The organism is Streptomyces sp. (genome assembly GCF_019510245.1).
GTDB lineage: Bacteria > Actinomycetota > Actinomycetes > Streptomycetales > Streptomycetaceae > Streptomyces.
The window spans coordinates 1-55139 of sequence record NZ_JAEKKT010000176.1 but is presented as its reverse complement, the minus strand read 5'-3'; the positions used below and the strand labels follow the sequence as shown (position 1 = coordinate 55139).

The following is a 55139-nucleotide window of genomic DNA, read 5'->3' as shown; positions in this document are numbered from 1 at the left end:
ATCAACGGCTTCCGGCCCGGCCGGCAAGGACGGTTTCCGGCCCGGCCTCCGCCCGCGCCTCCGGCCGGTGCGGATTCTCACCGTGGGCGTCTTCGCCCTGGCCGGTCTGCTCTTCTTCACCAGCTTCAACACGGCCAAGGGCACCGACATCCGCTCGGACGACAACCTGCTCAAACTCTCCGACCTGATCCAGGAGCACAGCCGCAAGAACAAGGGGCTGGACGAGTCCAACGCGAGCACACGCGACCAGAACGAGAAGCTCGCCAAGCGCGACGACGGCTCCACCCGGGCCCAGGACGACCAGCTCACCGGCCTGGAGAAGGAAGCGGGCACCCAGAAGCTCACCGGCAAGGCCATCACCGTCACGCTCAACGACGCTCCGCCGAACGCCACCGCCAAGCTCCCGGGCTACCCCGAGCCGCAGCCCGACTACCTGGTCATCCACCAGCAGGACCTGCAGGCCGTGGTGAACGCCCTGTGGCAGGGCGGCGCCCAGGGCATCAAGGTCATGGACCAGCGGCTGATCTCCACCAGCGCCGTGCGCTGCGTCGGCAACACCCTGATCCTCCAGGGCCGGGTCTACTCCCCGCCGTACAAGATCCAGGCGATCGGCGACCCGGCGAAGATGCAGAAGTCGCTCGCCGACTCCGAGGCCATCCAGAACTACATGGTGTACGTGAACGTGTACGGCCTCGGCTGGAAAGTGACCGAGGACGGGACGGTGACTCTGCCGGGCTACTCGGGCACAGTGGATCTGCACTACGCGAAGCCCGTGGAGTAAGCAGCTCGTCACTTTCTGGAGCCGCCGGTGCGCGTGATCGTCAGGACTGTCAGCGAGCTCTGCATCACCATCGGCACGCTCATCGTGCTGTTCGTCGCGTACGTGCTCTTCTGGACCGGTGTGAAGGCCGACAGTGTGATGCACGACCAGATCGACCAGTTACAGCGGCAGTGGTCGGCGACGGCCGCGGTGCATCCGACGGCCAAGGCGTCCGCGACCGCCGCCGCACCCGCGAAGCCCGCCGCCTACCACTACGGCAAGGCGTTCGCGATCATGTACATCCCCCGGTTCGGTTTCACGTGGAACAAGCCGGTCCTGGAGGGCACCGGCACCGATGTGCTGAAGAAGGGCCTTGCCCACTACGCCCGGACCGCCCAGCTGGGTCAGGTGGGCAACTTCGCCGTCGCCGGCCACCGGCGCACCTACGGCGATCCGTTCCTCGACTTCCCGAAGCTGCGCGAGGGCGATGCGATCGTCCTGACGGACGGGACGACCTGGTTCACGTATCGGATCGACAAAGGCCCATACAAAACAGTTCCGACGGACGTTGAAGTGATCGACCCTGTGCCACGTAAGTCGGGGTATACGCGTCCGGGCCGCTATCTCACGCTGACCACGTGCGATCCGGAATGGGGGCACAGCCATCGGCTGATCGTCTGGGCGCACTTGGACTCCACACAGCCTGTGGAGTCAGGCAGACCTAAGGCGCTACGCCGTTAGTCTGGTGCAGTACGGCGGGATTCTGGTGCCGTGGTGGAACGGAAGGGACGGCATGTACGGCTGGATCTGGCGGCATCTGCCGGGCAACGCGTGGGTGAAGGCGCTGATCTCACTGCTCCTCGCCCTGGCCGTGGTCTACGTCCTCTTCCAGTACGTCTTCCCCTGGGCCGAACCGCTGCTGCCCTTCAACGATGTGACGGTGGACAACCAGTGAGCGCGCGGATTCTCGTCGTCGACAACTACGACAGCTTCGTCTTCAACCTGGTCCAGTACCTGTACCAGCTGGGCGCCGAGTGCGAGGTGCTGCGCAACGACGAGGTGTCGACGGCGCACGCCCAGGACGGTTTCGACGGGGTGCTGCTCTCGCCCGGTCCCGGGACGCCGGAGGAGGCGGGCGTCTGCGTGGACATGGTCCGGCACTGCGCCGCGACCGGCGTCCCCGTCTTCGGCGTCTGCCTCGGCATGCAGTCGATGCAGGTGGCGTACGGCGGTGTGGTGGACCGGGCGCCGGAGCTGCTGCACGGCAAGACCTCGCTCGTCGAGCACGGCGGCAAGGGCGTCTTCGCGGGCCTGCCGACACCGTTCACGGCGACCCGGTACCACTCGCTGGCCGCGGAGCCGGCGACGGTCCCGGCCGAGCTGGAGGTGACCGCCCGTACCCACGACGGGATCATCATGGGTCTCAGGCACCGTGAACTCCCGGTGGAGGGCGTGCAGTTCCACCCCGAGTCGGTGCTGACCGAGCACGGGCACCGGATGCTGGCCAACTGGCTGGTGGAGTGCGGTGACCAGGGCGCGGTGGCGAGGTCGGCGGGGCTCGCCCCGGTGGTGGGCAGGGCCACGGCGTGACCGCGCTGCGCCCCGAGCGCAAGACCGGTGCCTCGTACGGGGATCAGCCGTACGAGGGATCAGGCGCGCTCGGGGAGACGGCGTTTCTCCCGCCGGTCCAGGAGCCTCCGACGTATCTCCCGCCGATCGACGAGGAGACCGTCGCGCTGCGGATCCCCGATCCGCCGCCCCTATCGGCTTCTGCGGGCACTGCAGCCCCTTCTGGCACCGGAACCCCAGAAGGCGGCCGAGCGGCCCGCAGAAAGGCCGCCAAGCGGCGTGGCGGGCGGCACGGCGGCGCACCGGAGTCCGCGCTGCCGGAGAACACCGCGCCGGGCATCGCGCCGGGCGCCGCGCCGGGTCGGCCGCTCTCCCGGGTCGAGGCCCGTCGGCAGCAGCGGTTGCGCAAGCCCAGCCCGGCCGTCATGGCGAGCCGGGCGATCGGCGAGGTGTTCATCACCACCGGCGTGCTGATGCTGCTGTTCGTCACGTACCAGCTGTGGTGGACGAACGTCCGCGCCCACGCGCAGGCCGGCAAGGAGGCCAGCAGCCTCCAGCAGGACTGGGCGAGCGGCAAGCGTGCGCCGGGTGTCTTCGCGCCGGGCCAGGGCTTCGCCATCCTGCACATCCCCAAGCTGGACGTGGTGGCGCCGATCGCCGAGGGCGTCAGCAACAAGAAGGTCCTCGACAAGGGCATGGTCGGGCACTACGGCGAGGGCGCGCTGAAGACCGCGATGCCGCAGGACAAGACCGGCAACTTCGGTCTGGCCGCGCACCGCAACACGCACGGTGAGCCGTTCCGGTACATCAACAGGCTCGTCGCCGGTGACGCGGTCGTCGTCGAGACGCAGGACGAGTACTACGTGTACAAGGTGACGTCGATGCTGCCGGTGACGTCGCCGAGCAACGTGAGTGTGCTGGACCCGGTGCCGAAGGGCTCGGGTTTCACCGAGCCCGGCCGGTACATCACCCTGACCACCTGCACGCCGGAGTTCACCAGCAAGTACCGGTTGATCGTGTGGGGCAAGATGGTCGAGGAACGCCCGCGCAGCAAGGGCAAGCCAGACGCGCTCGTCGAGTAGGGGCAGAGGAACAGTGGCAGCGACCGCCGACGACACCGAAGAGCAGACCGACGCGCCGGACGCGGCGTCCCCCGCGGGCCGTCGGCCGACCGGCCGGATCGGCATGGCGGTCAGCGTCTTCGGGGAACTCCTCATCACGGCGGGCCTGGTGCTCGGCCTGTTCGTCGTCTACTCGCTGTGGTGGACGAACGTGATAGCGGACCGGAAGGCCGACCGGGCGGGCGACAAGGTCCGGGAGAGCTGGACCCAGCCGGACACCGGTCCCGGCGCGCTGGACACGAAGAACGGCATCGGCTTCCTGCACGTGCCGTCCATGAAGAACGGCGAGGTCCTCGTCGAGAAGGGCACGTCCACGGACGTCCTGAACAACGGCGTGGCCGGCTACTACATCGACCCGGCCAAGGCCACGCTCCCCACCACCGGCAAGACCGGCAACTTCACCCTCGCCGCCCACCGCGACGGCCACGGCGCCAAGTTCCACAACATCGACAAGGTGAAGGTCGGCGACCCGGTCGTCTTCGAGACCCGCGACAACTGGTACGTCTACAAGGTCTACGACATCCTCCCCGAGACCTCGAAGTACAACGTCAAGGTCCTCTCCCAGGTCCCCGAGGAGTCCGGCAGGACCAAGCCGGGCCACTACATCACTCTGACGACGTGCACGCCGGTGTACACGAGCCGGTACCGGTATGTGGTGTGGGGGGAGTTGGTGCGGGTGGAGAAGGTGGACAGCGAGCGGACGCTGCCTGAGGAACTGCGTTAGCGTGACGTACTGTCACGCTTGACACGAGCTGGGCCCGAAGCCGCAACTACTCCTTGCGGCTTCGGGCCCTTTCCTGTCACGTCGTGCTCACTCCAGGATCTTCAGCGGCTCCCCGGCACTCCAGTCCTCCAGTGCCCCACGATGTACGGCGGTGATCCCGGCTGCGGCGGCGATGTCCAAGGCCTCCGGTGTGAAGGGGCACGTGGCCACGTAGAGTGCCACGTCCGCGCTGTAGAGCACCTTCGCCGCTCCGACGAACTTCTGGACCTCCGGGCTGGTGATGTTGAGGTAGGGCGCGAACCTCTTGCACTGGACGACGAGGCGCCGTCCGTCGGCCGTGAGCCCGATGATGTCGACGCCCCGGTCGCCATGACCGCCCTGCACGACGACGTTGGTGCAACCGTCGCGGATCAGCAGTTTGGCGATGTGGCGTTCGAAGGTACGGCCGTTCATGGCGTCCATTGCTGCCATGACTCCGACGGCGGGGCGGTCGTCCCGGATTCCTTCGAGCCTCTTCAGCCGTGTGTGGTGCTGGTGGAGCCGCCGCTCGATGCGCTGGACTCCTGCGCGCAGGGCGATCAGTTCCTGGCGGTGCTCGCCTGATGTTTCGATCAGGGCGTTGAACATCGGCACGACGGCCTTTCCGAGGATGTGGGTGATGCGTTGGTCGATCCGGTCGTCGAGAACCCGGAGGTCTGTTGAGGCGGGGTTTTCCACAGGCTGTGCACGGGCCAGGTACTCCATATCGAGGAGGTAGACACACCTGACGTGCGACTTCGCTGTCGCGGAGGAGCATGGCGACGTTGAGGACGGCGCGGCGTGGGTACAGCGCGAGGGATCGGGACCGCGACTGAATCCCACTGACCTTCTTGAAGGAGGTCAGTTCTGCACCTGCCAAAATGCGGTAGCCGTTGGTCACCAGCTCATCGCGGTGATCGAGTACCAGTGACTCGATGGCCTTACGGCTCACCTCGAACGCCGCCACCATCGCCGTGGTCACATGCATCCCGTCCGGCAGCAGTGACAGCGCCTTCACCCTGTCGAGGACGTCGGTGCGGTCCAGCACACTGCTGCGCAGAGCCTGGGACTCCAGCAAGGCCGTTTGGTCGATCATGTTCTGCCCCTCATTCGTCTCGTGGCCACGTGGCCGGGGCAGCGGACGGAGTCCCCACCCCTTCTGGTCAACGAGGGGTCGGCATGCGGGCAACTAGGGCGAACGTTCTGCCTTGGGCTGCTGTACTTGCCGCAACCGGGGAGCCAACACTCCCGGCGTCGACGGCCTCGCAGCTGCCGACGTCGAGGAAAGGATCGGTATCCCCGGATTCCTGGACGACCTTCGTGCCCAGCTCAAGGGAGGCACGTTCCGGCCGCGGCCGGTGCGGGAGCGCAAGATTCCCAAGCCGGGTGGGTCGGGAAAGGTGAGGCGGCTGGGTATCCCAGTGATCGCCGACCGGGTCGTTCAGGCCGCGTTGAAGCTGGTGCTGGAGCCGATTTTCGAGGCCGACTTCAAGCCGGTCTCTTACGGGTTCCGGCCCAAGCGGCGGCCCCAGGACGCGATTGCCGAGATCCATTTCTATGGCACCCACGGCTACCGCCGGGTGCTGGACGCGGACATCGCGGCGTGCTTCGACGAGATCGATCACGCCGTGCTGATGGACCGGGTCCGGATGAGGATCAAGGACAAGAAGGTCCTGGCGCTGGTGAAGGCGTTCTTGAAGGCCGGTCTTCTGACGGAGCTCGGCGAGTATCAGGACACGCTCACCGGCACACCGCAAGGGGGCATCCTCTCTCCGATGCTGGCCAACATCGCCCTGTCGGTGCTCGACGAGCACCTGCACCGGGGATGGGAGCCAGGCGCCACCGACTACCGTCGCGGCCGACGCCGGGCCGGTGGCCTGCCGTCGTGGCGGCTGGTCCGCTACGCGGACGACTTCGTCGTCCTGGTCGACGGGACCAGACAGGACACCGAGACACTGCGCGCCGAGATCGCCCAGGTGCTTGCTCCGATGGGGCTGCGGCTGTCACCGGCCAAAACTCAAGTGGTGCACCTGAGCGAGGGGTTCGACTTCCTGGGGTTCCACATCCAGTGGCGCCGCAAGCGCGGAACGAACAAGTGGTACGTCTACACCTTCATCGCCGACCGGCCTCTGCAGTCGGTGAAGGCAAAGATCCGTCACCTCACCCACAGAACGTCGCAGCAGGACCTCGCCGTGGTGCTGATCAATCTCAACCGGGTCACCCACGGCTGGGCCCGCTACTTCAGGCATGCCGTGGCCAAGCACATGTTCAGCAAGCTGGACGACCTCGTCTGGTGGCGGGTCATCCGGCTGCTGAGGACGCGGCATCACTGGAGCTGGTCGGACGTCCGCAGACGGCTCACCACCGCCACCGGGCGGTGGCTGCCGATCGGCGCGGACGGGATCGAATTGCGGAAGATCAGCGCGGTCCCGGTCACCCGGTATCGCTACCGCGGCAACAAGATCCCCACCCCCTGGACTCCTGCACCCACCTGACGGCAGAGACCGTGGAGAGCCCGTTGCCTAGTAATAGGCACGGCGGGTTCGGCGAGAGGTCCGGGGAAACGGACCGGGAGCAATCCCGGCACCGCGCCCCGGGCCTACTCAGCGACGAGGCCGGTTTCTCGATGACGCCGCCGACCACCCGCACCTGGTCCCGCCGCGGCCACACCCCGGTGATCCGCGTGCGGGGCCGCTCCCGCCGCCGCTTATCGGTCGCAGCCCTTGCCTGCTACAAGGCCGGCGAACCCTCCCGGCTGATCTACCGGCCCTGTCCCGATGCCCGGCCCGACGGACGCAAGAGCTTCTCCTGGAAGTACTACCGCGACCTCGTCCAGACCGCCCACCAGCAGCTCGGCGGCCCGATCGTGCTGGTCTGGGACAACTTGAACACCCACCTGACTGCCGGAATGCGCCGCTACATCGCCGACCGCGACTGGCTCACCGTCTTCCAGCTGCCGCCCTACTCACCCGACCTCAACCCGGTCGAAGGCATCTGGTCCGTCCTGCGACGCACCACCACAGCCAACCGTGCCTTCGCCGACCCCGACGACCTGATCACCGCCGTCCGACGCGGCCTGCGCCAGCTCCAGTACCGCCCCGACGTCCTCGACGGCTGCCTCACCGGCACCGGCCTCCGGCGCCAACCAGCATGACGACATCACGCATTCAAGGTCAGTAGGTGCCTCACTTGCTGTTTTGGCTGTTGGGATGGCGGGGTTTGAACCCATGACCTCTTCGTTCTGAAGAAGACGAGCGATGAGGAAACTCAGGTACGGGAGCTTGGGTGCCGCGCACGGCGGAGCCCCGGCGACCTCCTGCGGGAAGGGGCCGGGGCTCCGCCGTGGTCACTGGGGCGTCAGCCGAAGGTACCGCCGAAGAAGTTGGTACCGCCGTTGTTACCGCCGTTGTTGCCGTTGCCGGTGCTCTGCGTGGTCAGGGTGACTGTCGTGCTGCCGGGGTCGTTTTCGGGGGTGTTGGCCTGCGGATCCTGGCCGATGACGAGCGCGTTGTCGCTGGAGTCGCCGTTGAACTGGATCTGGGTGAAGCCGGCCGCCTGCAGGGTCTGCTTGGCCTGCTTCACGGTCTGGCCGAACACGCTCGGTACGGCCGTCTGCTGCTGGGCCTTGCCGATCTGGATGTTCACCGTGGAGTTCTTGTCGACCTGCGTGCCCTTCTGGGGGTCGGTCGAGACGACCTTGCCGACCAGGTTGGGGTCGGTGGTCGTGACCTCGGTGCAGTTGCCGGTCAGGTTGTTGGCCGTCATCTGCGCCTTGGCGTCGTCGCAGGACTGCCCAGTGACGTCGGGGACCGTGGACTTCTCCTGGGCCTTGGCGACCGTGAGAGTGATCGTGGAGCCCTTCTGGACTTCCTTGCCGCCGATGGGGTCTTGGTCCAGGACGGTGTTCGGGTCCTCGGTGGAAGTGGTCCGGGTCTGCGTCTTGACCACGAACTGATAGTCGGAGCCCTCCAGCTTGGTCTTCGCGTCGTCCAGGCTCAGACCGATGACGCTGGGTACGGAGACCTTCGGGGCGCCCGTGGAGACCACGAGGTTGATCGTGTCGCCCTTCTTGACGTCCGTGTTCTCTTTCGGGTCCTGGGAGCAGACGCTGCCCTTGGGCTGGTCCTCGCAGGGCTTCCGCGTCGGCGTCCCCAGCTTCAGGCCCGAGTTGTCGGCCATCTTCTGAGCGTCCGCGTAGGTCTGGCCGACGAAGTTCGGGGCGGCGAAGGGTTTGTCCGCCCCGCCCCCGCTGACCACCCATTTCCCGATCAGGATCGAGCCGACCAGCACCAGGATGCCCGCGACCACGAGCAGGATCGTGGAGGTGTTGTTCTTCTTTTTCTGCTGGCGGCGGCGGTCCGGGCGTTCGTCGTAGCCGTAGCCGCCGTCGTCCGGGTTCATCGGGGGGAGCATGGTGGTGGCGCCGGCGTCGGAGCGCATGGCCGTGGTCGGCATGTCGTCCGGGTAGCCGCCGTAGCCGACGGAGCCCATGGCCGCGGTGGCCGCGACCGGCTGGCCGTCCAGGCAGGCCTCGATGTCGGCGCGCATCTCGTCGGCGGACTGGTAGCGGTAGTTCGGGTCCTTGACCAGGGCCTTGAGGACGATGGCGTCCATCTCGGGCGTGATCTCGGGGTCGAAGACCGACGGGGGCTGGGGTTCCTCGCGGACGTGCTGGTAGGCGACCGCGACGGGGCTGTCGCCCACGAAGGGCGGTCGTACCGTCAGCAGCTCGTAGAGGAGGCAACCCGTCGAGTAGAGGTCCGAGCGGGCGTCGACCTGCTCGCCCTTCGCCTGCTCCGGGGAGAGGTACTGGGCGGTGCCGATGACGGCCGCGGTCTGGGTCATGGTCATGCCGGAGTCGCCCATGGCGCGGGCGATGCCGAAGTCCATGACCTTGACCTGGCCGTTGCGCGTCAGCATGACGTTCGCCGGCTTGATGTCACGGTGGACGATGCCGCTGCGGTGCGCGTACTCCAGGCCCTGGAGGATGCCGATGGTCATCTCCATCGCGCGTTCGGGCAGCAGCTTGCGGCCGGAGTGCAGGAGCTCGCGCAGCGTCGAGCCGTCCACGTACTCCATGACGATGTACGGGATCGAGACCCCGTCGATGTAGTCCTCGCCCGTGTCGTAGACCGCGACGATCGCGGGATGGTTGAGCGAGGCGGCCGACTGGGCCTCCCGGCGGAACCGGGCCTGGAAGGACGGGTCGCGCGCGAGGTCCGCGCGCAGCGTCTTCACCGCCACCGTGCGGCCGAGCCGCGTGTCATGGGCGAGGTAGACCTCCGCCATGCCACCACGGCCGAGCACGTGGCCCAGCTCGTACCGGCCGCCGAGGCGACGCGGCTCTTCCATAGCTACTACCAGCCCCTCTTCATCGGTCCCGGTCGTCGTCTCTGCGCGCGGCCGGAGGCTGCCGTCCGGGCCTACGGTACCCGGGTCGCCCTGATTGACCTGGCCAAGCCCGGAACCCGATACAGGACCGGTATCGCAACGTGCAGGGATGTGGAGGGGACGTGACGGTGGTCACTCGATGTTCTTGGCCATGGCTGTCGAGAGGGCGCCGCAGATGTCGTCGCCGGGCTCGGCGTAGGAGCTGACGCAGGCGTACGGGTTTCTGCTGTTGGTGACGTTGTGCCGAGCGGCGTCCGACGGTGGGTGAAAATCTGAAAAACGATCAACAGCTGTGGTCTTTTTTGTCATGTAAGCGATCATCGGTGTCGATCATGGACTGATCGTCAGCAGACCCTCGCCGGTGAGGGGTGGGGGCCGCTGGCAACAAACTAGGAGAAAAGTCTTGAGGAACCTCAGACGCATAGCCACTGTCTGCGGCCTGGCGGCTGCGTGCACGCTCGCGTTCGGCACCTCGGCAGACGCGACGACGTACTACGCCAGCTGCTCGACCACCGGGGCGAAGGGCAGCATGGGCGCGGATTACCCCTCGGGGGATCTCTGGGAGTACGACACTTTCAAGATCGCCATGTCGGTGACGGACACGGCCGCCGACGGGCACCACGTACAGATCCGCTTCCTGAGCAAGGAGGTCGGGAACTCCGGCACGGTGAAGTGGCCGTGGCACTCCTTCACCAGCGCCAACGGTGACACGTTCACGTTCAGCACCACCGCACAGGACGACTACGGCATTGTGGCCACGGGGGTCGAGGTGGCGCGCTACGAAGGAAGCACCTACCTCAACTCCTGCACTGACTGGTCCTAGCGGCAGCCGGAATCGGTGAGCTTCCCGGCGATCGTGCTCCTTCTCGTGTAGCCGATGCGGGTGGCTGTTCCTGAACAAGGGGCGGGCCATCATGCACTCCCTCTGAGGAATCACCTTCAGGTGGCGGGGAGCGCATGGTGGCCCCTTCTTCTTGGTCAGGTGGCGGCCGCGTTACTGCTTGCTCTTGATGACTGCCTCCATCACGCTCTTCGCGATCGGGGCCGCGAGGCCGCCGCCGGAGATGTCGTCACGGTTGGCCTGGTCGTCCTCGATCACCACGGCGACCGCGACCGGCTTGCTGCCGTCGGGGAGCTTGGCGTACGAGATGAACCAGGCGTAGGGGTTCTCGCTGTTCTCCACGCCGTGCTGGGCGGTACCGGTCTTGCCGCCCACGGTGATGCCGTTGATCTGGGCGTTCTTGCCGGTGCCGTCCTTGACGACCGTCTCCATCATGGACTGGAGGATCTGGGCGTTGGAGGAGGACAGCGGCTGGCTCATCTCCTGGGGGTCCGTCTGGGAGATGGTGTCCAGGTTCGACGACTGCAGCTTGTCGATCATGTACGGCTTCATCAGCTTGCCGTCGTTGGCGACCGCGGAGGCGACCATGGCCATCTGGAGCGGGGTCGCGGCGGTGTTGTACTGGCCGATCGAGGACAGCGCGGTCTGCGACTGGTTCATGTTGTCGGAGAAGACCGAGGCGCTGGAGCGGACCGGGGTGAACTGCTCGGAGTCGAATCCGAACTTCTTCGCCTCGGAGAGCATCTTGTCGTTGCCGAGGTCGGCGCCGATCTTGCCGAAGACGGTGTTGCAGGAGAACTTGAGCGCGTTCCGCATGGTCGCGTTCTTGCAGGGGATGTTGCCCTCGTTCTTCAGCTCGGTGGTGGTGCCGGGCATGACGTAGGGCAGCGGGGAGTTGGTGTTCTCGTCGGCCGACTTGTACAGCCCGTTCTGCAGCGCGGCCGCGGCGGTGACGACCTTGAAGGTGGAGCCCGGCGGGTAGGTCTCGCGCAGCGCCCGGTTCAGCATCGGGTCGTTCGGGTTGTACTTCTTCTGGAGCTTCTTCCACGCCTCGGCGTCGGTGTCCGAGGTGCCGGCGAAGGCCGAGGGGTCGTACGACGGGTAGCTCGCCAGGGCCAGGATCTTGCCCGTGGACGGGTCCAGGGCGACGACCGCGCCCTTGCCGCCCTGCTTCTTCAGCCCGTTGTAGGCGGCGCTCTGGGCCGCCGCGTTGAGGGTGGTGACGACGTTGCCGCCCTGCTTCTGCTTGCCCGTGATCATGTCGAGGGTGTTGCGGAAGAAGAGCCGGTCGTCGTTGCCGGTGAGGATGCCGTCTTCCAGGCTCTCCAGCTGGTTGGCGCCGAAGGCCTGGGAGGCATAGCCGGTGACCGGCGACCACATGGGGCCGTTCTTGTACGTGCGCTTGTACTTCAGGTCGTTGAGACCGGAGGAGCTGGAGGCCGTGGAGCCGGTGATCGGGTTGCCGTCGACGATGATGTCGCCGCGCGGGGTGGAGTAGCGGGCGATCGTGACGCGGCGGTTGGCGGGGTCCTCGCGGAGGGTGTCGGCCTTGACGTACTGGAGCCAGTTGTCGCGCAGCAGCAGGGCGAGGACCAGGAGGCCGCAGAAGATCGCGATCCGGCGCAGGGGTTTGTTCATGAGGGACGGACCACCTGGGTCATCTCGGCGTCGGGGTTGCTGGCGGGGGCCGGGGCCGGGCGGCGGGCGGTGTCGCTGATGCGGATGAGCACGCCGATGAGCGCCCAGTTGGCGATCACGGAGGAACCGCCGTACGCGAGGAACGGCATCGTCATACCGGTCAGCGGGATGAGGCCCATCACACCGCCGGCGACGACGAAGACCTGGAGGGCGAAGGCGCCGGAGAGGCCGACGGCGAGCAGCTTGCCGAACGGGTCGCGGGCGGCGAGGGCGGTGCGCACACCGCGTTCCACGATCAGGCCGTAGACGAGCAGGATGGCCATGATGCCGGCCAGGCCCAGCTCCTCGCCGAAGGTGGCGAGGATGAAGTCGGAGTTGGCGGCGAAGCGGATCAGCTCGGAGTGACCCTGGCCCCAGCCGGTGCCGAGGGTGCCGCCGGAGCCGAAGGCCCACAGGGCCTGCATGGCCTGCTCGGAGTGGAGGATGCCGTCGTTGCTTCCGTTGCGGCTGAGCGTGTACTCGCGCATCGGGTTGAGCCAGGCCTGGACACGGGTCTGCACGTGCGGCTCGAAGCTGGCCACGCCGACCGCACCGGCCGCCGACATCAGCAGACCGAAGACGATCCAGCTGGTCCGCTCGGTGGCGACGTACAGCATGATGACGAACATTCCGAAGAACAGCAGCGACGTACCGAGGTCGGTCTCGAAGACCAGGATGAGGATCGAGAGCATCCAGACGACGATGATCGGGCCGAGGTCACGGCCGCGCGGCAGGTACAGGCCCATGAAGCGGCGGCTGGCGAGCGCGAGCGCGTCGCGCTTGACCATCAGGTAGCCGGCGAAGAAGATCGCGAGGACGATCTTGGCGAACTCGCCGGGCTGGATGGTGAAGCTGCCGACCTTGATCCAGATCTTGGCGCCGTAGGTGAGGTCCGCGCCGAGGCCCGGGACGAGGGGGAGCAGCAGCAGGACCAGCGCGCCGGCCATCGAGATGTACGTGTAGCGCTGCAGGACGCGGTGGTCCTTGAGGAAGACCAGCGCGGCGACGAACAGGGCGATGCCCATCGCGGTGTAGATCAGCTGGTTGGTCGCCTTGCCGCCGGCCACGTGGATCTGCTGCAGCAGCTTGGACTGGTCCAGCCGCCAGATGGCGACCAGGCCGAGGCCGTTGAGCAGGGTGGCCAGCGGCAGCAGCAGCGGGTCCGCGTAGGGGGCGAACTTGCGGACGGCGAGGTGCGCGACGGCGGCAAGGAGGCCGAGGCCGAGTCCGTAGCTCAGCAGCCCGGCGGGGACCTTGTCGTTGATGGCCAGGCCCACGTTGGCGTAGGCGAACACCGGGATGGCGACGGCGAACACCAGGAGCGCGAGCTCGGTGTTGCGCCGGCTCGGGGTGCCGATGGAGCCGATCGTGGACGTGTGGTTCGTCGACGTGTTGGTAGTACTGCTCATCGTGTGACAGGGCCTCTCACGGCTTGCCTACTGCTTACCGCACAGCGAGACGACCTTCTGCTCATCCTCCGAGAGGGTGGGGCCGGGGCTGGGGGTCGCTGAGGGGGACGGGGACGGTGACGCCGTGGAGGACGCCGAGTGCGAAGGGCTGGGCGAGGCCTTGGACGTGAGAGAGGTCTTGGTGGTTCCCGTGGTGCCGCCGGCCTCGCCCTGGCCGGTCTTGGAGCTGGTCTTGGACTCGGCGGCGGTGCGCTCCGACTCCTTCTTGCAGGCGGAGGCCTGCACGGCCAGCTCCTGGACCTTCGACCGGGCGTCCTGGAGACCGCCCTCGGCGATGGTCGCCTTGACCTGCTTCTGCTGGTACGGAGGCAGGTACTTGAGTTCGATCTCGGGGTGGTCCGTCTCCACCTTCGACAGTGACACCCAGGCCAGGTCCTGGCTGATGCCCTGGTACAGCGCGACGTGCTCGCCGTTGGCGCCGACGTAGTACTGCGTCTGCGTCCAGCGGTAGCCGCCGTACAGACCCCCGCCGATCACGGCGAGGGCGAGCACGCTGTAGAAGGATCTCTTCAGCCACCTGCGGCCCCTGCGGGGCTTGACGAAGTCGTCGTCGGTGTAGTCGCCGAAGCTGTCGGTGGGGACGTAGCCGGTGGTGTCGCCGGAGCCGGGCGGGCCGAACTCGCCGCCGCCGCCGTGGCCCTGCCGGCCGAGGTTGGCGGCGCGGCCCGCGGGGGTCTGCATGTAACCGTTGTCGTGCAGGTGGTGCTGGTTCTCGGCGACCGCTCCGACCACGACCGGGGTGTCGGAGAGCTGGCCCGCGAGGGTGTCGCCGGTGTCCAGGTCGAGGACGTCCGCGATGATGACCGTGATGTTGTCGGGGCCGCCGCCGCGCAGCGCGAGCTGGATCAGCTCCTGCACGGTCTCCTGCGGTCCCTGGTAGCTGGCGAGGGTCTCCTCCAGGGTCTGGTGGGAGACGACGCCGGAGAGCCCGTCGGAGCAGATGAGATAACGGTCACCCGCGCGCACCTCGCGGATCGACAGGTCCGGCTCGACGTGGTCGCCGCTGCCGAGCGCCCGCATCAGCAGCGAGCGCTGCGGGTGGGTGGTGGCCTCTTCCTCGGTGATCCGGCCCTCGTCGACGAGCCGCTGCACCCAGGTGTGGTCCTGGGTGATCTGCGTGAGCACGCCGTCACGGAGCAGGTACGCGCGGGAGTCGCCGACGTGCACGAGGCCGAGCCGCTGCCCGGTCCACAGCAGGGCGGTGAGGGTGGTCCCCATGCCTTCGAGCTGGGGGTCCTCCTCCACCATGGCGCGCAGCTGGTCGTTGGCGCGCTGCACGGCGTGGCCGAGGGAGGTGAGGATGTCGGAGCCGGGCACGTCGTCGTCGAGCGTGACCAGGGTGGAGATCACCTCGGAGGAGGCGACCTCACCGGCGGCCTGGCCGCCCATGCCGTCGGCGATGGCGAGCAGGCGGGGACCGGCGTAACCGGAGTCCTCGTTGCCCTCCCGGACGGAGTCCTCGTTGCCCTCCCGGATCATGCCTTTGTGCGATCCGGCGGCGAAGCGCAGTGACAGACTCATGCGCACCTCGCCCGTCGGCTCCGGGTACATCCGCACGGTGCCCACCCTCCGGTCGGGAGCGCGCCGGGGACCGGCGTCCGGTCCGCCGCTGCGTGCTCGCTCCGCTCGCGCCTATCCATGATGTAGCACTACTTCCGCAGCTCGATGACGGTTTTGCCGATGCGGATCGGTGCGCCCAGCGGGACCGGCGTGGGAGTCGTCAGCCGGGACCGGTCCAGGTAGGTGCCGTTGGTCGAGCCGAGGTCCTCGACGATCCACTGGCCGTCGCGGTCCGGGTAGATCCTGGCATGGCGGCTGGAGGCGTAGTCGTCGTCCAGCACGATCGTCGAGTCGTGGGCGCGGCCGAGGGTGATGGTCTGTCCCTGGAGCGCGACCGTCGTACCGGTGAGGGTGCCCTCGGAGACGACCAGCTTGGTGGGGGCGTTCCGGCGCCCGCGGCCGCCGGCCGCGGGCTGCTGGGCGCGCTGCTGCGGGGGCGCGGCCTGCTGCCGGGCGGCGGGCTGCTGCCGGCGGCCTTCTTCCCTACGCGATCCGCGCTGGGTGACGCGCGTACCGAACAGGTCGCTGCGGATGACCTGCACGGCCACGATCACGAACAGCCACAGTACGGCCAGGAAACCCAGCCGCATGACCGTGAGGGTCAGCTCTGACATTGCCCCCGCTTCACCCTTCGGCTTGCCGGTAAATGATGGTGGTGCTGCCCACGACGATCCGCGAGCCGTCGCGGAGCGTAGCGCGGGTGGTGTGCTGCCCGTCCACCACGATGCCGTTGGTGGACCCGAGATCCTGGATCGTCGAGGGCGTTCCGGTCCGGATCTCGCAGTGCCGGCGGGAGACGCCGGGGTCGTCGATCCGCACGTCGGCCTCGGTGCTGCGGCCCAGCACGAGCGTCGCGCGGGAGATCTGATGGCGGGTGCCGTTGATCTCGATCCAGTAGCGGGTGCGGGAGCCGGGCGCCGAGGCGCCGACGGGACCCGAGGGCGGCCGCTGGGCGGCCGGCTGGGTCGGCTGCGGGTACCCGTAACCGCCGGGGCGGGCACCGGGCGGCGGGGCACTCGGCATCGGCGGGGCGGCGGCGCTCTGCTGCGGGTAGCCGTAGCCGCCCGGACGCTGCGGGGCACCGCCCGCGGGGGCGCGCTCGGGGTCCTGCTGGTTGCTGGAGGAGGCGAGCGTGCGGCTGCGCACCCGGTACAGGCCGGTGTCGAGGTCGTCGGCCTTCTCCAGGTTGACCTTGATCGGCCCCATGAACGTGTAACGCTGCTGCTTGGCGTAGTCGCGGACCATCCCGGCGAGCTCGTCGCCGAGCTGCCCGGAGTAGGGGCTGAGCCGCTCGAAGTCGGGCGCGCTCAGCTCCACGATGAAGTCATTGGGCACGACGGTCCGGTCCCGGTTCCAGATGGTCGCGTTGTTGTCGCACTCGCGCTGCAGCGCGCCGGCGATCTCCACGGGCTGGACCTCGGACTTGAACACCTTGGCGAAGGTGCCGTTGACCAGACCTTCGAGACGCTGCTCGAACTTCTTCAGGACTCCCACAGGGCACCTCCTCTGTCGCCTTGCCCCTACTGACTGCCGTTGCCGTTACCGCTCACTGATCGTATCTACGCGCCCGGCAATCAGCCGGTTCCCCCAGCGGCCCCTCTTCGAACTCCTCGGCGTGCTCTCCCGCCGGGATCGGCGCTCGTTCTGCCATGGATCGTAGAGGTGGCCCACGTCCAGTGTCCCGCACCTGACTGTGGACCCGATCCGTCTCCTGGAGAGATGGGCTCTACCGGTACGAGGTTGATACGTGACCGCGGACTGCTCGGTACGTGATCACCAGGTGAGCGCTGCCCAGGGGAAAGGGATGTGAACCCACCGTGTCCCACGTGCTAGTGTTCTCGATGTCGGAAGGGGCCAGCCCGAAGGAAACAACGGGCCTGAAGCCGGAAGACACACCCAATGCGCGGGTGGCGGAATAGGCAGACGCGCTGGATTCAGGTTCCAGTGCCCGCAAGGGCGTGGGGGTTCAACTCCCCCCTCGCGCACAGAGAGATACCGGTGAAACGGGTCTCCGCCGGTGACGGAAGTCACAGCGGGGGCCCGTTTCTCGTTGTCCACCGGCTGCCGGCGGGGCGTTCGGTGGGTGGTCGGCGGCGGGGTGCGGCTGTGAGGCATCGCACGGTGCTGCCGGGGCATGCGGAGGGCGCGGAGGACGCCGGCCCGTGAGCTATCTCACGGGCGGGGCCTGGTCCTTCCCGGGGTGCAGGGCGGGCCACACGGTGGCGACGGCGGCGGTCGCGGCGAGCAGCGCGCAGGCTCCCGCCGCCGTGCCGATGGCCGACCACGGCAGCCGGATCACGACCGGCGCCGACAGCAGGTGCAGGGCCCGCCACATTCCCGCCAGTTCGACCACCGCGACCAGCAGTCCCAGCAGCGCCCCGACCGCGACCACCGTCAGCGCCTCCGCGCCGACCAGCCGCAGCACCTGCCCCCGGGTGGCCCCGGCCAGCCGCAGCGCGGCCAGTTCGCGCACCCGGTCGGCAGTGGCCATCGTCATGGTGTTGACCAGGGAGATCCCGGTGTAGAGCAGTGCGATGCCGAGGACCAGGAGGACGCCGAGCCGGGTGGTCCGGTCGGTTCGCGGGTAGGCCGCCGCGACCCACTGGTCCGCCGTGCGCACCCGTCCACCGCCCGCCCGGACCGCCTCCCGCAGCCCGGCGGCCACCGCGCCCGCGTCCGCGCCGTCCCTCAGGGCCACGTCGATCCGGTCGACGGCCGCGCCCGAGGCGTTGGCCGGGGTGACGTACACGCCGTTGTCACCGGTGCCGGTCCGCAGCACGGCGGCGATGCGCAACGTCTTCCGGGTGCCGTCGCCGAGCCAGACCCGGACCCGCTGCCCGACGGTGTGCCGCTCCCACTCCTCGTTCACGATGATCGAGTCGTCGTCGAGCGCGGTGACCCGGCCGGAGGCGAGCGGGAGGCGGGCGGTGGCCGCCAGCGCGGCCGGAACGGCGGCCCGCGCCTCGGACCTGATCAGGGCGACCCCGTCCTCCAGCACGTACACCGCGCTCGCCGAGGTCGCCGACGCCTGGGCGCCCGGCACCGCGCGCACCGCCCGGAGCGTCGCCTCGTCGAACCCGGCGCCGTCCGGGGGCGTGACGACGAAGGCCGCAGTGGTCCGGTCTCGGGTCTCGGCGGCCCGGGCCGCGTTCAGGTTCGCGGTGGCGCCCAGCAGCGAGCCGGCGAGGGCGACGGTCACCAGCGCGGGCGCCGCGACGGCCGCCGTACGACGCACCCCGGCCGTCGCGCTTTCGCGCACCAGCAGGCCGGTGGCGCCGGGGAGCCGGGCCGGGGCCCGGGCGAGCAGCCGGACCAGGGGACGGACCAGGAGGGGAGAGAGCAGGGCGACGGCCGTGATCAGCACCATCGGCCGGCTCACGTAGGTCTTGCGGTGCAGCAGGTCGCCGGGTGGGTCGAGGAGCAGCAGCACGGCCGCGGTCAGCAACAGGCCCGCACCGCACAGCCGGCGCCCCCGGGTCATCGGCCTGTCATCCACGTCGGCCTCGCGCAACGCCTCCGTCGGCCCGGTCCGGCCCGCCCGCCAGGACGCGGCGGCCGCGCCCAGCAGGGCGACGAGCAGACCGGTCGCGAAGGCGGCGCCGTACGGCCAGGTGTGGCCGCCGATCCGGAACCAGCCGGGGGCGAGGCCACCGTCCGCGGTCCAGCGGGCGAGGCGGGGTGCGCCGTACCCGCCGAGCACGCAGCCCGCCGCCGAGGCGAGCGCCCCGACCAGCAGGGCCTCGGCCAGCACCGTCCTGCGGAGCTGCCCGGGTGTCGCCCCGGCGGTGCGCAGCAGGCCGAACTCGCGGCGGCGCTGGGCGACCGCGAAGGCGAAGGTGGACGCCACCACGAAGACCGACACGAAGGCGGTGACCCCGCCGGCGGTGCCGAACAGGGCGTTCAGCGCGGTCAGCGCCACGCGGTCGCGGTCCGGGTCCGGGTCGGCGAGTCGCCGGCCGTCGCCGGTGAGGACCTGGAGGCCCGGGATGCCCCGCACCGCGTTCCGTACGGCCGCCGGTCGCGCGGCCACGACCAGCTGGGTGCTGCGGGACGCCAGCCGTGCCGCCTGTGCCTCGGTGTAGAAGACGGGGTGCTCGAAGCCGAGGTCGGCGACCGTGCCGACGACGGTGACGCCGCCGTGGTCCGTGCGGAGGGTGCGGCCGGGCTTCGCCCAGGTCCCGGTGACGACGACCTCGCGGGCGGTGCGCGGTGCGCGGCCCGAGGTGAGTTCGTACGACGCGAAGGCGGCGACCGGCCAGGGGTGCCCGACGAGGTCGCCGGGCCCGTTCTCGGCGTGCACGGCGAAGGTCCGGTCGAGGGTGACCTCGCCGAGTCTCTGCAACCGGGCGACGGCGGCGGCGGGTACGGCCCGCGGCCGGGCGAGCCGCTGGGTGCGGGTGCCGATCGGGGTGGCGACCCGCAGGGTGTCGGCGCCCTTGACGACGACCCGCGCGGCGGCGAACCGCTCCGGGGCCCGCCGTGGCGCGTCCAGCGAGGAGGCGAGAGCCAGCCCCATCACGGTGAGCAGGGCCACGCCCAGCGCGAGGGCGACGAAGCTGCCGACGAAGGTGACCCGGCGGGCACGCAGGGTGTACACGGCGATACTCAGCACGGCTGGGCCTCCGGCTCGGAGGGCAGGGGCTCCGACTTCGGTGGCTGGGCCTGCGGCGGGGACGGCGGGGGTGTCGGTCTGGGCGGCTGGGCCTGCGGCGGGGACGGCGGGGTTTTCGGTCCGGGCTGTTGGGCCTGCGGCTCGGAGGGCATGGTCTCGGACTTGGATGGTGGGGCATGGGGCCTGGACGGTGGGGTCTCCGGCTGTTCGGGGGGCTGGGTCCGCGGACTCGACGGTGGGGTCTCCGGTCCGGTCAGGTGGGTGGCGATGTCGGTGGCGGGTGCGCCGGTCAGTTCGCCGGCGACCCGGCCGTCGACGAGGAAGACGACACGGTCGGCGTAGGAGGCGGCGACCGGGTCGTGGGTGACCATGACGGTCGTCCGGTGCTCCTCGTCCACCATGGCGCGCAGCAGCGCCAGCACCGTGTGGCCGGTCCGTGAGTCCAGGGCGCCGGTGGGCTCGTCGCCGAACAGGACGTCGGGGCGGGTGATCAGGGCGCGGGCCAGCGCGACGCGCTGCTGCTGCCCGCCGGACAGCTCGCTCGGCCGGTGCCGGGCGCGGTCCGCGAGTCCGACCCGGTCGAGGACCTCGCGTACCCGGGCCCGCGGGGGACGGCGGCCCGCCAGCCGCAGCGGCAACGCCACGTTCTGCTCGGCGGTGAGCGAGGGCAGCAGGTTGAAGGCCTGGAAGACGAAGCCGACGCGCTCCCGGCGCAGCAGGGTCAGCTTCGTCTCGCTCAGCCCGGTCAGTTCGGTCCCGCCCAGCAGGACGGACCCGGAGGTCGGCCGGTCGAGGCCCGCCGCGCACTGCAGCAGGGTCGACTTGCCGGAGCCGGACGGCCCCATGACGGCGGTGAACGTCCCCCTCGGAAAGTCCAGGGAGACCTCGTCGAGCGCGACGACGGCGCGGTCGCCGGAGCCGTGGCGTCTGCTGACGGAGCGCAGGTTGATGGCGTCCATGGGTCCTCACATGTCGGTTCGACGGCGGCGGTACGCCCACGAAACCGTCCGGGGACGGGGCGGCGCACTGCGGCAGGACCGAGACTCGGGGTAGGGCCAGGCATACCCCCGCTCCGGCGGCTGGACCGATGGCCGCGTCCCCTGCCCGCCGCCTACGGTGACCGCATGCAGCCCCGTCCCCGCAGCGTCTGGCAGGCCATGGCCGGGCCCGGTTTCCTGATCTCCTCCTGGCCCTGGCGGGCCGCCGGTTACCTGGTGACCGGCGCGGTGACCGGAGCCGTACTCCTGGTCGGGCTGGTGGCCGCGGTCGCGGTCGGCGGGGTGCTCGCCGTCGTCCTCGTCGGGCTGCCGCTGCTGCTCCTCACGGCGCTCGCGGGCCTTCCGGTCGCCTGGCTGGAAAGGCGCAGGCTGCGGCTGGTCGACCGAGAGCGGGTGTACGACCCCCATGTCCGGCCGTCCGCCCCGGGACTGCGGGCGTGGCTCGCGACCCGGCTGCGGGAGCGGGCGACCTGGCGCGAGCTCGGCCATGCGCTCCTGTTCGCGGGCCTGTTGTGGGCGGTGGACGCGCTCGCCGTGGTGCTCGCGCTGCTCTGCCCGCTGTCGATGGCCGCGGCCCCGCTGCTGCTGGCCACGGTCGGCGGCGGCCGGGAGACGAAGGTCCTGAAGGCGTGGACGGTCACCGGCTGGCCGGCCGCCTTCGGTATCGCGCTCGCCGGGATGCTGCTGCTGGCCCTCGGCGGCTATGCGCTGGGCGTGGCGGCCGGTGCGCGGGCCGGTCTCGTCCGGCTGCTGATCGCGCCGCGCGAGGCCGAGTTGGGGCAGAGGGTCGTCGAACTGGCGCGGTCCCGGGCGCGGTTGGTGGACGCCTTCGAGGCGGAACGGCGGCGCATCGAGCGGGATCTGCACGACGGGGCCCAGCAACGTCTGGTCGCCCTGTCGATGACCCTGGGACTGGCCATCCTGGACGCCTCGCCGGGACCGCTCGCCGACCAGCTCGCCAAGGCCCAGCGGGAGGCGGGCGAGGCACTCGCCGAACTGCGGGAGATCGTGCACGGGATCCATCCGAAGGTGCTGGCCGACCACGGTCTGGAGGCGGCGGTGGCGGATGCGGCGGATCGGACGGCCGTTCCTGTGGACGTCGGGTTCCGGTTGCCCGGGCGGCTGCCGGAGGCGGTCGAGGCCGCCGCGTACTTCGTGGTGCGGGAGGCGCTCGCCAAAGTCGACCGGCACAGTGGTGCGGGCCGCTGCGAGGTGACCGGCGGACACCGGGACGGCCGGCTGCACCTGGAGGTGCGCGACGACGGCCGCGGCGGCGCGGACGCCGAGGCGGGCAGCGGCCTCACCGGACTGGCGGACCGGGTGTCCGTCCTCGATGGCAGACTCTCCCTGTCCAGCCCGCCGGGCGGACCGACCCTGCTGCGTGTGGAGTTGCCGTGCGAGCCGATCGACCTCTGCGCGTAGTCCTGGCCGAGGACGGCGTGCTGCTGCGAGAGGGGATCGCGGGGCTGCTGGGCCGGTTCGGCCACGAGGTGGTCGCCGCGGTGGGGGACGCGGAGGCGCTGGTCGCCGCGGTCGAGGAGCACGCGCCCGACGTCGTCGTGACCGACGTGCGGATGCCGCCGGGCTTCCAGGACGAGGGCCTGCACGCGGCGGTGCGGCTGCGCGCGTCCCGGCCGACGTTGCCGATCCTGGTCCTCAGCCAGTACGTCCAGCGCAGTTACGTCGCCGAACTCCTCGACTCCGGGGACGGGTCGGGCATCGGGTACCTGCTCAAGGACCGGGTGGGGCAGGTGGCGGAGTTCGTCGCGGCGTTGGGGGAGGTGGCGGACGGGGGGACGGTGGTCGACCCCGAGGTGGTACGGCAACTGCTGCGCCGGCGCCGGGATCCGCTGGAGCGGCTGTCCCCGCGCGAGCGGGAGGTGCTCGCGCTGGTCGCCGAGGGGAAGTCGAACGGGGCGATCGCGCGAGAGCTGGTGGTCTCGGAGGCGGCGGTGGGCAAGCACATCGGGGGGATCCTGACGAAGCTGGACCTGCCGCCGGCGGAGGACTCGCATCGGCGGGTGCTGGCTGTGCTGGCGTATCTGCGGGCGTGAGGCCTCTGGTTTTCGGGGCGTGCTGCGGTGGTTCGGCCGCGGGTGCGCACCCAAGAAAGGTGGGTGTCCCGCCTCAAGGGGCGAGGGGACTGCGCGAACGGCCCCCACCGGCCCGCAGACGGTCGACGGCATGCACCAACCCATCTGAATGCCCCTGAAGTTATCCACAGGGTCTGACGGCTCTCGGCCCCCCACCTGTACCGTCTCCACGAGTTGATGTTCGTGCGTGTGCGTGCGTGGAGTACGGGGGAGGCGGTCGACGTGACCGGAGTGGAAGAGCCGACGGCGGCCGGCGGGCGCAAGCTGCCCGCGCCGAAGGGCTTTGCGCAGTGGCCTTCGCAGGGCTCCCCCAAGGAGGAGGGAAAGGCGCTGCGTTCGGCGGTGCCGCGCCGCAGCCATGACGCCCTGGACCTGGACGGCTCGCGCCCCGACGCGGTCCGCGCGGTCGAGGAGTCCAACCGGGACCGCATTGCGGAGCTGATCCCGATAAGGGTCGGCAGGATGGCGGCGAGCCCGTTCGCGTTCCTGCGCGGCTCGGCCGGCCTGATGGCGCACGACCTGGCCCGCACCCCGATGACCAGGATCGCCACCCAGGTCTGCGGCGACGCCCACGCGGCCAACTTCGGTCTGTACGGCGACCCGCGCGGCGACCTCGTCATCGACCTGAACGACTTCGACGAGACGGTGCTCGGCCCCTGGGAGTGGGACCTCAAGCGGCTCGCCGCCTCCCTGGTGCTGGCCGGCCGGGAGGCGGGCGCCGACGAGGACATGTGCCGCAAGGCGGCGGGCGACGCGGCCGGCGCCTACCGCCGCACCATGCGCCTGCTGGCCAAGCTCCCGGTCCTGGACGCGTGGAACGCGATCGCGGACGAGGAACTGGTCTCCCACTCCGACGCCCACGACATGATCGGCACCCTGCGCCGGGTCTCGGAGAAGGCCCACGCCAACACCAGCGGCCGGTTCGCGGCCCGCTCCACCGAGCCCACCGAGGACGGCGGCCGCCGCTTCGTGGACGCCGTGCCGGTGCTGCGCCGGGTCCCGGACGCGGAGGCCGAGGCGGTCACCGCCGCCCTGGAGCACTACGTGACCACGCTCTCCGAGGACCGTCACCCGCTGCTCGCCCGGCACACCCCGCACGACGTCGCCTTCCGGATCGTCGGCACCGGCAGCGTCGGCACCCGCTCCTACGTCGTCCTCCTCCTCGACCACCGCGGCGAGCCGCTGATCCTCCAGGTCAAGGAGGCCCGCCCGTCCGCGCTCGTCCCCCATCTCGCCACGGCCGGCTTCGAGACGGCGGCCGTCGACCACGAGGGCCGCCGGGTTGTCCTCGGCCAGAAGCGGATGCAGGTGGTCAGCGACATCCTGCTCGGCTGGACCACGGTGGACGGCCGCCCGTTCCAGGTCCGCCAGTTCCGCAACCGCAAGGGCAGCGTCGACCCGGCCGCCCTGTCCCCCGACCAGATCGACGACTACGGCCGGATGACCGGCGCCCTGCTGGCGCGCGCCCACTCGCACAGTGCCGACCCGCGCCTGATCGCCGGCTACTGCGGCAAGAACGAGGAGCTGGACGAGGCGATCGCCGGGTTCGCGGTGACCTACGCCGACCGCACGGAGGCCGACCACGAGGAGCTGGTGACCGCGGTGCGGGCGGGACGGATAGCGGCGGAGCTCGGGGTGTGATCCGCGTGGTCCGCGTGCGCTCCGGCTCCCGTCCCCCGCTTCCGGCTTCCGGCCTCCGGTCTTCCGAGAGGTGCTGATGTGAAGTACGTCGAAATCGCCGAGGACGCGGCCGCGGTCTCCATCGACCCGGGCCCCTACCTGGAGCGGCTGCCGGAACTCGCCGGCGGCCTGCCCCCCGGCGCCCGTGCCTTCGCCACCGACCCGCGCCACTACGACTTCGGCGGCCGCCGCTGCGTGAAGGACCTGCGCCCGCTGGACATGCGCCGCACGGCCCCCGCCGACATGGAGATCCGCTTCCGCCACGACTGCCACCGGCACGACGAGGACCTGATCGTCCGCTACACGGGCGTCTCCCGCTTCCAGACGGACATCCTGGGCGCCTGCGATCTCACCTCGCTCGGCGAGGTGATCCTCGACGAGATCCTCCCGCATCCCGGCGGCTGCACCCACGAGCTGGCCTGCCGTCCCGGCACCCTCGTCGTGGCCTGCACCGATCTGGTCGCCGAATGGGTCCCGGCCACCGACGACGACGACAGGGCCTAGGCTGGTCGGGTGACGACCCCGGAAGCTGAGCAGTCCCAGGCACCGCGGCCCGAGGAGCGGCTGGAGCAGGCCGTACGGGCCGCCGAGCAGGCGTTGATCGAGTACGAGATCGCGGTCGAGACCTTCCGTGTCGAGGTGGAGAACTTCTCCCGCCTGCACGAACAGAAGCTCGGCCCCCTCTACCTCCGCATCGAGGAGCTGGACGCGCGGATCGCCGAGGCGAAGGCCGCCCGCACCGGCGACCCCGAGGACATCCGTGCCGCCGAGGAGGCCCGGGCCCGGGTCCTGCCCATCCCCGGTGTCGAGGAGCTGCTGCACGGCTGGATGGACGGCGACGGCCTGTTCCCGGAGGCCGTCGCGATGCTCACCGAGCAGGAGGTCCGGCCGCCGCAGCGGGTCCGCCCCGGCGAGGAGGCCCGCCGCCTCTACCGCGAGCTGGCCCGCAAGGCCCACCCGGACCTGGTGCAGGACGAGGCCGAGCAGCAGCGGCGCGAGGAGTTCCTCAGCCGGGTCAACGCGGCCTACGCCCGTGGCGACGAGGCCCTGCTGCGCGAGCTGGCCGAGGAGTGGGCGGCCGGACCGGTCCCGCCGGAGCGCAGGCCGAGCCGGGCCGAGGAGCTGTACGCCCGCCTGGAGTGGCTCTCCGAGCGCAAGGAACTGCTCGGCCTGGTCGCCAAGGAGCTGGAGAACGGCCCCATCGCCGGCCTGCTCCGGCTGGCCCCCGACGACCCCGACGGTCTCCTCGACGAGATCGCCGAGCGGCTCCGGAAGGACGTGACCGAACGCGAGGCGGAACTGGCGGCCCTGCTGACCCAGGAGTAGGCCTCCGCCCCGGTCGGGTAGCGTCGGGGACATGAACTTCGCAGCGCGTGTGCCCACGGTCGAGGTCGCGGACCTCAAGGACGGCGATTTCCTCCTGGACGTCCGCGAGGACGACGAGTGGCAGGCGGGCCACGCCGCCGGTGCCCTGCACATCCCGATCAGCGAGTTCGCGGCCCGCTACGGCGAATTCACCGAGGCGGCTCCCCAGGACGCCCGCGTCCACGTCATCTGCCGCTCCGGCGGCCGCTCGGCCCAGGTCACGATGTACCTGGTCCAGCAGGGCATCGACGCCGTGAACGTCGACGGCGGCATGCAGGTGTGGCAGGCGGCGGGCCGCGAGGTCGTCACGGACGGGGGAGAGCCGGGCTTCGTCGTCTGAGGCGACCCAGCGGTGGAGCGCCCCGTCAGGGGCGCTGGGGGTGCCCCCGGCCGAAGGCCGGGGGAGGAACTGCGCGACCGGCCCCCACCGCCCCGCAGATCACACACGACCGAACGCCCCCTTCCGCATCCCCTACCCCAGTGGATGCGCAGCGAGCAGATCCCCCAGCGCCTCCTCATGGGCCCCGGCCCCCCCGAGCGCCAGCTCGATCTGCTTCGCCCAGGCGTGGTACCGGTGCAGCACGTACTCCGTGTCGGCCCCGAACCCCCCGTGCAGATGCTGAGCGGTCTGCACCACCCGCCGCACCCCGTCGGCCGCCCAGATCTTCGCCACCGCCACGTCCCCGGCCGCCGGCAGCGCCCCGGCCGCCCCCGACGCGATCCGCCACGCCGCCTGCCACAGCGTCGCCTCCATGGCGCGCAGGTCGATGTACCGGTCGGCGGCCTGCACGGCCACCGCCTGGAACGTGGCGATGGGGTGCCCGAACTGCTCCCGCTTGCCGGCGTACTCGGCGGTCATCCGCAGGACCCGCTCACCCAGCCCGAGCGCCAGCGCACACGTCCCGGTCACCAGCAGCTCGCGCAGCCACTCCCAGGCGCCGTCCGCCACCACCACGTCGCGGCCCGCGACCCGGGCCGACTCCAGCCGCAGCTCTCCGAGCCGTTCCCCGCTGGTCGACACCTGCTCGGCGACCGTGACCCCGGCCGGGACGCCGGACGCGCCCCCTCCGCCGCCCGGCGCCACCAGCGCCAGCACGCTCCGGTCCGCGTCGGTGCGCGCAGGCACGACGACGAGACCGGCGTCGAAGGCCCACGGAACCGCCGTCTGCACCCCGTCCAGCACCCATGTGTCACCGTCCCGCCGCGCGGTCACCGCGAGCTCGGCCGGGTCGTGCCCGGTGCGCCCGCTCGCGGCGACGGTCAGCACCAGTTCGCCCCGCCCCGCCCGCGCCGCCAGCCGGTCCCGCAGCTTTGCCGTGCCGTATTTCTGGACGGCCGCCAGGGCCGCGCTGTGCTCCAGCAGCGGCACCCGGGCCAGCACCTTCGCCGACTCCCGCAGCACCAGGCAGAGCGCGATGGCGTCCAGAGCGGCGCCGCCGTACTCCTCGCCCACCAGCAGGCTCAGCAGATCCGCGCCCGCCAGCCTGTCCCACAGTTCCCGGTCGAAGCCCTCGGCCACGGCACCGGTGGTCAGCGCCGGGCTCGGCACCGCGTCCGGCGCCACCCCGGCGAACACCCCGCGTGCCGCCTCGGCCGCCGCCAACTGCTCCTCGGTGAAGGTGAAGTCCACGGTCCTGTCCTCCCGGCGGGTCCCCGCTGATCTGACGGTCCGTCAAGATAGAACAGGTTCTAGAAGAAGGGAACCCAAAACCCCTGCGATCACCCGCTCCTCCCGTCGTAGGCTGACGGCCGCTGTCCGCCGACGGGGGACGGACACACGAGGGAGGACACATGGGGATCCGAAGCCTGACCCGCACCGAGGCCGAGCACCGGGCCGCACTCATCAGGGTCGAGCGGTACGACGTGGACGTCGACCTCACCGCGCTGCCCGACGGGCCGGAGGTCCGCTGCGTCTCCACGGTCACCTTCAGCTGCTCCGAACCGGGCGCGGAGACCTTCGTCGACTGCGCGGCCGAGGTCCGCGCCGCCACCCTGAACGGCACTCCCCTCACCCCCTCCGGCGACGGCCGGATCCCGCTGCCCGGACTGGCCGCGCACAACGTGCTGCGCGTCGAGAGCGTCCAGGCCGACACCGCGGCCGGGCAGGGCGTGCACAAGGCCACCGATCCCGCCGACGGCGAGGTGTACGTGTGGACGAGTTTCGAACCCGACGAGGCCCGGTTCGTCTGGGCCTGCTTCGACCAGCCCGACCTCAAGGCCCCGCACGCCTTCACCGTCACCGCCCCGGCCGCCTGGACCGTCCTCAGCAACTCCGGTGACCCGCGGATCGAGGAGCAGGGCGCGGCCCGCCGCTGGAGCTTCCCGGACACCCCGCCGCTGTCCGTGTACAACACCGTCGTCAACGCCGGCCCCTTCCACGGGATCCGCCGCGAGGCCGACGGCCACGACCTCGGCATCTACGCTCGCCGTTCGCTCGCCGAGGTCCTGGAACGCGACGCCGACGACGTCTTCACCCTCACCCGGCAGGGCCTCGCCTTCTACGCGGAGGCCTTCGCGATGCCGTTCCCGCAGCGCAGCTACGACCAGGTGTTCATGCCCGAGTTCGGCGGCGCGATGGAGAACTACGGCTGCGTGACCTGGTCGGACGCCTTCCTGCGGCGCGCCGAGCCGACGCCCGCCGAGCGCGAGCTGCTCGCGGTGGTGCTCCTGCACGAGATGGCGCACATGTGGTTCGGCAACATCGTCACCATGCGCTGGTGGGACGACCTGTGGCTGAACGAGGCCTTCGCCGAGTTCGCCTGCCACTGGGCCGCCGAGGGCGCCACCCGCTACACCGACGCCTGGGCCGGCCATCTCCTCAGCGGCAAGGTCAGGGCCTACCTCTCCGACCAGGGACCGGTCTCGCACCCGATCCACCAGCCCATCCACGACGTCGCCCAGGCCGCGTCGATCTTCGACAACATCACCTACCCCAAGGGCGCCTCCGTCCTGCACCAGCTGATGACCTACGTCGGCGAGGACCGCTTCCGCACCGGCATGGCCGCCTACTTCGCCCGGCACGCCTGGGGCACCACCACCCTCCAGGACCTGATCGACGCCCTCGCCGAGGCCGGCGGCCGCGACCTGACCGGCTGGCGCAAGGCCTGGCTGGAGACCGCCGGCACCGACCGCTTCACCCTGGAGCACGACGGCGACACCGTCGCCCTGCTCGCCGACGGCAACCCGCGCCCCCAGGTCCTCGCGGTCGGCGCGTACGACCGTGCCGGCGACGCCCTGGAACGCACCGCGCTGGTCCGCGTCGAGGTCACCGAGGCCCGCACCCCGGTCACCGGCCTTCCCGCCACCTCCGAACTCCTCCTGGTCAACGACGACGACCTCACCTTCGCCACCACGCGCCCGGACCCCGCCGCCCTGGACACCCTCCTCCGCGCGGCGGCCCAGCTGCCCACGGCGATCTCGCGGGGTGTGGCCGCCGCCACCGTCTGGGACATGCTCACGGCCGGCGAGGCCACGGCGGCCGAGGCCGGCCGCTGCCTCACCGCGGTCCTCGCGGCCGAGACGTCCGACGCCGTGATCGAGCCCTACCTCACGCTCGTCATCAGCATCGCCGAACTCTGGGCCGCGCCCGCCGAACGCCCCGCGCTGACCGAGGCGGTGGCCGCGGCGTGCCGGCGGCTCGCCGCCGACCCGGGCCGCCGCCAGGTCGCCCTGCGCGGCCTCGCCCGCACCGCGACCGGCGCCGAGGACCTGGCCTGGCTCCGCGAGCAGGCGGGCGACGACGTCGACCTGCGCTGGCGTGCCCTCGTCCGCGAGGCCGAACTCGGCGGCGACGTCACCGCCGAGTCCGCCGCGCTGCTCGCACGCGATGCCGACCCCGACGCCTGGGTGCGCACCCTCACCGTCCGTGCCGCCCTCCCCGATCCGGCCGCGAAGGCCGAGGTCTGGCAGCGGCTGGCCGTGAACCGCGAGGTGCCCGTCGCGTCGGTCTCCGCGGTGGCGGCCGCCTTCTGGCGCCCCGGCCAGGACGCCCAGCTCGCCCCCTACGCCGAGCGCTACCTGGCCGCGATCCCCGAACTGCACCAGGGCGGCATGATCCCGGCGATGACCTACACCTCCCATCTCTTCCCGTCGTACGCCATCGATGCCGGGTACATCGAGACGGTCCGTCAGGCGGCCCGGGAAGCGGTCCCCGTGGTCCGCAAAACCCTTCTGGAGCGCTCGGACGCCGTCCGCCGCATGCTCCAGGCCCGGGTCGCGAACGCCTGACCCACGGCGAGGCACGGCCCCGCCGGGTCCCGTCCGATCGTTCGGTTCCGGCCAATCCCATGGTCGCCGTGGCCGCACCGACGATCAATCCCTGTGGAAAACCTTGGCCACGACCTGTGGAAAACTCCCGGAACGTGGTCGGTGGGCGGGCCCGGGGCGCCGGATGACCTGCGCCGATGTCGAGCGGGGGGCTCTGGTGCCCCGGACCGGAAGGGCGGTCGGCCGCGTCCGGAGTGGTGATGGCCACGCCGGCGGCCTCGTCCCCGGGGCTGCGCCCGGTGGCCGGTGCTGAGTACCGTTCCGTGCGAGTGCCGGGCAGCGGCACACCGGGCGGTGCCGGATCGGCGGCCGCCCGGACGACGCGGCGGATTCGGGGAACGGGGCGGCATGGACGACGCGTACGACGAGGGCGTGGACGCCCGGCACGGGCCGGACGCCCCGAGCGGGACGCGTGCGGAGCCGGAGCCCGCCCCACCGGCCCGTCCGGCACCTCCGGAGCAGCCGCCACCCGGCCCGCCGGCCCCACCGGCGGAGTCCCTCGCCCTCCCCCGTACCGGCGTCGCCGCCCTGTCCCCCCGCTACCAGGTCGGTGCGGCCCTCGCCCTCGCCCTGGTCGCGGTCGCCGCATGCGTCCACCTCGGGATGGTGTTCCTGAGCGTGGCACCGGCCAACACGGTGACCAAGCAGCACGGCAAGGCGATCGAGGACTGGGTGTACCCGGAGTTCGAACAGAACTGGAAGCTCTTCGCGCCGAACCCGCTGCAGCAGAACATCGCCGTGCAGGTGCGCGCCGACGTGCTGATGCCGGACGGCAGCACGAGCACCACCGGCTGGAACGACCTGTCCGCACAGGACGGCAAAGCCATCGACGGCAGCCTGGTGCCCAGCCACACCGTGCAGAACGAGCTCCGCCGGGCCTGGGACTTCTTCACCTCCACGCACGGCACCGACAACCGTCCGATCGGCCTGCGCGGCTCCCTGTCCGAGCAGTACCTGCGCCGAATCGTCGTGATGCGCATGTACAAGGGAGACGCCACGAGCCAGAAGGGCACCATCGAACGCGTCCAGGTGCGCTCCAGCACCACCAACGTGACCCCGCCGGACTGGAGCGGCGAGAAGGTCTCCGACACCCCCGTCTACCGGGTGCTGCCCTGGTGGACGGTCACGAAGGACGAAGCGAACGGCGGTGTGCGGTGAACCGTCTCGCCCTGTGCCTGTCCCGGGCCATCGCCCGGGTCACCGAGGCGGCGCTCGGCCCGTACCAGACGGCCGTCGTCCGCATCGGCTTCGCCACCACCTGGCTGCTGTTCCTGCTGCGCGAGTACCCGCACCGTCAGGAGCTGTACGGCCCCCGTGCCACCTGGAGCTTCGACCTCGCCCAGCAGCTGACCGCCGACAACCACGCCTTCACGGCGCTGCTGGCCTCCGACGGCCAGGTCTTCTTCGAGGTCTTCTACTTCCTCGCCGTCGTCTCCAGCGCGCTGCTGCTGGTGGGCTGGCGGACCCGGGCCACCTCCGTGCTTTTCATGATCGGCGTGCTGTCCCTGCAGAACCGCAGCGTCTTCGTGGGCGACGGCGGCGACAACGTGCTGCACCTGATGTCCTTCTACCTGGTGTTCACGCGCTGCGGCCAGGTGTGGTCCCTGGACGCGCGCCGGGCGGCCCGCGCGGGCGCCGCACGCGCGCGTGGCGAACGCGCGGCCCCCGATGTGGCGGGCCCCGCCCTGTGGGCGATGTCGGGTCTCGTCCTGCTCGCGGCGGCCCTCACCGGCCGTACCGGAGGCGGCTGGCTGGTCCCGGCCGTGATGTGGGCGACCTGGGCGGGCACCGCCCTGTGGTGGGCGGCCGGCCGCTGGGGGCGCACGTCCGAGCCCCGCATCCTGCTCGACGTCGTCGCGAACATCCTGCACAACGGCGCCGTGTTCGTGATCATGGCCGAGGCCTGCCTGATCTACGCCACCGCCGGCTGGTACAAGATCCAGGGCTCCCGCTGGCAGGACGGCACCGCCGTCTACTACCCGCTCCACCTGGACTACTTCTCGCCCTGGCCCGCCCTCGCCGACCTGCTGTCCACCAGCGGCACGATGGTGATGCTGGTGACCTACGGGACGGTCATCGTGCAGGTCGCCTTCCCGTTCACGCTGTTCAACCGGCGGGTCAAGAACGTGCTGCTGGCCGCGATGATGACCGAGCACGCGGTGATCGCGGTCGTCCTCGGTCTGCCCTTCTTCTCGCTGGCCATGATCGCGGCGGACTCCGTCTTCCTGCCGACCTCCTTCCTGCACCGGGTCGGCGGCTGGGCGGCACGCGCGCGTGACCGGGTTTCCCGCCGGACCACACCGCAGCTGCCCGTGCAGCGCTCGCCGGAGCCCGAGGAACAGCCCCGCGTAGGCTTCGGGGCATGACCGACCCCCTGGACCACTGGGCGCGGCTGGCCGGCTCGGCCGTCCTCCTCGACGGCTTCCACGCCCTCAAGCACGCGCTGCGCTTCGGCGCACAGGTGCCGGTGGCGGTCACGGCGGACCGGGCGGCGGCGCTGGCCCTGGCCGAGGAGCTGGCGCCGGACGTACGGGAGGCGCTGGCCGCGCTGCTGACGGAGGTGCCCGCGCAGACGTACGCGTCTCTCGTCCCGCGCCCGCACCCCACGGCCGTGGCCGCCCTGGCCGTACGGCCGTCCCGCGAGGCCAACCTGCGCGAGCTGGCCCGCGTCCCGCGCACGGCCCCGATCGTGGTCCTCGACGAGCCGCGCAACCTCGGCAACGCGGGCGCGGTGATCCGCCTCGCGGCGGGCTTCGGGGCGACCGGCGTCATCACGACCGGCACCCTGGACCCCTGGCACCCGACGGTCGTCCGCGGCGGTGCGGGCCTCCACTTCGCCACGGCGGTGGAACGCCTGACGGTGCCCGAACTCCCGCCGGGCCCGCTGTACGCCCTGGACCCGGAGGGCGAGGACATCAGGGCGACGAAACTTCCCGACGACGCGATCCTCGCCTTCGGCTCGGAGCGGACGGGCCTCTCCGCCGACCTGCGCGCCCGCGCCGACCACTTGCTGCGCCTGCCGATGCGTCCCCAGGTGAGCAGCTACAACCTGGCGACCAGCGTGGCGATGACCTTGTACCACTGGAGTGCCCTGTAAAGGGGCTGGGCCGAGGCGCCCCGTAAGGGGCGCTGGGGGTCCCCCGGCCGAAGGCTGGGGGAGGAACTGCGCGACCGGCCACAATGGCGCCGCACCCGCCCGACGACCGTCCGCCACGAACGGCGGGTGCCGCCCGGCTCGGCACCGCCGATCGACGCCGTCGTGACGGAGCGCCGTGCGGCGGCCCAAAAGCTTGTGCTCCCGTCGGCCGGTCGCGCGCCCCGCGGGCCTACGCCTCCCTGCGCACCTCGATCACCCGGAACCGGTTCGCCACGAACGCCCCGTCGCACAGCGCCGCGTTCGCCGCCGGGTTGCCGCCCGAGCCGTGGAAGTCGGAGAAGGCGGCGGTCTGGTTGACGTACACCCCGCCCACCAGGTTCAGCGACAGCTGGGCCGCCTCCTCCAGGCAGACCTCCTCCACCGCGCGCTCCACGTCGGCGTCGACCGTGTACGCCCCGACCGTCATCGCGCCCTTCTCGCGGACCGTCCGCCGCAGCAGCTCCACCGCGTCGGCGGCGGAGTCGACGGCGACGGCGAAGGACACCGGGCCGAAGCACTCGCTCATGTAGGCGGCCTCGTCGTCCGGCTTCGCGCCGTCCAGCTTCACGATCACCGGCGTGCGCACGACCGCGTCCGGGAACTCGGGGTTGGCGATCTCGCGGGAGGCGAGGGCGACCTCGCCGAGCCCGGCTGCGGCCTCCAGGCGGGCCTTGACGTCGGGGTTGACGATGGCGCCGAGCAGCGCGTTGGCCCGGGCGTCGTCGCCGAGCAGGCCGTCGACCGCGCGGGCGATGTCGGCGACCACCTCGTCGTACGTACGCGGGCCCTCGTCGGTGCGGATCCCGTCGCGGGGGATCAGCAGGTTCTGCGGGGTGGTGCACATCTGGCCGCTGTAGAGGGAGAGCGAGAAGGCCAGGTTGGAGAGCATCCCCTTGTAGTCGTCGGTCGACTCGACCAGGACCGTGTTGACACCGGCCTTCTCGGTGTACACCTGCGCCTGCCGGGCGTTGGCCTCCAGCCAGTCGCCGAAGGCGGTCGAGCCGGTGTAGTCGATGATCCTGATCTCCGGGCGGGTCGCGAGCGTCCTGGCGATGCCCTCGCCGGGGTGCTCGGTCGTCAGCGCCACCAGGTTCGGGTCGAAGCCGGCCTCGGCGAGGACCTGGCGGGCGACCTGGACGGTGAGGGCCAGCGGGAGCACCGCGCGCGGGTGCGGCTTGACCAGGACCGCGTTGCCGGTGGCGAGGGAGGCGAACAGGCCCGGGTAGCCGTTCCAGGTCGGGAACGTGTTGCAGCCGATGACCAGTGCGATGCCGCGCGGAACCGGCTTGAACGTCTTCGTCAGCGCGAGCGGGTCGCGCTTGCCCTGCGGCTTGGTCCACTCGGCCGTGTCGGGCGTGCGGACCTGCTCCGCGTAGGCGTAGGCCACCGCCTCCAGGCCGCGGTCCTGGGCGTGCGGGCCGCCCGCCTGGAACGCCATCATGAAGGCCTGGCCGCTGGTGTGCATGACCGCGTGCGCGAACTCGTGCGTCCGGTCGCTGATCCGCTTGAGGATCTCCAGACACACCACCGCGCGCGCCTCCGCGCCCGCGTCGCGCCACGCGCGCTGCCCGGCCCGCATGGCCGGCAGCAGTGTGTCGACGTCGGCATGCGGGTAGGTCACGCCCAGCTCGATGCCGTACGGGGAGACCTCGCCGCCGGTCCAGTCGTCGGTGCCGGGCTGGCCGAGGTCGATGCGGGTGCCGAGGAGGGCGTCGAAGGCGGCCTTGCCCGCCGCCGCGTCCAGGCTGCCGTGCTCGCCGTAGGCCTTGGGGTGCTCGGGGTGGGGGGACCAGTACGCGCGCGTGCGGATCGCCTCCAGCGCCTGGTCAAGCGTGGGCCGGTGCTTGGCGATCAGCTCGTGCGCGGTGAGTTCGGCGGTCATGCGGGACCAACTCCTCGTCTGATGAGCTCCCCTTGAAGCTCATGACCTGGGCGGAAACGGCCGGACAGAGTTAGAGTAACCGAACGATCGGTCGGGACAAGGGGGCCTGCCGCATCTGTGGAAAACCCCGTGCGGGAGGATCGCGCACATGACAGCACTCGACCTCAGCAGCACCGTGGGAGTCGTCGGCACCGGCACCATGGGCCAGGGCATCGCCCAGGTCGCACTCGTCGCGGGCCATCCCGTCCGGCTGTACGACACCGTCCCCGGGCGCGCCGAGGAGGCCGCCGCGGCGATCGTCGCCCGCCTGGACCGGCTCGTCGAGAAGGACCGGATGACGGCCGCCGCCCGGGACGCCGCCCGCGCCCGGCTGCTGCCCGCCGGGGAGCTCGCCGAGTTCGCCGACTGCACGCTGGTCCTGGAGGCCGTCCTGGAGCGGCTGGAGGCCAAGCAGGAGCTGTTCCGGGCCCTGGAGGACATCGTCGGCGAGGACTGCCTGCTCGCCACCAACACCTCCTCCCTGTCGGTGACGGCCATCGGCGGCGCCCTGCGCAACGCCTCCCGCCTGGTCGGCCTGCACTTCTTCAACCCGGCCCCGCTGCTGCCGCTGGTGGAGGTCGTCTCCGGGTTCGCCACCGACGTCACGTCGGCCACGCGCGCGTTCGAGACCGCCCGCTCCTGGGGCAAGACGCCGGTGGCCTGCGCGGACACCCCGGGCTTCATCGTCAACCGCATCGCGCGGCCCTTCTACGCCGAGGCGTTCGCGGTCTACGAGGCGCAGGCCGCCGACCCGGCCACCATCGACGCGGTTCTGCGCGAGTGCGGCGGCTTCCGGATGGGCGCCTTCGAACTGACCGACCTGATCGGCCAGGACGTCAACGAGTCCGTCACGCACTCCGTGTGGCAGGCCTTCTTCCAGGACGTCCGCTTCGCGCCCTCCCTGGCCCAGCGCCGGCTGGTCGAGTCCGGCAGGCTCGGCCGCAAGACCGGGCACGGCTGGTACGACTACGCGGACGGCGCCGAGCCCGCGGAGCCGCACACCGCCGAGCCCGCCGACCGGCCCGCCTACGTCGTCGCCGAGGGCGGCCTCGGCCCCGCGGCCGAACTGCTCGCGATGATCCGCGAGGCCGGCATCCAGGTCCGCGACGAGGACGAGGACCACGGCACCCGCCTGGTCCTGCCCAGCGGCGGCCAGCTGGTCCTCGCCGACGGCCAGACCTCGGTGGAGTTCCGCGACGTCGTCTACTTCGACCTCGCCCTCGACTACCGCCGCGCCACCCGCATCGCCCTGTCCGCGGGCCACGACACCCTGCCCCAGACCCTCGGCGAGGCGATCGGCCTCTTCCAGGCGCTCGGCAAGCAGGTCAGCGTCATCGGCGACGCCCCCGGCATGATCGTCGCCCGCACGGTCGCCCGGATCGTCGACCTCGCGCACGACGCCGTCGCCAAGGGCGTCGCCACCGAGGAGGACATCGACACCGCGATGCGCCTGGGCGTCAACTACCCGCTCGGCCCCTTCGAGTGGAGCCGTCGCCTCGGCCGCGACTTCGCCTACGACCTCCTCGACGACCTGCACCTGCGCGACCCGAGCGGCCGCTACGCCCCCTCCCTCGCGCTCTACCGGCACGCGTACGCCACCGAGAAACGGGAGGGCGCCTCATGACCACCGCCAAGCGCGACACCTACACCCCCGAGACCCTGCTCTCGGTGGCCGTCCAGGTCTTCAACGAGCGCGGCTACGACGGCACCTCCATGGAGCACCTCTCCAAGGCGGCGGGCATCTCCAAGTCGTCGATCTACCACCACGTCGCCGGCAAGGAAGAGCTGCTGCGCCGCGCGGTCAGCCGCGCCCTGGACGGCCTGTTCGCGATCCTCGACGAGGAGCACGCGCGCGTGGGCCGCGCCGCCGACCGCCTGGAGCACGTCGTACGGCGCATGGTCGAGGTGCTGATCGCCGAACTGCCGTACGTGACGCTGCTGCTTCGGGTGCGCGGCAACACGCACACCGAGCGGTGGGCGCTGGAGCGGCGCCGGGACTTCGACCACCGGGTGGCCGACCTGCTGAAGGCGGCGGCCGCCGAGGGCGACATACGCGGTGACGTCGAGGTGCGCCTCGCGACCCGGCTGGTCTTCGGCATGGTCAACTCGATCGTGGAGTGGTACCGCCCGGACGGCCGCGGCGCGAGCGAGCGCGAGGTCTCCGACGCGGTCGTCCGGCTGGTCTTCTCCGGACTGCGCGCGCACTGACGTCAGCTGCCGTCCGGCTCCAGGTCCTCCTCCTCGAACACCAGCAGGGTGCGGGTGCTGAGCACCTCGGGGATGGCCTGGAGGCGCGTCAGCACCAGTTCGCGCAGCGCCCGGTTGTCGGGCGTGTGCACCAGGAGCAGGACGTCGAAGTCCCCGCCCACCAGGGCGATGTGGGAGGCGCCGGGCAGCTGCCGCAGCTGCTCGCGCACGGTCCGCCAGCTGTTCTGGACGATCTTCAGGGTGATGTACGCCGAGGTGCCCTGACCGGCCCGCTCGTGGTCCACACGGGCGCCGAAACCGCGGATCACCCCGTCCTCGACGAGGCGGTTGATACGTGCGTAGGCGTTGGCGCGCGAGACATGGACGCGTTCGGCGACCGACCGTATCGACGCCCGGCCATCCGCCTGCAGGATCTGCAGGATGTCCTGATCAATGGCGTCCAGCGGGCGCGCGGGCGGCAGTGCCGCCCGGTCCTGCGGGCCCTCGGCCATTTGTTCAGGCGCCATGTCCCCCCGCCTCCCTACCATGGACGTACTGCGTTCATTCCAGGCTGTGGAGAACCGTTTGTCCACAGCCTGGAGGTGCCTGTAGCCAAAATGTGCCGACGACCGAACAATCGGTAGGTGGGACGGGTCACAGGCGATCCGTCTCCCGTAGCCACCCCCACAAGGAGGTGCCGTCATGACGGTCATGGAGCAGCGCGGCGCATACCGCCCGTCGCCGCCGCCCGCCTGGCAGCCCCGGACGGACCCCGCACCGCTGCTGCCCGACGAGCGCCCGTACCGCGTCCTCGGGACGGAGTCGGCCGCCGAGGCCGACCCGGAGCTGCTGCGCCGGCTGTACACCCAGCTCGTGCGCGGCCGCAGGTACAACGCCCAGGCGACCGCCCTCACCAAGCAGGGCCGCCTCGCCGTCTACCCCTCCAGCACCGGCCAGGAGGCCTGCGAGGTCGCCGCCGCGCTGGCCCTCGAGGAACGCGACTGGCTCTTCCCCAGCTACCGCGACACCCTCGCGGTGATCGCCCGGGGCGTGGACCCCGTCGAGGCACTCACCCTGCTGCGCGGCGACTGGCACACCGGTTACGACCCCCACACCCACCGCGTGGCGCCCCTCTCCACCCCCCTCGCCACCCAGCTCCCGCACGCCGTCGGCCTCGCCCACGCGGCCCGCCTCAAGGGCGACGACGTGGTCGCGCTCGCCATGGTCGGCGACGGCGGCACCAGCGAGGGCGACTTCCACGAGGCCCTGAACTTCGCCGCCGTCTGGCAGGCCCCGGTCGTCTTCCTCGTCCAGAACAACGGCTTCGCCATCTCCGTCCCGCTCGCCAAGCAGACCGCCGCGCCCTCCCTGGCCCACAAGGCCGTCGGATACGGCATGCCGGGCCGCCTGGTCGACGGCAACGACGCCGCCGCCGTGCACGAGGTCCTCGCCGACGCCGTACGGCACGCCCGCGCGGGTGGCGGCCCGACCCTGGTCGAGGCGGTGACCTACCGGATCGACGCCCACACCAACGCCGACGACGCCACCCGCTACCGCGGTGACACCGAGGTCGACGCCTGGCGCGACCACGACCCGATCCTGCTGCTGGAGCGCGAGTTGACCGACCGCGGACTCCTCGACGAGGACACCGTCCGGCGCGCCCGCGAGGACGCCGAGGCGATGGCCGCCGACCTCCGCGAGCGCATGAACCGCGACCCCGAACTCGACCCCATGCACCTCTTCGACCAGGTGTACGCGGAGACCACCACACAGCTGCGCGAACAGCGCGCCCTGCTCCGCGCCGAGCTGGAGGCCGAGCAGCCGGACCAGGAAGGCGGGCCCCGATGACGACCGTCGCCGTCAAGCCCGCCACCATGGCGCAGGCCCTCACGCGCGCGCTGCGGGACGCCATGGCCGCAGATCCCGCCGTGCACGTCATGGGCGAGGACGTCGGCACCCTCGGCGGCGTCTTCCGGGTCACCGACGGCCTCGCCAAGGAGTTCGGCGAGACCCGCTGCACCGACACCCCGCTCGCGGAGGCCGGCATCCTCGGCACCGCCGTCGGCATGGCCATGTACGGGCTGCGCCCGGTCGTGGAGATGCAGTTCGACGCCTTCGCCTACCCCGCCTTCGAGCAGCTCATCAGCCACGTCTCCCGGATGCGCAACCGCACCCGCGGCCGGATGCCCCTCCCGATCACCGTCCGCATCCCCTACGGCGGCGGCATCGGCGGCGTCGAGCACCACAGCGACTCCTCCGAGGCCTACTACATGGCCACCCCCGGCCTGCACGTCGTCACCCCCGCCACCGTCGCCGACGCCTACGGGCTGCTGCGCCGGTCCATCGCCTCCGACGACCCGGTCGTCTTCCTCGAACCCAAGCGCCTGTACTGGTCCAAGGACACCTGGAACCCCGAGCACCCGACGGACGTTGAACCCATCGGCCGCGCGGTGGTGCGCCGAACCGGGCGCAGCGCCACGCTCATCACCTACGGCCCGTCCGTACCGGTCTGCCTCGAAGCCGCCGAGGCCGCCCAGGCGGAGGGCTGGGACCTGGAAGTCGTCGACCTGCGCTCCCTGGTGCCGTTCGACGACGAGACGGTCTGCGCCTCGGTACGGCGCACCGGGCGCGCGGTCGTCGTACACGAGTCGGGCGGGTTCGGCGGCCCGGGCGGGGAGATCGCGGCACGCGTGACCGAGCGCTGCTTCCACCATCTGGAGGCGCCGGTGCTGCGCGTGGCCGGGTTCGACATTCCCTATCCGCCGCCGATGCTGGAGCGCCACCACCTGCCCGGCGTGGACCGCATCCTGGACGCGGTGGCGCGTCTGCAGTGGGAGGCCGAGGGCTGATGGCACAGGTGCTGGAGTTCAAACTGCCCGACCTCGGGGAGGGGCTCACCGAGGCGGTGATCGTGACCTGGCTGGTCCAGGTCGGCGAGGTCGTCGCGATCGACCAGCCGGTCGTCGAGGTGGAGACGGCCAAGGCGATGGTCGAGGTCCCCTGCCCCTACGGCGGTGTGGTCACCGCCCGCTTCGGCGAGGAGGGCACCGAACTGCCCGTCGGCGCCCCGCTCCTGACGGTCGCCGTCGGCGAGGCGACCACCGTCCCCGAGGCGGAGGGCTCCGGCAACGTCCTGGTGGGATACGGCACGGGGGCGCCGCCGGCGCGCCGGCGGCGGATCCGCAACGCCGTCCCGGAGCGGGCCAACGGCACGGCCGACCGGGGCCCCGTCCCGGAACCGGCGCCGCACGCAGCCCTCGCGGAAGCGGCGACGGCATCCCACGCCCAGACGCCCACGCTGCCCGCACCGCTCGCCGAGGGCCCCGTCCCGGTGATCTCTCCCCTGGTCCGCCGCCTCGCCCGGGACAACGACCTGGATCTGCGCCGGCTGTCCGGCTCGGGCCCCGACGGCCTGATCCTGCGCGCCGACGTCGAGGACGCCCTGCGGGTCAGCGCGGCCCGCGCCGCCGCCCCCCAGGCCCCGCCCACCAGGCCGGACGCACCCGCCGGCATCCGCACCCCCCTCAAGGGCATCCGGGGCGCGGTCGCCGACAAGCTCTCCCGCAGCCGCCGGGAGATCCCCGACGCGACCTGCTGGGTGGACGCCGACGCGACCGAGCTGATGCGCGCGCGGGCCGCGATGAACTCGGCGGCGGGCCCGAGGATCTCCCTCCTCGCGCTCCTCGCCCGGATCTGCACCGCCGCCCTGGCCCGCCACCCAGAGCTCAACTCGTATGTCGACGCCGAGGCCCGCGAGATCGTCCAACTCGACCACGTCCACCTGGGCTTCGCCGCCCAGACCGACCGCGGCCTGGTCGTCCCCGTCGTCCGCGACGCCCACGCCCGCGACGCCGAGTCCCTGACCGCGGAGTTCGCCCGGCTGACCGAGTCGGCCCATGCCGGCACCCTCACCCCCACGGACCTCACCGGCGGCACCTTCACCCTGAACAACTACGGCGTCTTCGGTGTCGACGGCTCCACACCGATCATCAACCACCCCGAGGCGGCCATGCTCGGCGTGGGCCGCATCGTCCCCAAACCCTGGGTCCACGAAGGCGAGCTGGCGGTTCGCCAGGTCGTCCAGCTGTCGCTCACCTTCGACCACCGGGTCTGCGACGGCGGCACGGCGGGCGGCTTCCTCCGTTACGTGGCCGACTGTGTAGAGCAGCCGACGGTACTTCTCAGGACGCTCTGACCGCAGCGCGCCCCCTAGGGGCGCTGGGGGTACCCCCGGCCGAAGGCTGGGGGAGGAACTGCGCGATCAGCCACAAAACACCCGCATCCGCGCACGGCCGCCACACCCCCGCCCCCCAGGCGCACGCAACCACACCCTGCTCCCACCGGTTCCCCGTGATCAGGACGCCCCCCATACTCGAAAGGTGACCGCCACCGACCCACCGCCCTTCGACGCGATCGTGCTGGCCGGCGGCGCCGCAAGGCGCCTCGGCGGCACCGACAAGCCCTCCGTCCGGGTAGGCGGCCGTCCCCTCCTCGACCGGGTCCTCGCGGCCTGCGCCCGAGCCCGGCGGACCGTCGTCGTGGCGGCCCCCCGCCCCACTTCCCGCCCGGTCCACTGGACCCGCGAGGACCCCCCGGGCGGCGGCCCGGTCGCCGCCCTCGACGCCGGCCTGCGCCACACCACCGCCGACCGCGCGGTCGTCCTCTCCGCAGACCTCCCGTTCCTCGAAGAGGCGACCGTGCAGCGCCTGTTGGAGGCCCTGCACGCGTCCGCCGCGGACGGTGCACTGCTAACCGACGCCGACGGCAGGGACCAACCCCTCGTGGCGGCCTACCGGACAGCGGCGCTGCGCCATGCACTGTCGGCCCTTGCCGAGGGCGACCGCGGCCTCACCGGCCTCCCCCTGCGGCGCCTGACCGCCGCACTCGACCTCACCCGCGTCCCGGACCCCCTCGCGTCCTTCGACTGCGACACCTGGGACGACATCGCCGACGCCAGGGCACGCATCAGGGAGCATGGGCACGTGTTGAATGAATGGATCTCCGCAGTCAAGGACGAACTGGGTATCGACCTGGACGTCGACATGCGCCTTCTGCTCGACCTGGCCAGGGACGCCGCACACGGCGTGGACCGCCCTGCCGCCCCGCTGACCACCTTCCTCGTCGGCTACGCGGCCGCGCAGGGCAAGGGCGGCCCGGAGGCGGTCGCCGAGGCGGCCCACAAGGCCGCCGCACTGGCCCTGCGCTGGGCGGAAGAGACCGATGCCGCCACCGAAAAGACCGCCACCGAGGGGCCGGACTCCGACCGGCCGGGCCCCGGCGACTCCGCCCCCGGGCCCGGCCGGTGACCGCCCCCGGCACCCGGTCCGGCACCCCCGCCACCGCGGACACCGACGACGATCTCGACGTCGAGGAGGCGCTCGCCCTCGTGAGAGAGCCCAGGGAGCCCCGACAGGACGCGAGCGCAGCGCCCACCCCCCACGGCGAGCACGCGCACGGCGATCACTCGGCGCACCGTCACCGCGCCACCCCCTGGCCCCAGGCCCGCGAGATCGCCGCCCGCGCCGCCCGGGCCGGAGGCCGCCGCGCACCCGTCTCCGTCCCGCTGGCCGACGCGCTCGGCCTGACCCTCGCCGCCCCGCTGGACGCGCTCACCGACCTGCCCTCCTTCGACACCTCCGCGATGGACGGCTGGGCGGTCGCCGGTCCCGGGCCGTGGGACGTCCGCGAGGAGGGCGTCCTGGCCGGGCACGCGCAGCCCGAGCCGCTCACCGACGGCGAGGCGGTCCGCATCGCCACCGGCGCCCGGATCCCGGCGGAGACCACCGCGGTGCTGCGCAGCGAGCACGGCCGGCTCGACGCCCAGGGCCGGCTGCACCCCACCCGAGAGGTGGTCCACGGCCAGGACATCCGTCCGCGCGGCCAGGAGTGCCGCACCGGCGACCAGTTGCTGCCCGTCGGCACCCTGGTCACCCCGGCAGTCCTCGGCCTCGCCGCGGCCGCCGGATACGACACCGTCACCGTCGTCCCCCGCCCCCGCGCCGAAGTGCTGATCCTGGGCGACGAGTTGCTCACCGAAGGACTCCCGCACGACGGACTCATCCGGGACGCGCTCGGCCCGATGCTGCCGTCCTGGCTGCGGGGGCTCGGCGCCGAGGTCACCGCCGTCCGCCGGCTCGGCGACGACGCCAAGGCCCTGTACAAGGCGATCACCGCGTCGACGGCCGATCTCGTGGTCACCACGGGCGGCACCGCATCCGGCCCGGTCGACCACATCCACCCCACTCTGGAACGCATCGGCGCCGAACTCCTCGTCGACGGCGTCAAGGTGCGCCCCGGTCACCCCATGCTGCTCGCCCGCACCAAGGAGAACCAGCACCTCGTCGGACTCCCCGGCAACCCCCTGGCAGCCGTCTCCGGCCTGGTCACCCTCGCCGAACCCCTGCTGCGCACCCTCGCCGCCCACCCGGCCCCCGAGCCGTACACCCTGCCCCTGGCGGAGGCGACGCACGGGCACCCCTACGACACCCGGCTCATCCCGGTCGTCCTGCGGGGCGACACCGCGGTCCCGCTGCACTACAACGGCCCGGCCATGCTCCGCGGCATCGCCGCCGCCGACGCGCTCGCGGTCGTGGCGCCAGGGGGAGCGCCACAGGGTGCGGAGACGGAACTCCTCGACCTGCCGTGGGCGGCCGCGGGCATCGGAGTCTGTTTCACGTGAAACTTCCCGGCCATGACGCCATCGCCCGCCAGGCGGACGAGCACCTGGTGACCCATCGGGTGAAACTCCCGACAAAGGTGGTGGAGCGCCCGATCCGCCAGGTCGTCAAGCGGCTCATCATGGCCCTGCTGGTGCTGGTCGCCACCGCGTTGATCGTGTACGCCGACCGCGACGGCTACACCGACAACTCCGACAGCTCGGTCGACCTCCTCGACGCCTTCTACTACGCGACCGTCACCCTCTCCACCACGGGCTACGGCGACATCACCCCCGTCAGCGACAGTGCGCGGCTCACCAACATCTTCGTCATCACGCCCCTGCGTGTGCTGTTCCTGATCATCCTGGTCGGCACCACGCTCGAAGTCCTCACCGAACGCACCCGGGAGGAATGGCGCCTCAACCGCTGGAGTCAACGCTTTCGTATATGCACCACAAGCCTTTGAGCTGCTGGCTGGGTGTCGTGCCATAGCTGTGTGCTGGGTACCTTCGATGTCGTGTCCGGCGTACGTCGGGTTGGTCACCCGTAGGCGTGCGCTGGTTGATCGCGCGCGACTAGGGGAGCTGGTACGGGCATGGCGCTTGACGCTGCTCGATCTCAAGAAGGGTTCACGTCGGCGAGGGCTACGCGGGTGATGGCTGCCGCGTGCCAGGCTGCGGGCCTCGATGACAGAGGCGCAGAGCTGATCCGTCTCGGGGAAAACGCGTTGTTCCGGCTGGCTTCCGCGCCGGTCATCGTGCGCGTGGCGCGAGGGAAGGAGTGGTTGCCCAAAGCGCGCGTGGAAGTGGGCGTGTCACGGTGGCTCGGAAGGGAAGGATTTTCGGCTGCTCGCATCGTTGAGGATCTGGAACAGCCTCTCACGATCGATGGCCATCCGGTGACGTTCTGGCATCTGATCGTTGAGGGAGACCGCAAGGCGACGTACGGGGAGCTGGGCGGTGTCCTGCGTGAGCTGCACTCCATGACCGTGCCGGACGGGCTTGTACTGCCGTCGTACGACCCCTTCGACAAGCAGGCGCTGAGGCTCGATCGGGCGGTGATCCCGGACGATGACAAGGTGTTCTTGCGGAAGCGTTGGCACGAACTGCGTGACAGGTACGCCGAGTTGCGGTTCGAGTCGGCCAAGGGGCCGGTGCACGGGGATGCCCACGTGCAGAACCTCATGGTGGATGATCAGGGTCGTGTGATCCTGATCGACTTCGAGATGTTCTGCTACGACCACCCGGAGTGGGATCTCATGGTGACGGCCGTGGAGCACCACAGCCTCGGTTGGCAGACCGACGAACAGTACGCCGACTTCGTGGCCGCCTATGGGCGCGACCTGTACGACTGGCCTGGTTACGAGACGTTGCGGGGCATCCAAGAGTTCGGCATGACAACGTGGCTCATGCAGAACGTTCAAGAGGACGAGGAAACGGCGGCCGAGTACCGCCGGCGCATCGCGGGACTGCGGAATGACGATGCGCCTCGGGACTGGCGCCCCTGGTGACTGCTACTCGTCGTCCTCGTCCAAGCGGGTGAGCGCATCACGCACCTTCTCGTTGAAGGCTGCCACGGTGGGGTTCGTCACGTGCACGCTGACCTCGTTCTGGAAGTCGGTCACGTAACGCTGGAACCGGGTGGACTGGAGGGAGTCGCCGCCGTCGACTGCGAGGCTTGCGGTAGTGACGGCGGCTTCCAACTCACCGTTCAATAGCTGGCTCTGGGCAAGCACCATGCGGCAGAAACCGAGAGTGCGCGCGTACTTCGGGTCGGTGCTGTCCACTGCGCGCTGGGCCTGCTCGACGGCTTCGCGGCGCATCTTGAGATCGCGGAAGCAGTGGCAGAGTTCGCCCATGAGTTCTGCCTCGTCGAAGTAGCTGAGCCATGCCGGATCGTCGGCTGTGTGAGCGCGTTCGAAGTGGCGTTCTGCCTCCTTCATCGCGCGGGCCGCAGCGATGCCGTCACCGGCGTTGGACAGGGCGCGGGCCTCCATCGCCGAGTAGTTCGCCATGGCGCGGGGGGTCGCACGGTTCTTGGCACCCTCGACGGCGGCACGAGCGAATTGGATGGCCTGGGCGTGGTTGCCGAGGTAGTTGGCCTGATGGCTGAGGTTGCCCAGGATGCGCGCGCCGAACATGCGGTCGTCGATGACCTGGGACAGGCGCAGCGTGGAAGTCAGGTAGCGGTGCGCAAGTCGATGGTTCCCGGCGTCGTACGCGGTCCACGCCAGCAACTGGGACACCTCGGCGGCGGCGCCGAATAACGCCGTACCCACCTTCTCGGTGTAGCTGACGTTCAGGAGAGGCAGCACCTCGTGCCGGAAGTAGTGGCGTAATGCCTTGTGACCGTGGCCTCCGCCGTACTTGAAGTCGAGGGCCATGAAAGTCCCGGCGGCGTCCCTGATCGCCCGGACATCCCGCATGCCCACTCGTTGGAGAGCTGGCCTGTCTGCCTGGATGCCGTCGGGACGGGCGATCATCCATGTCAGGACGGCGGAACTGATGTCGGCTTCCGCAATGATCAGTTGATCCGAAGCGGGAGCGTCGGCGCGCTCCTGGGCGAGTCCGTCAAGCATGGACAGGACGTCGGGAACGGTGCCGGGGTAGCCAATCGGCTCCGGCGTAGCGGGCTTCGTGTCGCCGAAGAATCCGAGATCGCCGACCGTGATGCGGCGGCCAAGCTTGGCCGAGAAGACATCCGCCATGATCGCCGCCGTTTGCGGCCTGATGCTTGAGCCGTTGCGCCAACGCTGTACCGAGACGTGAGTTGTTCCCAGCTCCATGCCTCGACGGTCGGCCTCGTCCGTCATGCGCTTCGCAAGGCCCTTGTTCGAGATCTTCGCTTCGCTCATGACGGCGATCAACTGCGCGTTGGGCTCTCGGCTCATGCTCCCCTGCCAACCCGAGAATGACGGCGAGTGTTCATCTTGTCACAGCGCTATCCGGCTGGGGGTTCATTCCTGAACCCCCCTTCGCTTTGCAAGTGCTCAGGTGAACCCCCCAATGAACGCTCCCGTTCGCGTCGCCTGCGCCGTGTACTGACTTGCGTGAAGCAAGCGGAGACATGAGAGCTGCCGGAGGACACGATGGACGCGGGGAAAGCCAAGCACGTGGTGAGTGAGCTGGATGCGTACGCTCACTGGTTCGTGGCGCCGAATCCGTCCCACGGCGGCCACTACATGACGGTGACGCTCTTCGCCGAGTTCGCCGACACCGGACGCATCGCGCGCGACACGGCCACCGTGTTCCTGCGGGGCGCGGTCCCGCGTGACCTGATGTATGACGCCCGGCTCGCCGTCTCGGAGCTGGTCGGCAACGTGGTGAACCATGCGGTTCCGGACCGCCACCACTCCAGTCCGGGCGCCTGCCGACGCATCGACGTGACCTACAAGTTGTTCCCCAAGTGGCTCTTCATCGGGGTTGCGGATGAGGACTCGACGCCCCCGCTCCTGCCGATGGGTGACTTCTACTCGCCGGAGTTGGTGACGGAGTTCTCAGAGGCGGTCCTGGCCGACAGCGGCCGTGGGCTGATGATCACTCAGCGGATGGCGGCGGCGGTGTGGTGGACGCCGAAAGAGGGCGGAGGCAAGACGGTCTGGTGCCGCTTCGACCTGGACGGCGAAGCGGAGGACACACCGTACTGATGATCTCCGGTCCGCCGCCCCCACATAACTCTCACGCGATCGAGAGTAGGCGACGCGCCGGAAACCGGCCGAAGTCTGACCACTTCGGCCACGGAGCGCGGTCTCTGGAGTCCTCGGGGGCTCCCCTCCCGAGTGGGCCGCGCTCCACAACCTGATAAGGCCGGGCCACCCCGTCAGCCCTGGAAAGCGAAGGGTGGCCCGGCTGGGAACACGGCGGTTCCCGGTACCTGATGGTACCGGGGCCGCCGTGCTGCGTTTTGGCTCTGGTCCAAGGAAGTTGACGATCCGTTACCTAGATCAGGGCAGAGGTGGGCAAGGTGACTGGCTCCGGTGAGGGTTGGCTGAGTGACGGTCTCGATGTGCCGGGCGCGGACTTCGGGTTCTGGGCGCCTGGCGTTGACTACATCGCGGGATGGCGTGAGGCGCGGGAGTCCGCCGATCATTTGAACAGGGCGCTCCTGGCAGTGGGGTTCGAGCTGTCCGCCGTGAGGGCCGTCGCCTCGACGAACGAGGATGGGAAGGGGGTTGTGCGGCTGGCGGGCTGGCCCGGTGCGGTGGAGCGGCTCGCCCGGCTCCTGGAGTCGCGCGCGGATGGCGACGGTGGTGCGGCGTGAGGGGCTTTTCCGCTGGTGAGCGGTGTGCGTGGGCACGTCGCCGGCCGCTGAGACTTTGGGCGGTAGCTGCCATGGGGCGAGTGAACAGGGGGCCTTACGCTCGCCAGCGGATCGGGCAGTCCTTGGACCTGCCCGCAATAGCCCGATCGGCCCCCTGTTCTTCGAGGCTCGCCCCATGGGAGCTGCCTAAAGTCTCAGCGGCCGTCGACCCCCAGCCCACCACGCCCCGGCCCCCGTCGGCCGGTCGGCGCCTCGACTCCTTGGGCGTGCTGCGGTCGGGGGCGCTTGCCGACCGGACGGGACCGGCGGTCACGCCGCACGCCCGGCCGGGGCGGCCGGGCGCCCCGGCGCGCCGAAGGCGCGCCCTTGAGGAAGTGAAGGCTGTTTCGACCGATCCTCATTCACGCTCAGGCGTGGGCTCGTCGGGCGGGCTGCTTGTCGGCGGTGATCCGGTAGGCGAGTTCGGCGCGGTCGGCACCGATGCGGAGTTCTTCGAGGATCAGGGGCCGGTCGTCGGTGTCGTGGGTGACGCGGGCCAGGTGCAGGATCGGGGTCGCGTCGGGGAGCTGGAGCGTGGCGCGCTCGTCGGGCAGGGGCATGCGGGCGCGCACGGTTTCGGACCAGGTGAGCTTGTGGCCGTCCTCGGTGAGCTGCCGGTAGAGGGCCCCCGACCGCTTGTACGGGTCCTCGGCAAGCGCGGGGACCATGTCAGCTACGGCGAACGGGATCAGGGTGCGGTGCATCGCACGCGTCCCCGTGCTCGGGTCGAGGAGCAGCCGGTCACAGCCGAACAGGGCTTCTTCCTCAGCGAGTTGGAGGAGTCGGCCCGTGGCCTTCGTGGTGTGCGTGCGGTAGGCGCTGGGTTCTTCTGTTTCCTGCCATACGTCGCCGTTGGGCATGACGAACTTGCCATCGGTGGTCCGGCTGATCCGGCGCTCGATCGTCATGGACGGCTGTCCGTCGGACCGTACGAAGCTGCCCTTGCCGTGGCGGACGTCAATCAGTCCTTCTGCCCGCAGGGCTGCGATGGCGTTCCGCACGGTGGGGCGGGAGACCTCGTAGCGGGTCATGAGCTGGGCTTCCGACGGCAAGAGGGAGTCAGGGGCGAACTCGCCCGACAGGATCGCTTCGCGGATGGCAGCGGCCACCTGCTGGTAGAGGGCTCCGGGGCGCTGGATCTCCGACATCTGGGCATCTCCGGCGGGTCGGGGTCATAGGCACGTCGCACGCGCGGCGTCACTCGTCAGCATAAGTACTTGCGCACTCGCCGTACAGGGCTCCATAGTCGTAACTCGTAAGGACAAGTGACGTCAGGATGAATCTGGCGTCTGATTGGCCAGGGAGGCCGAAGAAATGCAGTCCATTCCCGTGGATACGGCGCGGCTGGGCGTACTGCGGTGCGCCATCGCGCCCGAGGCGAAGATCACCAACAACGAAACACAGGAGGTGAAGAAGGACCGGGACGGCAACCCGGTCTACACGGTGGCGGTCACCGTGCGGCAGGACGGGCGGCGGATCTCCGTCATCGAGATCGCCGTCAGTGGACAGCCCAAGGGCATCGAGGAAGGGCAGATCGTCAAGGTCACTGGGCTGACCGCGTTCGCCTGGGCGATGGGTGACCGTCACGGTGTGAGCTTCCGTGCCGACGCGATCACACCCGTGCACGGAACTCCCGCTCAGTCCAAGGGCGGTGACGCGTGATGGGACCGATCCTGCTCGCGTTCGCTCTCGCCGTGCTGGCCTGGATGCTCGTGGTCGGTGACCTGGTGCGCAGGCACTGGCCGGTCTGGCACTGGTATCTGACTGGCTACCCGGCAACCGCGTTCCGCGTGGTGGCGACCTGGCGCAGGGTCGCGATGCTCAACGACCTGTCCGTGTCCCGGCGTCCGCCGCGCGGGCTCCTCGGGGACATGGTCGTCAAGGGCGATCCGCTCCGGCCGGTCATCCCCCGGGCCTCGTTCCCGCGCGCCACGCGCCTGGGCCTGACCGTGACCGTGCGCCTGCATGCCGGGCAGACCCCGGCGACGTACATGAAGGCGGCGGATGCGCTGGTGCACGCGTGGAGGGTCCATGCGGTCCGGGTCACCTCGCCGGAACGCGGGCTCGTCCTGCTGACCGCGACCGCCACGGACCCGCTGGAGCGGCCCGGCTTAGCCACGGCCCCTACTGAGTTGCTGTCGGCCCTCATCGGGGTCCTGGAGTCCGGGGGCGCCTGGGTGATGAACCTTCGGTTGGTGCCGCACTGGCTGATCGTCGGGGCCACCCGGTCCGGGAAGTCCACGCTGCTGGCGCGGCTGATCACGCAGCTGGCCCCGCAGCGGGTCGCTCTGGTCGGGATCGACTGCAAGGGCGGCATGGAACTCGGGCTGTTCGCCGACCGGTTGAGCGCGCTGGCCACTTGTCGCAGTGAGGCGGTCGCGGTGCTCTTCGCGCTGGCGGCCGACATGAGGGACCGGATGAGTGCGTGCCGGGCGGCCGGCGTCCGCTCGATCTGGGAGCTCCCCGACAAGCTCCGGCCGGTGCCGATCGTCGTGATCGTCGACGAGATCGCGGAACTGTACTTGTCGGACGGCACCCGTGAGAGCAAGACCGAGGCGGAGCAGTGCTCCACGCTCCTGCTGCGGCTGGCCCAGCTCGGGGCTGCGCTCGGCCTGCACCTGGTCGTCGCCGGACAACGCGTCGGCTCCGACCTCGGCCCCGGCGTCACCGCCCTGCGCGCCCAGCTCGGCGGCCGGATCTGCCACCGCGTCAATGACCCCGGCACCGCAGAGATGACCCTGGGCGACCTCAACAAAGACGCCGTAGCCGTCGTCCAGTCCATCACGGCGGAAGAGCGCGGGGTGGCCGTGTGCACCGGTCCGGACGGTGGCTGGAGCCGTGCCCGCTCTCACCTCACCCCGACGGAAGAGGCCGTGTCGACGGCTCGGAAGTACAGCGCGCTGACCCCGCATCTGCCCGGCCTGGTCCGCACTCTCGTGGTGCTGGAAGGAGAGAGCAAGTGATCAGCGAAGGTACGGCCTACGGGTTCGCGGTGATCTTCGGGATCATCACCGTTCTCCTCGTCCGCTCCCGCGACGTCCGCCCTTGGGAAGCGATCTGCGTCGGCCTCTTCGGCCTCTACCTCGGCCAGACCCCCGTGGGCCTCACGGTGCACGAACTCGTGACCTGGTTCATCAGCGGCTTCTCCCACCACTGAGCAGAGAAGGGACCACCACCATGCCCATGCCTCGCGTGAGGTGCCCGTACTGCAAGGGCGACGGAGCACGCCGCACCTGGACCGGACGACTGCGGCGCTGCCGCATCTGCCGGGGCACCGGAACCATCCGCTGACCCACAACCCGACACCCGCAAGGGAGTGATCCCCATGACCCACGGCGCACCACCACCCACCCACTGTGCCGCTTCGGCGGCCCACCCCGGAAGGTCACCACCATCACCCCGGAGTACACCCCGGCTGACAGGCGCGCCGCCCTCGACCGCGCGGCGCGCCTGCGTCAGCTCCCCGAGACAGACCGCGATGCAATCCGCCTCGCCCAAGACCCGAACTTCCCGCGTTGGCTGGAGCAGATCACGGCAACCGGAGGATGCGCCCACCCCGTCCACCTCTCCGGCTCGACCACCACCCTGGACGGCGCAACCGGCGAGATCCTCCATCACTACGACACCCGCACCGAACCCGGTGAACGTCTCCTCGTCCGCTGCCGCAACCGCCGCGCCACCGTCTGCCCGGCCTGCTCCCGCCTCCACGCCGGAGACACCTTCCACCTGGTCCGTACAGGCCTTCTCGGCGGCAAGAACGTCCCCGCCACGGTCCGGAAACGACCCCGGCTCTTCGTCACTCTGACCGCCCCCTCATTCGGCTCCGTCCACCGGTCTGGGGAAGCGTGCCGCCCCCGCCGCGACGGTGGGACTTGCGAGCATGGGCGGCCCCTCGGCTGCGGTGCCGTCCACACCCCGGATGCCTCGGTGATCGGCCAGCCTCTGTGCGCCGACTGCTACGACTACACCGCCCACGTGCTGTGGCACGCACACGCCTCCAAGCTGTGGGACCGCTTCGTCATCGACGTCCGGCGGCGCCTGGCCTCCTCGGTCGGCCTCGTACAGTCCCGCTTCGCCGACCATGCCCGACTTTCCTTCGCCCGCGTCGCCGAGTATCAGAAACGCGCGGCCGTCCACGTCCACGCTGTCGTACGCCTCGACGGTCCGGGCGGCGCCGATGACGAACCTCCGGCCTGGGGCACCACTGAGCTGCTGGCCGACGCCGCGCAGGCCTCTGCCCGGCGGGTCCTGGTCCACACCCCGTACAGCCCGGTCGTGGGTGAACTGGTACTGCGTTGGGGCGCTCAGGTCGACGCCCGGCCCTTGCACACGAACAGCGACGGACCCGACGACGACGCCGTTGCAGCCTACGTCGCAAAGTACGTCACCAAGGGAGCCAGTGAGACAGGCGCCGGCACTGACCACCCCCTCGCTACCTGGGAAGACATCGAGTCGGTACCCGTCAGGGGACACGTCCGCACTCTCATGCGGGCCTGCTGGCGCCTCGGCGGCCTCCCCGAATACGAGCCTCTCCGCCTCCGGCACTGGACACACACCCTTGGCTACCGGGGCCACATCCTCACCAAATCCCGCGCCTACTCCACCACCTACGCAGCACTCCGCGCCGAACGCGCCCACCACATGGGCCACACCGACACCGCAGAGACGGTCACCGAACGGACCTGGCGCTACGTCGGCTCCGGCCACACTCCCGGCGCGGCCCTCATCGCCGCAGGCGTAGCCGAAGACATCACGCGCAACCGGGAGGCTGCCTCCGACGCATTGCCGAACTCCGACGGGAGGTTCGTTTGAGACTCCCGTTGGAAGGAGACGACGACTGGGCCTGGGCCCGCGAACAGGCACGGAACGCGCCTGCCTGGTCTGACGACGAGTGGCGACGGGCGAACACGATTCTCGGTCTGCCCGTCGCCCCGCGTCTCGCTCCGCCTCAGAGCGCGGTCACTTCGAACCGTCCTCGGACTCAGCCTCCGGCTGATCCCCCTTCGGCCTCCACACCGGAGTCAGCCGACCACGCACCGGCTTCCCACGGCCGACAGCAGGGCCGACAAGTACGGCGATCAACGTGTCCTCGATGTACCCGCGCTTCTCACTGAGCAACAGGTCATCCCACTTCTCGGCGAGATCAACGGGCTCCCTCTCTGCGGAGCGCCTGAGCCGTAGGAATCGGTTCCGCTCCGTTGTGAGACGTCGCTTGTCGGCCTCGTGCTCCGCAAGCTGCGAAAAGTACGTCTCCGCTGTGATGATCCGCGACTTCCGGGCCTGCTTCAGGTCGTCGATGTCTTCGAGAACGCGCTTCAGCTCCTCCTCCTTGTCCCACGTCGTGGGCGGGGGACTGGCCTGCCGCTTGGCGGCCTCCTCCTGGTGCTTGGCGATCACCATCATGGATACGGCCTTGTCCGTCTCCGGACCGGGAATCCGAGTGCCTCCGCACCCTGAGTAGGCGCTGCCGCTGCTCGGGCACGTGTAGTAGAAGTACCCCTCTGGCTTCTTCAGGCGCTTCTCCGCCTTGGAGATCCGAAGCTGCGCACCACAGCCGTTCCGGTCACACCGCAGGGTGCCCCGCAGCAGGGACTTGCGTGCGTTGAAGCCCTGCCCCGGAGCGGGATTCGAACCGAGTAGTTCCGTGACGGCTTCCCACTCTTCGACAGTGATCGCGGGTTCCCACTGCCCGATCACCGGCTTCCCGTGGTCGTCCAAGACGATCTCGACGCGCGTGTTGGACGTTCCCGTGACTGGGTCGACCTCGATGACCTGGCGTGAGCGGTACCCGCACAGTCGGGGGTTACGGATCACGGCTTTGAGCCCTGCGTGTGACCAGGTACGGCCGGTCGACGTCTTCACGTCCGCCTCGTTCAGCTTCCTGATGACGGCCGAGATCGGCTTACCCGAAAGCAGCCACTCGACCATCCGGCGGAGCCACTCCGCCTCGTGGGGGTCCAGCGTGCGCTTGTCGTGCTGCCACCCGAAGGGCCTGGTGCCGCCCGTGGGAATACCGGCCTGCTGAAGAGCCCTGTGCTTGCGGGCAACCCGTCGCGCCGTGTCGGCGGACTGCTTGTTGTTCGTCGCGGTCACGATCCGGGCGACCGTGCGGCCGTTGTCCGTGAGGAGATCGAGAGTGCCCGTGATGTCGATGATCGGGCGACCGAAGTTCTGCACTACCTCGATCGCGTCCTCAAGGTGCCGGTTGTCGCGTGTCAGCCGGTCGATGTCGTAGACGATCAAGCCGTCCAAGCGTTCGCCGTTCGGGGCCACTCCCCGCTTGAGGTCCTCCAACGCGCCCTCGAAGACAGGGCGGATGACGCGGTAACCGATATCGCCGTTCGGAAGACGGACGCGCTTCCGCTTCCACGCGCTCGTGTCCGGCTCCTCGTACGTGTAGACGTACCGGCCACCGCGTGACTCCACGAAGCCCTTGTTGTCCTTCTCCTGCTCGTCGCGGCTCCTGATGTCCCGGCCGGTCATGGGCCGGAACGCAGGCCTGGCAACCGTGGTGTCGCTAGCGTCGTTCTCAGTGGCAGCGGGACCCTCGTCCACCTCGAAGGACAGGCGGACCAGCCCGGCCCAGTTCTGCCCCGCTAAGTCGCCCCAACGGGCCCGCTGCACAAGGTCGTTGTCCATGACCTAAGGGTACTTTCAGGAAACCGCTGGAGGTCGGCCTTGCGGGACCACACCGTCGTCGTCGGGTTCGGGACGAAGGGACGGTCGGCGATCCAGACCGTCTGTGCGACCGGGTTGAAGACGGAGCAGGTGGTCGTGGTCGACCCGAGCTCCAAGG

48 protein-coding genes, 1 tRNA gene and 3 pseudogenes are annotated in these 55139 nt (G+C 70.6%); 36 read left to right on the top strand and 16 right to left on the bottom strand.

All coding sequences use genetic code 11. The features are described from left to right. The first annotated feature begins 67 nt into the window (after positions 1–67). Genes JF597_RS34595 through JF597_RS34570 form a run of 6 tightly spaced genes read left to right on the top strand, consistent with a single transcriptional unit; the run spans position 68 to position 4174 of the window. Complete coding sequence (locus tag JF597_RS34595) at positions 68–781, top strand: DUF881 domain-containing protein (RefSeq protein ID WP_294004504.1); 714 nt, start codon at positions 68–70, stop codon at positions 779–781. Between the two features lie 27 nt (positions 782–808). After that, entirely contained in the window at positions 809–1501 is a 693-nt protein-coding gene (locus JF597_RS34590) for a class E sortase (RefSeq protein ID WP_294004482.1), read from the top strand. Between the two features lie 52 nt (positions 1502–1553). Beyond that, the gene (locus tag JF597_RS34585) at positions 1554–1715 is read left to right on the top strand and encodes a hypothetical protein (protein ID WP_177233025.1); all 162 of its coding nucleotides are present in this window, start codon (positions 1554–1556) and stop codon (positions 1713–1715) included. Further along, a complete protein-coding gene (locus JF597_RS34580; protein WP_089100427.1) occupies positions 1712–2350 on the top strand; it encodes an aminodeoxychorismate/anthranilate synthase component II in 639 nt (212 codons plus the stop codon). Before JF597_RS34585 ends, JF597_RS34580 begins: the two co-directional genes overlap by 4 nt. Beyond that, positions 2347–3411 (top strand): class E sortase, encoded by a 1065-nt coding sequence (locus JF597_RS34575; RefSeq protein WP_294004472.1) that lies wholly within the window; start codon positions 2347–2349, stop codon positions 3409–3411. Before JF597_RS34580 ends, JF597_RS34575 begins: the two co-directional genes overlap by 4 nt. 13 nt (positions 3412–3424) lie before the next feature. Beyond that, positions 3425–4174, top strand: coding sequence for a class E sortase (locus JF597_RS34570; RefSeq protein WP_294004470.1), 750 nt, complete (start codon positions 3425–3427; stop codon positions 4172–4174). Between the two features lie 87 nt (positions 4175–4261). Here the strand turns inward: JF597_RS34570 and JF597_RS34565 are convergent, their stop codons facing one another. Then, positions 4262–4918 (bottom strand): restriction endonuclease, encoded by a 657-nt coding sequence (locus tag JF597_RS34565; RefSeq protein ID WP_294004467.1) that lies wholly within the window; start codon positions 4916–4918, stop codon positions 4262–4264. A gap of 482 nt (positions 4919–5400) precedes the next feature. Between JF597_RS34565 and ltrA the strand changes: the two genes are divergently transcribed. Both ltrA and JF597_RS34555 read left to right on the top strand, forming a co-directional pair. Further along, positions 5401–6687, top strand: a complete 1287-nt coding sequence (ltrA, locus tag JF597_RS34560) for a group II intron reverse transcriptase/maturase (RefSeq protein WP_294004464.1) — start codon at positions 5401–5403, stop codon at positions 6685–6687. Positions 6688–6818: 131 nt separating this feature from the next. Further along, positions 6819–7346 (top strand): transposase, encoded by a 528-nt coding sequence (locus JF597_RS34555; RefSeq protein ID WP_294004461.1) that lies wholly within the window; start codon positions 6819–6821, stop codon positions 7344–7346. Between the two features lie 203 nt (positions 7347–7549). Here the strand turns inward: JF597_RS34555 and pknB are convergent, their stop codons facing one another. Both pknB and JF597_RS34545 read right to left on the bottom strand, forming a co-directional pair. Next, entirely contained in the window at positions 7550–9544 is a 1995-nt protein-coding gene (pknB, locus tag JF597_RS34550) for a Stk1 family PASTA domain-containing Ser/Thr kinase (protein WP_294004458.1), read from the bottom strand. 171 nt (positions 9545–9715) lie between these two features. After that, the gene (locus JF597_RS34545; RefSeq protein WP_294004455.1) at positions 9716–9892 is read right to left on the bottom strand and encodes a hypothetical protein; all 177 of its coding nucleotides are present in this window, start codon (positions 9890–9892) and stop codon (positions 9716–9718) included. Between the two features lie 94 nt (positions 9893–9986). On the opposite strand from JF597_RS34545, the gene JF597_RS34540 reads away from it, so the two are divergent. Then, positions 9987–10406: a hypothetical protein gene (locus JF597_RS34540; RefSeq protein WP_294004452.1), complete on the top strand. Its 420-nt coding sequence runs from the start codon at positions 9987–9989 to the stop codon at positions 10404–10406. Between the two features lie 171 nt (positions 10407–10577). On the opposite strand, the gene JF597_RS34535 is transcribed toward JF597_RS34540, so the two are convergent. The 5 genes from JF597_RS34535 to JF597_RS34515 all read right to left on the bottom strand — a co-directional run bounded on the left by JF597_RS34535 (position 10578) and on the right by JF597_RS34515 (position 16624). Further along, positions 10578–12062 carry a penicillin-binding protein 2 gene (locus JF597_RS34535; protein ID WP_294004449.1) on the bottom strand — a complete coding sequence of 495 codons (1485 nt, stop codon included), beginning with the start codon at positions 12060–12062 and terminating at the stop codon, positions 10578–10580. Beyond that, positions 12059–13510: an FtsW/RodA/SpoVE family cell cycle protein gene (locus JF597_RS34530; protein ID WP_294004447.1), complete on the bottom strand. Its 1452-nt coding sequence runs from the start codon at positions 13508–13510 to the stop codon at positions 12059–12061. Before JF597_RS34530 ends, JF597_RS34535 begins: the two co-directional genes overlap by 4 nt. A gap of 27 nt (positions 13511–13537) precedes the next feature. Then, complete coding sequence (locus JF597_RS34525) at positions 13538–15121, bottom strand: Stp1/IreP family PP2C-type Ser/Thr phosphatase (protein ID WP_294004501.1); 1584 nt, start codon at positions 15119–15121, stop codon at positions 13538–13540. A 98-nt stretch (positions 15122–15219) separates the two neighbouring features. After that, positions 15220–15744 carry an FHA domain-containing protein gene (locus tag JF597_RS34520; RefSeq protein ID WP_294004444.1) on the bottom strand — a complete coding sequence of 175 codons (525 nt, stop codon included), beginning with the start codon at positions 15742–15744 and terminating at the stop codon, positions 15220–15222. Between the two features lie 10 nt (positions 15745–15754). Beyond that, a complete protein-coding gene (locus tag JF597_RS34515; protein WP_294004441.1) occupies positions 15755–16624 on the bottom strand; it encodes a DUF3662 and FHA domain-containing protein in 870 nt (289 codons plus the stop codon). Positions 16625–17031: 407 nt separating this feature from the next. Here JF597_RS34515 and JF597_RS34510 point away from each other — a divergent pair. Beyond that, positions 17032–17115 (top strand) — tRNA-Leu (locus JF597_RS34510). Between the two features lie 182 nt (positions 17116–17297). Here the strand turns inward: JF597_RS34510 and JF597_RS34505 are convergent. Beyond that, on the bottom strand, positions 17298–19742 hold the full coding sequence (locus JF597_RS34505) for an ABC transporter permease (RefSeq protein WP_294004439.1): 2445 nt from the start codon (positions 19740–19742) through the stop codon (positions 17298–17300). 251 nt (positions 19743–19993) lie between these two features. Continuing rightward, a pseudogene (locus tag JF597_RS34500) lies at positions 19994–20701 on the bottom strand (ABC transporter ATP-binding protein); the annotation flags it as partial. A gap of 198 nt (positions 20702–20899) precedes the next feature. On the opposite strand from JF597_RS34500, the gene JF597_RS34495 reads away from it, so the two are divergent. From JF597_RS34495 to JF597_RS34470, 6 genes are all read left to right on the top strand, one after another. Continuing rightward, positions 20900–22162, top strand: coding sequence for a sensor histidine kinase (locus tag JF597_RS34495; protein ID WP_294004498.1), 1263 nt, complete (start codon positions 20900–20902; stop codon positions 22160–22162). Continuing rightward, on the top strand, positions 22135–22794 hold the full coding sequence (locus JF597_RS34490) for a response regulator transcription factor (RefSeq protein WP_294004436.1): 660 nt from the start codon (positions 22135–22137) through the stop codon (positions 22792–22794). The genes JF597_RS34495 and JF597_RS34490 overlap by 28 nt, the downstream gene beginning before the upstream one ends. A 216-nt stretch (positions 22795–23010) precedes the next feature. Then, positions 23011–24474 (top strand): DUF2252 domain-containing protein, encoded by a 1464-nt coding sequence (locus JF597_RS34485; protein WP_294004433.1) that lies wholly within the window; start codon positions 23011–23013, stop codon positions 24472–24474. A 78-nt stretch (positions 24475–24552) separates the two neighbouring features. Further along, complete coding sequence (locus JF597_RS34480; RefSeq protein WP_294004430.1) at positions 24553–25017, top strand: hypothetical protein; 465 nt, start codon at positions 24553–24555, stop codon at positions 25015–25017. A gap of 9 nt (positions 25018–25026) precedes the next feature. Beyond that, complete coding sequence (locus JF597_RS34475) at positions 25027–25839, top strand: hypothetical protein (RefSeq protein WP_294004427.1); 813 nt, start codon at positions 25027–25029, stop codon at positions 25837–25839. A 49-nt stretch (positions 25840–25888) separates the two neighbouring features. After that, a complete protein-coding gene (locus tag JF597_RS34470; RefSeq protein ID WP_294004494.1) occupies positions 25889–26218 on the top strand; it encodes a rhodanese-like domain-containing protein in 330 nt (109 codons plus the stop codon). Between the two features lie 132 nt (positions 26219–26350). Here JF597_RS34470 and JF597_RS34465 read toward each other — a convergent pair whose 3' ends face one another. Continuing rightward, positions 26351–27508, bottom strand: a complete 1158-nt coding sequence (locus JF597_RS34465) for an acyl-CoA dehydrogenase family protein (RefSeq protein ID WP_294004424.1) — start codon at positions 27506–27508, stop codon at positions 26351–26353. Between the two features lie 161 nt (positions 27509–27669). On the opposite strand from JF597_RS34465, the gene pepN reads away from it, so the two are divergent. From pepN to JF597_RS34445, 4 genes are all read left to right on the top strand, one after another. After that, positions 27670–30105 carry an aminopeptidase N gene (gene pepN / locus JF597_RS34460; protein ID WP_294004421.1) on the top strand — a complete coding sequence of 812 codons (2436 nt, stop codon included), beginning with the start codon at positions 27670–27672 and terminating at the stop codon, positions 30103–30105. Positions 30106–30492: 387 nt separating this feature from the next. Beyond that, positions 30493–31302, top strand: coding sequence for a DUF5819 family protein (locus tag JF597_RS34455; protein ID WP_294004418.1), 810 nt, complete (start codon positions 30493–30495; stop codon positions 31300–31302). Continuing rightward, the gene (locus JF597_RS34450) at positions 31299–32510 is read left to right on the top strand and encodes an HTTM domain-containing protein (protein WP_294004415.1); all 1212 of its coding nucleotides are present in this window, start codon (positions 31299–31301) and stop codon (positions 32508–32510) included. Before JF597_RS34455 ends, JF597_RS34450 begins: the two co-directional genes overlap by 4 nt. Next, positions 32507–33241: a TrmH family RNA methyltransferase gene (locus tag JF597_RS34445; protein ID WP_294004413.1), complete on the top strand. Its 735-nt coding sequence runs from the start codon at positions 32507–32509 to the stop codon at positions 33239–33241. Before JF597_RS34450 ends, JF597_RS34445 begins: the two co-directional genes overlap by 4 nt. Positions 33242–33470: 229 nt before the next feature. Here the strand turns inward: JF597_RS34445 and paaN are convergent, their stop codons facing one another. Beyond that, entirely contained in the window at positions 33471–35162 is a 1692-nt protein-coding gene (gene paaN, locus JF597_RS34440; protein WP_294004411.1) for a phenylacetic acid degradation protein PaaN, read from the bottom strand. Positions 35163–35310: 148 nt separating this feature from the next. Here paaN and JF597_RS34435 point away from each other — a divergent pair, with 148 nt between their 5' ends. Together JF597_RS34435 and JF597_RS34430 are read left to right on the top strand one after the other, a co-directional pair. Then, the gene (locus JF597_RS34435) at positions 35311–36825 is read left to right on the top strand and encodes a 3-hydroxyacyl-CoA dehydrogenase (RefSeq protein WP_294004409.1); all 1515 of its coding nucleotides are present in this window, start codon (positions 35311–35313) and stop codon (positions 36823–36825) included. Then, positions 36822–37409 (top strand): TetR/AcrR family transcriptional regulator, encoded by a 588-nt coding sequence (locus JF597_RS34430; RefSeq protein WP_294004407.1) that lies wholly within the window; start codon positions 36822–36824, stop codon positions 37407–37409. Before JF597_RS34435 ends, JF597_RS34430 begins: the two co-directional genes overlap by 4 nt. Positions 37410–37411: 2 nt before the next feature. Here the strand turns inward: JF597_RS34430 and JF597_RS34425 are convergent, their stop codons facing one another. After that, positions 37412–37900: an Lrp/AsnC family transcriptional regulator gene (locus tag JF597_RS34425; protein WP_294004491.1), complete on the bottom strand. Its 489-nt coding sequence runs from the start codon at positions 37898–37900 to the stop codon at positions 37412–37414. A 190-nt stretch (positions 37901–38090) separates the two neighbouring features. On the opposite strand from JF597_RS34425, the gene pdhA reads away from it, so the two are divergent. The 7 genes and pseudogenes from pdhA (at position 38091) to JF597_RS34390 (ending at position 45554) form a co-directional block, all read left to right on the top strand. Further along, entirely contained in the window at positions 38091–39236 is a 1146-nt protein-coding gene (gene pdhA, locus JF597_RS34420) for a pyruvate dehydrogenase (acetyl-transferring) E1 component subunit alpha (protein WP_294004405.1), read from the top strand. Further along, entirely contained in the window at positions 39233–40237 is a 1005-nt protein-coding gene (locus JF597_RS34415) for an alpha-ketoacid dehydrogenase subunit beta (RefSeq protein ID WP_294004403.1), read from the top strand. Before pdhA ends, JF597_RS34415 begins: the two co-directional genes overlap by 4 nt. Next, positions 40237–41583, top strand: a complete 1347-nt coding sequence (locus tag JF597_RS34410) for a dihydrolipoamide acetyltransferase family protein (protein WP_294004401.1) — start codon at positions 40237–40239, stop codon at positions 41581–41583. Before JF597_RS34415 ends, JF597_RS34410 begins: the two co-directional genes overlap by 1 nt. 184 nt (positions 41584–41767) lie before the next feature. After that, the gene (locus JF597_RS34405; RefSeq protein WP_294004399.1) at positions 41768–42694 is read left to right on the top strand and encodes an NTP transferase domain-containing protein; all 927 of its coding nucleotides are present in this window, start codon (positions 41768–41770) and stop codon (positions 42692–42694) included. Beyond that, a complete protein-coding gene (locus JF597_RS34400; RefSeq protein ID WP_294004397.1) occupies positions 42691–44067 on the top strand; it encodes a molybdopterin molybdotransferase MoeA in 1377 nt (458 codons plus the stop codon). The genes JF597_RS34405 and JF597_RS34400 overlap by 4 nt, the downstream gene beginning before the upstream one ends. After that, a pseudogene (locus JF597_RS34395) lies at positions 44064–44474 on the top strand (potassium channel family protein); the annotation flags it as partial. The gene JF597_RS34400 and the pseudogene JF597_RS34395, both read left to right, overlap by 4 nt. Positions 44475–44639: 165 nt before the next feature. Further along, positions 44640–45554, top strand: coding sequence for an aminoglycoside phosphotransferase family protein (locus tag JF597_RS34390; RefSeq protein WP_294004395.1), 915 nt, complete (start codon positions 44640–44642; stop codon positions 45552–45554). A gap of 3 nt (positions 45555–45557) precedes the next feature. Here the strand turns inward: JF597_RS34390 and JF597_RS34385 are convergent, their stop codons facing one another. Further along, positions 45558–46934 carry a sporulation protein gene (locus tag JF597_RS34385; protein ID WP_294004393.1) on the bottom strand — a complete coding sequence of 459 codons (1377 nt, stop codon included), beginning with the start codon at positions 46932–46934 and terminating at the stop codon, positions 45558–45560. A gap of 198 nt (positions 46935–47132) precedes the next feature. Here JF597_RS34385 and JF597_RS34380 point away from each other — a divergent pair, with 198 nt between their 5' ends. Then, positions 47133–47690 carry an ATP-binding protein gene (locus tag JF597_RS34380; RefSeq protein WP_294004391.1) on the top strand — a complete coding sequence of 186 codons (558 nt, stop codon included), beginning with the start codon at positions 47133–47135 and terminating at the stop codon, positions 47688–47690. Between the two features lie 317 nt (positions 47691–48007). Further along, positions 48008–48304 (top strand): hypothetical protein, encoded by a 297-nt coding sequence (locus JF597_RS34375; protein ID WP_294004389.1) that lies wholly within the window; start codon positions 48008–48010, stop codon positions 48302–48304. 407 nt (positions 48305–48711) lie between these two features. Here the strand turns inward: JF597_RS34375 and JF597_RS34370 are convergent, their stop codons facing one another. After that, on the bottom strand, positions 48712–49491 hold the full coding sequence (locus tag JF597_RS34370) for a GntR family transcriptional regulator (RefSeq protein ID WP_294004387.1): 780 nt from the start codon (positions 49489–49491) through the stop codon (positions 48712–48714). Between the two features lie 166 nt (positions 49492–49657). Here JF597_RS34370 and JF597_RS34365 point away from each other — a divergent pair, with 166 nt between their 5' ends. From JF597_RS34365 to JF597_RS34350, 4 genes are all read left to right on the top strand, one after another. Further along, the gene (locus tag JF597_RS34365; protein ID WP_294004385.1) at positions 49658–50005 is read left to right on the top strand and encodes a hypothetical protein; all 348 of its coding nucleotides are present in this window, start codon (positions 49658–49660) and stop codon (positions 50003–50005) included. Next, entirely contained in the window at positions 50005–51306 is a 1302-nt protein-coding gene (locus JF597_RS34360) for an FtsK/SpoIIIE domain-containing protein (RefSeq protein ID WP_294004488.1), read from the top strand. Before JF597_RS34365 ends, JF597_RS34360 begins: the two co-directional genes overlap by 1 nt. Then, positions 51303–51500 carry a hypothetical protein gene (locus tag JF597_RS34355; protein ID WP_294004383.1) on the top strand — a complete coding sequence of 66 codons (198 nt, stop codon included), beginning with the start codon at positions 51303–51305 and terminating at the stop codon, positions 51498–51500. Before JF597_RS34360 ends, JF597_RS34355 begins: the two co-directional genes overlap by 4 nt. 197 nt (positions 51501–51697) lie before the next feature. Further along, positions 51698–53155 (top strand): replication initiator, encoded by a 1458-nt coding sequence (locus JF597_RS34350; RefSeq protein WP_366916487.1) that lies wholly within the window; start codon positions 51698–51700, stop codon positions 53153–53155. A gap of 147 nt (positions 53156–53302) precedes the next feature. Here the strand turns inward: JF597_RS34350 and JF597_RS34345 are convergent, their stop codons facing one another. Then, on the bottom strand, positions 53303–54982 hold the full coding sequence (locus tag JF597_RS34345) for a recombinase family protein (RefSeq protein ID WP_294004381.1): 1680 nt from the start codon (positions 54980–54982) through the stop codon (positions 53303–53305). A 21-nt stretch (positions 54983–55003) separates the two neighbouring features. Here JF597_RS34345 and JF597_RS34340 point away from each other — a divergent pair. Then, positions 55004–55139 (top strand): annotated as a pseudogene (locus tag JF597_RS34340) (Ion channel protein); the annotation flags it as partial.

Bases quoted from the DNA above. Each gene is read 5' to 3' on its own strand.
- JF597_RS34585 (WP_177233025.1), top strand. From the start codon at position 1,554: ATGTACGGCTGGATCTGGCGGCATCTGCCGGGCAACGCGTGGGTGAAG.
- JF597_RS34565 (WP_294004467.1), bottom strand. From the start codon at position 4,918: ATGGAGTACCTGGCCCGTGCACAGCCTGTGGAAAACCCCGCCTCAACA.
- JF597_RS34555 (WP_294004461.1), top strand. From the start codon at position 6,819: ATGACGCCGCCGACCACCCGCACCTGGTCCCGCCGCGGCCACACCCCG.
- pknB (WP_294004458.1), bottom strand. From the start codon at position 9,544: ATGGAAGAGCCGCGTCGCCTCGGCGGCCGGTACGAGCTGGGCCACGTG.
- JF597_RS34545 (WP_294004455.1), bottom strand. From the start codon at position 9,892: ATGACAAAAAAGACCACAGCTGTTGATCGTTTTTCAGATTTTCACCCA.
- JF597_RS34535 (WP_294004449.1), bottom strand. From the start codon at position 12,062: ATGAACAAACCCCTGCGCCGGATCGCGATCTTCTGCGGCCTCCTGGTC.
- JF597_RS34530 (WP_294004447.1), bottom strand. From the start codon at position 13,510: ATGAGCAGTACTACCAACACGTCGACGAACCACACGTCCACGATCGGC.
- JF597_RS34525 (WP_294004501.1), bottom strand. From the start codon at position 15,121: ATGTACCCGGAGCCGACGGGCGAGGTGCGCATGAGTCTGTCACTGCGC.
- JF597_RS34520 (WP_294004444.1), bottom strand. From the start codon at position 15,744: ATGTCAGAGCTGACCCTCACGGTCATGCGGCTGGGTTTCCTGGCCGTA.
- JF597_RS34495 (WP_294004498.1), top strand. From the start codon at position 20,900: ATGGCCGGGCCCGGTTTCCTGATCTCCTCCTGGCCCTGGCGGGCCGCC.
- JF597_RS34485 (WP_294004433.1), top strand. From the start codon at position 23,011: ATGTTCGTGCGTGTGCGTGCGTGGAGTACGGGGGAGGCGGTCGACGTG.
- pepN (WP_294004421.1), top strand. From the start codon at position 27,670: ATGGGGATCCGAAGCCTGACCCGCACCGAGGCCGAGCACCGGGCCGCA.
- JF597_RS34455 (WP_294004418.1), top strand. From the start codon at position 30,493: ATGGACGACGCGTACGACGAGGGCGTGGACGCCCGGCACGGGCCGGAC.
- JF597_RS34445 (WP_294004413.1), top strand. From the start codon at position 32,507: ATGACCGACCCCCTGGACCACTGGGCGCGGCTGGCCGGCTCGGCCGTC.
- paaN (WP_294004411.1), bottom strand. From the start codon at position 35,162: ATGACCGCCGAACTCACCGCGCACGAGCTGATCGCCAAGCACCGGCCC.
- JF597_RS34435 (WP_294004409.1), top strand. From the start codon at position 35,311: ATGACAGCACTCGACCTCAGCAGCACCGTGGGAGTCGTCGGCACCGGC.
- JF597_RS34430 (WP_294004407.1), top strand. From the start codon at position 36,822: ATGACCACCGCCAAGCGCGACACCTACACCCCCGAGACCCTGCTCTCG.
- JF597_RS34425 (WP_294004491.1), bottom strand. From the start codon at position 37,900: ATGGCCGAGGGCCCGCAGGACCGGGCGGCACTGCCGCCCGCGCGCCCG.
- pdhA (WP_294004405.1), top strand. From the start codon at position 38,091: ATGACGGTCATGGAGCAGCGCGGCGCATACCGCCCGTCGCCGCCGCCC.
- JF597_RS34415 (WP_294004403.1), top strand. From the start codon at position 39,233: ATGACGACCGTCGCCGTCAAGCCCGCCACCATGGCGCAGGCCCTCACG.
- JF597_RS34410 (WP_294004401.1), top strand. From the start codon at position 40,237: ATGGCACAGGTGCTGGAGTTCAAACTGCCCGACCTCGGGGAGGGGCTC.
- JF597_RS34390 (WP_294004395.1), top strand. From the start codon at position 44,640: ATGGCGCTTGACGCTGCTCGATCTCAAGAAGGGTTCACGTCGGCGAGG.
- JF597_RS34385 (WP_294004393.1), bottom strand. From the start codon at position 46,934: ATGAGCCGAGAGCCCAACGCGCAGTTGATCGCCGTCATGAGCGAAGCG.
- JF597_RS34380 (WP_294004391.1), top strand. From the start codon at position 47,133: ATGGACGCGGGGAAAGCCAAGCACGTGGTGAGTGAGCTGGATGCGTAC.
- JF597_RS34370 (WP_294004387.1), bottom strand. From the start codon at position 49,491: ATGTCGGAGATCCAGCGCCCCGGAGCCCTCTACCAGCAGGTGGCCGCT.
- JF597_RS34365 (WP_294004385.1), top strand. From the start codon at position 49,658: ATGCAGTCCATTCCCGTGGATACGGCGCGGCTGGGCGTACTGCGGTGC.
- JF597_RS34360 (WP_294004488.1), top strand. From the start codon at position 50,005: ATGGGACCGATCCTGCTCGCGTTCGCTCTCGCCGTGCTGGCCTGGATG.
- JF597_RS34345 (WP_294004381.1), bottom strand. From the start codon at position 54,982: ATGGACAACGACCTTGTGCAGCGGGCCCGTTGGGGCGACTTAGCGGGG.